General features: G+C 68.1%; 41 protein-coding genes and 2 tRNA genes (1 of these 43 running past the window's edge). 29 read left to right on the top strand and 14 right to left on the bottom strand.

Features of this window, described 5'->3' with window-relative positions; all coding sequences use genetic code 11:
- From ACEXHE_RS07345 to ACEXHE_RS07320, 6 genes are all read left to right on the top strand, one after another.
- Positions 1-262, top strand: partial view of a DNA methyltransferase gene (locus tag ACEXHE_RS07345; protein ID WP_374785294.1) — the 3' portion only. 4,454 nt of this gene lie to the left of the window's left edge; only the last 262 of its 4,716 coding nucleotides appear in the window; its start codon lies off the left edge, out of view; its stop codon occupies positions 260-262.
- Positions 255-6,779, top strand: coding sequence for a DEAD/DEAH box helicase (locus ACEXHE_RS07340; protein WP_374785293.1), 6,525 nt, complete (start codon positions 255-257; stop codon positions 6,777-6,779). The genes ACEXHE_RS07345 and ACEXHE_RS07340 overlap by 8 nt, the downstream gene beginning before the upstream one ends.
- Before the next feature lie 2 nt (positions 6,780-6,781).
- On the top strand, positions 6,782-9,097 hold the full coding sequence (locus ACEXHE_RS07335) for a 3'-5' exonuclease (protein ID WP_374785292.1): 2,316 nt from the start codon (positions 6,782-6,784) through the stop codon (positions 9,095-9,097).
- Positions 9,098-9,208: 111 nt separating this feature from the next.
- Positions 9,209-11,659: a HelD family protein gene (locus ACEXHE_RS07330; RefSeq protein WP_374785291.1), complete on the top strand. Its 2,451-nt coding sequence runs from the start codon at positions 9,209-9,211 to the stop codon at positions 11,657-11,659.
- Complete coding sequence (locus ACEXHE_RS07325; protein WP_374785290.1) at positions 11,640-12,035, top strand: hypothetical protein; 396 nt, start codon at positions 11,640-11,642, stop codon at positions 12,033-12,035. The genes ACEXHE_RS07330 and ACEXHE_RS07325 overlap by 20 nt, the downstream gene beginning before the upstream one ends.
- A 645-nt stretch (positions 12,036-12,680) precedes the next feature.
- Entirely contained in the window at positions 12,681-13,010 is a 330-nt protein-coding gene (locus ACEXHE_RS07320; RefSeq protein ID WP_374785446.1) for a restriction endonuclease, read from the top strand.
- Between the two features lie 681 nt (positions 13,011-13,691).
- Here ACEXHE_RS07320 and ACEXHE_RS07315 read toward each other — a convergent pair.
- The 4 genes from ACEXHE_RS07315 to ACEXHE_RS07300 all read right to left on the bottom strand — a co-directional run bounded on the left by ACEXHE_RS07315 (position 13,692) and on the right by ACEXHE_RS07300 (position 18,047).
- Positions 13,692-14,588, bottom strand: a complete 897-nt coding sequence (locus ACEXHE_RS07315) for a hypothetical protein (protein WP_374785289.1) — start codon at positions 14,586-14,588, stop codon at positions 13,692-13,694.
- Complete coding sequence (locus tag ACEXHE_RS07310; RefSeq protein ID WP_374785288.1) at positions 14,585-15,802, bottom strand: YDG/SRA domain-containing protein; 1,218 nt, start codon at positions 15,800-15,802, stop codon at positions 14,585-14,587. Before ACEXHE_RS07310 ends, ACEXHE_RS07315 begins: the two co-directional genes overlap by 4 nt.
- A 197-nt stretch (positions 15,803-15,999) precedes the next feature.
- On the bottom strand, positions 16,000-16,752 hold the full coding sequence (locus tag ACEXHE_RS07305; protein ID WP_374785287.1) for a hypothetical protein: 753 nt from the start codon (positions 16,750-16,752) through the stop codon (positions 16,000-16,002).
- Positions 16,753-16,823: 71 nt separating this feature from the next.
- The gene (locus ACEXHE_RS07300; RefSeq protein WP_374785286.1) at positions 16,824-18,047 is read right to left on the bottom strand and encodes a helix-turn-helix domain-containing protein; all 1,224 of its coding nucleotides are present in this window, start codon (positions 18,045-18,047) and stop codon (positions 16,824-16,826) included.
- A 920-nt stretch (positions 18,048-18,967) separates the two neighbouring features.
- Here ACEXHE_RS07300 and ACEXHE_RS07295 point away from each other — a divergent pair.
- Both ACEXHE_RS07295 and ACEXHE_RS07290 read left to right on the top strand, forming a co-directional pair.
- Positions 18,968-19,630: a helix-turn-helix domain-containing protein gene (locus tag ACEXHE_RS07295; protein ID WP_374785285.1), complete on the top strand. Its 663-nt coding sequence runs from the start codon at positions 18,968-18,970 to the stop codon at positions 19,628-19,630.
- Positions 19,615-20,937, top strand: coding sequence for a tyrosine-type recombinase/integrase (locus ACEXHE_RS07290; RefSeq protein ID WP_374785284.1), 1,323 nt, complete (start codon positions 19,615-19,617; stop codon positions 20,935-20,937). Before ACEXHE_RS07295 ends, ACEXHE_RS07290 begins: the two co-directional genes overlap by 16 nt.
- A 59-nt stretch (positions 20,938-20,996) precedes the next feature.
- On the opposite strand, the gene ACEXHE_RS07285 is transcribed toward ACEXHE_RS07290, so the two are convergent.
- Positions 20,997-21,084, bottom strand: a tRNA-Ser gene (locus ACEXHE_RS07285).
- A gap of 38 nt (positions 21,085-21,122) precedes the next feature.
- Complete coding sequence (locus tag ACEXHE_RS07280; protein ID WP_374785283.1) at positions 21,123-21,818, bottom strand: DUF1345 domain-containing protein; 696 nt, start codon at positions 21,816-21,818, stop codon at positions 21,123-21,125.
- Positions 21,819-21,909: 91 nt separating this feature from the next.
- On the opposite strand from ACEXHE_RS07280, the gene ACEXHE_RS07275 reads away from it, so the two are divergent.
- On the top strand, positions 21,910-22,950 hold the full coding sequence (locus ACEXHE_RS07275) for an NAD(P)H-quinone oxidoreductase (RefSeq protein ID WP_374785282.1): 1,041 nt from the start codon (positions 21,910-21,912) through the stop codon (positions 22,948-22,950).
- 46 nt (positions 22,951-22,996) lie between these two features.
- Positions 22,997-23,443 carry a hypothetical protein gene (locus ACEXHE_RS07270; protein ID WP_374785281.1) on the top strand — a complete coding sequence of 149 codons (447 nt, stop codon included), beginning with the start codon at positions 22,997-22,999 and terminating at the stop codon, positions 23,441-23,443.
- 84 nt (positions 23,444-23,527) lie between these two features.
- On the opposite strand, the gene ACEXHE_RS07265 is transcribed toward ACEXHE_RS07270, so the two are convergent.
- Positions 23,528-23,604: transfer RNA gene (locus ACEXHE_RS07265), tRNA-Thr, on the bottom strand.
- A 212-nt stretch (positions 23,605-23,816) separates the two neighbouring features.
- Between ACEXHE_RS07265 and ACEXHE_RS07260 the strand changes: the two genes are divergently transcribed.
- Positions 23,817-24,539 (top strand): HAD family hydrolase, encoded by a 723-nt coding sequence (locus ACEXHE_RS07260; protein ID WP_374785445.1) that lies wholly within the window; start codon positions 23,817-23,819, stop codon positions 24,537-24,539.
- 1 nt (position 24,540) lies between these two features.
- On the opposite strand, the gene ACEXHE_RS07255 is transcribed toward ACEXHE_RS07260, so the two are convergent.
- The 3 genes from ACEXHE_RS07255 to tmk form a co-directional block, all read right to left on the bottom strand.
- Positions 24,541-26,163 carry an alpha/beta hydrolase gene (locus tag ACEXHE_RS07255; protein ID WP_374785280.1) on the bottom strand — a complete coding sequence of 541 codons (1,623 nt, stop codon included), beginning with the start codon at positions 26,161-26,163 and terminating at the stop codon, positions 24,541-24,543.
- An 83-nt stretch (positions 26,164-26,246) separates the two neighbouring features.
- Positions 26,247-27,422: a DNA polymerase III subunit delta' gene (locus ACEXHE_RS07250; protein WP_374785279.1), complete on the bottom strand. Its 1,176-nt coding sequence runs from the start codon at positions 27,420-27,422 to the stop codon at positions 26,247-26,249.
- Positions 27,419-28,132, bottom strand: a complete 714-nt coding sequence (gene tmk, locus ACEXHE_RS07245) for a dTMP kinase (protein ID WP_374785278.1) — start codon at positions 28,130-28,132, stop codon at positions 27,419-27,421. The genes ACEXHE_RS07250 and tmk overlap by 4 nt, the downstream gene beginning before the upstream one ends.
- A gap of 106 nt (positions 28,133-28,238) precedes the next feature.
- Between tmk and ACEXHE_RS07240 the strand changes: the two genes are divergently transcribed.
- Together ACEXHE_RS07240 and ACEXHE_RS07235 are read left to right on the top strand one after the other, a co-directional pair.
- Positions 28,239-29,432 (top strand): trans-sulfuration enzyme family protein, encoded by a 1,194-nt coding sequence (locus tag ACEXHE_RS07240; RefSeq protein ID WP_374785277.1) that lies wholly within the window; start codon positions 28,239-28,241, stop codon positions 29,430-29,432.
- Positions 29,433-29,441: 9 nt separating this feature from the next.
- Positions 29,442-29,783, top strand: a complete 342-nt coding sequence (locus ACEXHE_RS07235; protein ID WP_091699571.1) for a DUF2516 family protein — start codon at positions 29,442-29,444, stop codon at positions 29,781-29,783.
- A 2-nt stretch (positions 29,784-29,785) separates the two neighbouring features.
- Here the strand turns inward: ACEXHE_RS07235 and ACEXHE_RS07230 are convergent, their stop codons facing one another.
- Positions 29,786-30,661: a class I SAM-dependent methyltransferase gene (locus ACEXHE_RS07230; protein ID WP_374785276.1), complete on the bottom strand. Its 876-nt coding sequence runs from the start codon at positions 30,659-30,661 to the stop codon at positions 29,786-29,788.
- Positions 30,662-30,755: 94 nt separating this feature from the next.
- On the opposite strand from ACEXHE_RS07230, the gene ACEXHE_RS07225 reads away from it, so the two are divergent.
- Positions 30,756-31,553: a phosphoglyceromutase gene (locus tag ACEXHE_RS07225; RefSeq protein ID WP_374785275.1), complete on the top strand. Its 798-nt coding sequence runs from the start codon at positions 30,756-30,758 to the stop codon at positions 31,551-31,553.
- Positions 31,554-31,668: 115 nt separating this feature from the next.
- On the opposite strand, the gene phoU is transcribed toward ACEXHE_RS07225, so the two are convergent.
- On the bottom strand, positions 31,669-32,328 hold the full coding sequence (gene phoU, locus ACEXHE_RS07220; RefSeq protein WP_356969050.1) for a phosphate signaling complex protein PhoU: 660 nt from the start codon (positions 32,326-32,328) through the stop codon (positions 31,669-31,671).
- A 223-nt stretch (positions 32,329-32,551) separates the two neighbouring features.
- On the opposite strand from phoU, the gene ACEXHE_RS07215 reads away from it, so the two are divergent.
- Entirely contained in the window at positions 32,552-33,751 is a 1,200-nt protein-coding gene (locus ACEXHE_RS07215) for a cell wall metabolism sensor histidine kinase WalK (RefSeq protein ID WP_091699588.1), read from the top strand.
- The gene (locus tag ACEXHE_RS07210; protein ID WP_260061480.1) at positions 33,748-34,428 is read left to right on the top strand and encodes a response regulator transcription factor; all 681 of its coding nucleotides are present in this window, start codon (positions 33,748-33,750) and stop codon (positions 34,426-34,428) included. The genes ACEXHE_RS07215 and ACEXHE_RS07210 overlap by 4 nt, the downstream gene beginning before the upstream one ends.
- 96 nt (positions 34,429-34,524) lie before the next feature.
- Here the strand turns inward: ACEXHE_RS07210 and ACEXHE_RS07205 are convergent, their stop codons facing one another.
- Positions 34,525-35,064 carry a hypothetical protein gene (locus tag ACEXHE_RS07205; RefSeq protein ID WP_374785274.1) on the bottom strand — a complete coding sequence of 180 codons (540 nt, stop codon included), beginning with the start codon at positions 35,062-35,064 and terminating at the stop codon, positions 34,525-34,527.
- 232 nt (positions 35,065-35,296) lie between these two features.
- Between ACEXHE_RS07205 and ACEXHE_RS07200 the strand changes: the two genes are divergently transcribed.
- From ACEXHE_RS07200 to ACEXHE_RS07170, 7 genes are all read left to right on the top strand, one after another.
- A complete protein-coding gene (locus tag ACEXHE_RS07200) occupies positions 35,297-35,779 on the top strand; it encodes a CarD family transcriptional regulator (RefSeq protein WP_260062876.1) in 483 nt (160 codons plus the stop codon).
- Positions 35,776-36,636, top strand: a complete 861-nt coding sequence (locus tag ACEXHE_RS07195) for a 2-C-methyl-D-erythritol 4-phosphate cytidylyltransferase (RefSeq protein ID WP_374785273.1) — start codon at positions 35,776-35,778, stop codon at positions 36,634-36,636. The genes ACEXHE_RS07200 and ACEXHE_RS07195 overlap by 4 nt, the downstream gene beginning before the upstream one ends.
- A complete protein-coding gene (gene ispF, locus ACEXHE_RS07190; RefSeq protein WP_374785272.1) occupies positions 36,633-37,181 on the top strand; it encodes a 2-C-methyl-D-erythritol 2,4-cyclodiphosphate synthase in 549 nt (182 codons plus the stop codon). The genes ACEXHE_RS07195 and ispF overlap by 4 nt, the downstream gene beginning before the upstream one ends.
- A 45-nt stretch (positions 37,182-37,226) precedes the next feature.
- Positions 37,227-38,765, top strand: a complete 1,539-nt coding sequence (cysS, locus tag ACEXHE_RS07185; RefSeq protein WP_374785271.1) for a cysteine--tRNA ligase — start codon at positions 37,227-37,229, stop codon at positions 38,763-38,765.
- Positions 38,766-38,929: 164 nt separating this feature from the next.
- Entirely contained in the window at positions 38,930-39,937 is a 1,008-nt protein-coding gene (gene rlmB, locus ACEXHE_RS07180; protein ID WP_374785270.1) for a 23S rRNA (guanosine(2251)-2'-O)-methyltransferase RlmB, read from the top strand.
- A complete protein-coding gene (gene glgX, locus ACEXHE_RS07175; protein WP_374785269.1) occupies positions 39,937-42,147 on the top strand; it encodes a glycogen debranching protein GlgX in 2,211 nt (736 codons plus the stop codon). The genes rlmB and glgX overlap by 1 nt, the downstream gene beginning before the upstream one ends.
- 212 nt (positions 42,148-42,359) lie before the next feature.
- Positions 42,360-43,385 (top strand): hypothetical protein, encoded by a 1,026-nt coding sequence (locus tag ACEXHE_RS07170; protein ID WP_374785268.1) that lies wholly within the window; start codon positions 42,360-42,362, stop codon positions 43,383-43,385.
- A gap of 39 nt (positions 43,386-43,424) precedes the next feature.
- Here ACEXHE_RS07170 and glgP read toward each other — a convergent pair whose 3' ends face one another.
- Positions 43,425-46,064: an alpha-glucan family phosphorylase gene (gene glgP / locus ACEXHE_RS07165; RefSeq protein ID WP_374785267.1), complete on the bottom strand. Its 2,640-nt coding sequence runs from the start codon at positions 46,062-46,064 to the stop codon at positions 43,425-43,427.
- Positions 46,065-46,382: 318 nt separating this feature from the next.
- On the opposite strand from glgP, the gene ACEXHE_RS07160 reads away from it, so the two are divergent.
- The 6 genes from ACEXHE_RS07160 to glgB all read left to right on the top strand — a co-directional run bounded on the left by ACEXHE_RS07160 (position 46,383) and on the right by glgB (position 57,258).
- The gene (locus ACEXHE_RS07160) at positions 46,383-47,420 is read left to right on the top strand and encodes an ABC transporter substrate-binding protein (RefSeq protein WP_374785266.1); all 1,038 of its coding nucleotides are present in this window, start codon (positions 46,383-46,385) and stop codon (positions 47,418-47,420) included.
- A 142-nt stretch (positions 47,421-47,562) separates the two neighbouring features.
- A complete protein-coding gene (locus tag ACEXHE_RS07155; RefSeq protein WP_374785265.1) occupies positions 47,563-48,567 on the top strand; it encodes an ABC transporter permease in 1,005 nt (334 codons plus the stop codon).
- Positions 48,560-49,351, top strand: coding sequence for an ABC transporter ATP-binding protein (locus ACEXHE_RS07150; RefSeq protein WP_374785264.1), 792 nt, complete (start codon positions 48,560-48,562; stop codon positions 49,349-49,351). The genes ACEXHE_RS07155 and ACEXHE_RS07150 overlap by 8 nt, the downstream gene beginning before the upstream one ends.
- 103 nt (positions 49,352-49,454) lie before the next feature.
- Complete coding sequence (locus ACEXHE_RS07145; RefSeq protein ID WP_374785444.1) at positions 49,455-51,536, top strand: alpha-1,4-glucan--maltose-1-phosphate maltosyltransferase; 2,082 nt, start codon at positions 49,455-49,457, stop codon at positions 51,534-51,536.
- Positions 51,537-51,673: 137 nt separating this feature from the next.
- Entirely contained in the window at positions 51,674-53,485 is a 1,812-nt protein-coding gene (gene treS, locus ACEXHE_RS07140) for a maltose alpha-D-glucosyltransferase (RefSeq protein WP_374785263.1), read from the top strand.
- A 20-nt stretch (positions 53,486-53,505) separates the two neighbouring features.
- Positions 53,506-57,258, top strand: a complete 3,753-nt coding sequence (gene glgB / locus ACEXHE_RS07135; protein WP_374785262.1) for a 1,4-alpha-glucan branching protein GlgB — start codon at positions 53,506-53,508, stop codon at positions 57,256-57,258.
- Positions 57,259-57,671: the final 413 nt, after the last annotated feature.

The raw sequence follows: 57,671 nt of genomic DNA, 5'->3' as shown, positions 1-57,671 counted from the left end.
ATACGACACCAATGGACGTAAAGTCCCCGGCGAGATGAACAAGTTGTATCGCACGGTCGGCGGAGAGGTAATGACGCTCGAAGACCGGACCTGGACACATCCGCAAAGCGAGGTGGAGTACGTCTTCGAGTTTCCATTCCGCGGGTTCGACCGGGAAGAGGACATGTGCGCCGCCTACGCGAAGTTCAGCGCGCAGCTGGAGGAACACGGACGAATCCTCGAGGACGACGAGGAGATGGCATCGGTGACGGCCGGTGCCTGAACTTCTTCCCACCCGGCAGGCCACGGACCTCGTCATGGGCATCCGGGACTACCTCACCACCACGTTCGCGCTGTCCGACTCCTCGGCGCAGGCGGCGATCGATCGGTTCCTCACCGACCCCGAGAACGGCATGTTCAAGGGACCGTTCGTGCGGCTGCGGCTGCCGTTCGAGCCCGCCCGGGACGGGTGGCGTGAGTGCCTGGAGCACTACGCGGGCTCCTTCACGCCCTACAGCCACCAGGCCCAGGCGTTCCAGCGGCTCAGTTCTCTCGGACCGGGCACCGAGGCCTACCAGAGGCCGGAACCGACGCTGGTCACCACCGGCACCGGCTCGGGCAAGACCGAGGCGTTCCTCTACCCGATCCTCGACCACGTGCTCCGCGCCCAGCGGCAGGGGCAGCAGGGGATCAAGGCGCTCATCCTCTACCCGATGAACGCCCTGGCCAACGACCAGGCCGGGCGCCTCGCGAGCCTCATCACCTCGCAACCGGAACTCGGCGGCGTCCGGGCCGCGCTGTACACCGGACAGCAGTCCCACGAGAAGCGCGGCCACGTGACGGCGGCCGGGCTCATCACCGACCGCACCGTGATGCGCCAGGACCCGCCGGACATCCTGCTCACCAACTACAAGATGCTCGACCAGTTGCTGCTGCGTCACGAGGACGCCCGGCTCTGGACGGCCTCCGCCACCTCCCTGCAGTACCTGGTGCTGGACGAGTTCCACACCTACGACGGCGCGCAGGGCACCGACGTCGCCATGCTGCTGCGGCGCCTCGGGCTGGCCCTGAAGTCTGCCTGGCCGGAGGACCTGACGGACCTGGCCCCGCGGATCACGGAGGCCGACCGGCAACGCCCGCTGGGCATCGTGACCCCCGTGGCGACGTCGGCGACCCTCGGCGGCAGCGGGGGAGCCGGGGCCATGCTCGACTTCGCCCGGGAGATCTTCGGCGTCGAGTTCGGCGAGGACGCCCTCATCACCGAGTCGCGGATGGACGCCGACGCCTGGCGGCGGCTCAGTCCCACGCCGGACTGCGCACCGCGGCTGGTGGCAGACCTTACCCAACGAATCGACGAGACCAACACAGTCGTCGCCGAGGACGACGCCCGTCCCGAGACGCTCTTCGGCGCCGTGCTCGATTCCCTGTTCACCGCGGTCCCGGCGCGCGACCCGGAGAGCCTGCTCGCCGCCCTGCGGCACCACCCGCTCACCGAGCGCCTCGTGGCCGAGACGAGCGCCGCCGTCGGGATCCGGGACCTGGCCCGGGCCGTGCTGGGACCGGACCTCACCGGCACCGCGCTGGATGACGCCGCCGAATACCTCAGCCACGTCCTGGCCCTCTACTCCCACGTGCGGGCCGAAGCCGGCCGCGAGGCGCTGACCGTGGAAACCCACCTGTGGATCCGCGAGCTCAGCCGCATCGACGCCAAGGTCGACATCGAGCACCAGCTGCGCTGGGGCGATGACCCGCCCGCCGAACCGACCGAGGACGAGGCCGAGACCTTCACCGCCTACCTGCCGGCCGTGTACTGCCGGCACTGCGGCCGCAACGGCTGGGGTGCCAAGCTCGCGCCCACCCAGACCGACCTCACCATGGATCCGGCCGAGATCCGCAAGGCCTCCGCCACGGACGACGCCAGCTTCCGCACCTTGCTCTACGCCGCCAACGAGGCGGAGGACTCCTTCCGCGAGCACCGCACCGGCGCCGAGACCAAGGACTCCGGGCTGCGCTATTTCCACCTGCAGAACCGCACGCTGGGCGTGGAGCCGCCGGAGCAGAACGACCCCGACTACCGCCGCGGCATGATCATCCCGGTCAAGTGCCTCACCGGGCTGGAGGCCGGGGAGCTCTCCCGCAAGGACGTCTGCCCGGCCTGCGAGGCCGAGGACGCCATCCGGTTCATGGGCTCGGCCATCGCCACCCTGACCTCCGTGGCCGTCTCCAACCTGTTCGGCGACCCGGACCTGGACGCGGTGGAGAAGAAGGCGCTCGTCTTCACCGACTCGGTCCAGGACGCCGCCCACCGCACCGGGTTCATCCAGGCCCGCTCCCACACCTTCACCCTGCGCACCGCCCTGCGCCGGGCCTTCGGGGACCACCCCGACGAGGGTTCGCAGGAGGTGTTGAACCTCCACGAGCTGGTGGAACGGGCCATGGCCATCCCCGACGGGCCCGACGCCCCGTTCGAGCGATACCGGCTCGTCCCGCCGGACCTGAGCGAACGCGACGGCTTCGCGGAGTACTGGCAGGACGACGCCGCGCCCCGTGCGCGCAGCTCCGCCCGGAACCGGGTGCGCCGGCGCCTGCTCTTCGACGCCGGCCTGGAACTCGGGCTCAATGCCCGGCTGGGCCGGACGCTCGAGCTCACCGGCTCCGTGGTGGTGGAGGCCGACGCCGGCCCGCGGGCCAAGGTGCTCGCCGCCGCCGAGCAGGCCTGGGCCTCGGCGACGAACATGCTGCCCGACGTCGCCTTGCCCACCGCCGAGCAGTACCTGCACTGGGTACGCGGCGTGCTCGTGAGGATGCGCCTGCAGGGCGGCATCCTGCACGACTGGCTGCGCAAGTACGTCGAGAAGGACGGCAAGCGCTACTGGCTCTGGGGCGGCCGCCCCCGCGGACAGGGGATGCCCGCCTTCCCGAAGGGACGCCCCGCGCCGGCATTCCCCGTGGTCGGCTCGACGGATCCGAAGGACGGCCTGGACCCGGTCACCCCGCGCTCCAGCTGGTACGCCCAGTGGACCTCCCGCACCCTCGGCGTGGCCCCCGACGACGCCCCGGCCCTGATTCGCCGGCTGTTCCAGGTCCTCGCCGACCACGGCACCGTCACGGCCCTGTCCACGGACCGCGCCGCCACGGCCTACGCGCTCACTCCCGAGCAGGTCCTGGTCTCCGTGCCCACGGCCGGCGGGCTGGCCGCGGGGACGTACGCCCTGGCCTGCAGCGTCTGCACGACCCAGACCTACGGCACGCCCTCGGTGGCAGACCAGCTGGACGGGGCGCCGTGCCTGCAGACCAGTTGCCCAGGCGAGCTGGGTCGCGTCGAGATCACGGACGGCAACTACTACCGCGAGCTGTACTCCTCCAGCCAGGCCCGCCGGGTGGTGGCCCGCGAGCACTCGTCCCTCCTGGACGAGGAGGTCCGCCTGGACTACGAGGAGTCCTTCAAGCGCACCCACCAGCATCCCGATGACCCCAACGTCCTCGTGGCCACGCCCACCCTGGAGATGGGCATCGACATCGGAGACCTCTCCTGCGTCATCCTGGCGTCGCTGCCGCCGACCGTGGCCAACTACGTCCAGCGCGTCGGCCGGGCCGGGCGCCTGACGGGCAACTCCCTCGTGCTGGCGTTCGCCCGGGGCCGCGGCCAGCACCTGCCCAAGCTCTACGACCCGCTCTCCGTCATCAACGGCGAGGTCCGGCCGCCGGCCACCTACTTGGAGGCCGAGGAGATCCTCACCCGCCAGTTCACTGCCTACCTCGGCGACCTGCTGGCCCGGGACGAGAAGGCGGTGCACCCGCGCCGCGTGGCCAAGGTCATGGGCTCGACGGTCGAGGGCACCTACCTGGACCAGATGCTCGGACTCGTCCGCGACGGCGGCGGGGCAGTCGTCGATGCCTTCCTCGACCAGTTCTCCGGCCAGGTCTCCGACGACGGCCGGGCACGCCTGCACCGGTGGGCCGCCGATGACCTGGGGCCGGCGCTGGAGCGGGCCAGCCACGAGTGGAACCAGTCCCTGGAGGACCTGCGGCACCGGATCCGGGACGTGGACGACGCCGTCACGGCCCTGGACGCCGAGTACCAGCAGCGTCTGCACGATTACGGCGACGCGGAGCATGAGAAGGTGCGCGAGGCCGAGCGGGACGTGAAGTCCGCCCGGGCTCAGCTGCGCAGGCTCAATGCCGAGCTGATGGACGCCAACGGCGACTGGTGGATCTCGGCGCTGGAACGCTATGGCGTCTTCCCCAACTACACCCTGATCGGCGACCCGGTCATGCTCGACGTCGGGATCTCCTGGCGAAATGAGGACACCCAGCAATTCGAGGCCGAGACGCGGACGCTCGAGCGGACCGCCGCCGTCGCGATCCACGAGCTCGCGCCGGGGGCGACGTTCTATGCCTACGGCATGGAGATCGCGATCGACGCCGTGGACCTGGGGCCCGAACTGCGGGAGGTGCAGTACTGGCAGATCTGCCCGGGCTGCGGCTGGATCCATCCGGTCGAGCGCGCCGGCGGCGAGACGGCCGGTTACCTGGGCCTGGCCGCGGACTGCCCCCGCTGCCGGGCCACCGGCATCAACGACCAGGGCCAGGTGTTCTCCGCCGTCGAGCTCACCAAGGTCAGCGCCGAGATCCGCCGTGACGAGTCCACCATCACCGATTCCCGGGACGAGCGGCAGCGCCACCAGTTCACCGTGGTCCCCGTGGCGGACGTGGAACCCGGAGGCGTGGAATCGAGCTGGTCCGTCGAGTCGACTGGCCTGGGCGTCGAGTACCTGCGGCACACCACCGTGACCGGCTTGAACCTCGGCTCGGCCGGCCGCCGCGGCGGAGCCCGGGTCCTCGCCGGCGGAACGTACTACCCCCCCCTGTTCACCCTGTGCACGTACTGCGGGCAGCAGGACACCAACCGCCGGGCCAACGCCAAGGACGAGCACCGGTTCTGGTGCCGGCACCGGGCCTCTGACGAGGAGCACACGGTCGACTTGCTGCTGGCCCACCGGCTGCGGACTCAGGGCGTGAAGCTGCACCTGCCGGCAAGCCCGGCGTTCTCTGATGTCTTCACGTACCCGACCCTGACGGCAGCGGTGCAGCTGGGGCTGGCCCGCCACCTGGGCGGCACCCACGGCCAGGTCGCGGCGTTCACCATCCCGGAACCGGAGGACCAGCACGGCCGCCAGGCGTTGCTCATCCACGACACCGTCCCCGGCGGGACCGGCTACCTGGCCGCGTTCAAGGACCCGGTGACCGTGTTCGGGATCCTGAAGGCGGCGTGGGACGTGGTGCGGAGCTGTTCGTGCCAGGAAGAGGACCGACGCGCCTGCCACCAGTGCCTGTTGCCCTACGCCGCGCGGGGTGCCGAGGACTACGTCTCACGGGTCGTCGCCGAACGCCTCCTCGGCGAACTGCTCGGCGTTGGCGAGCAAGCCGACGGTGCGGAGGGCACCGAGGCGCCGGATGAGGGCAGCGCCGAACCCACCCTGGCGACGTGGACCGTGCAGCAGGGCCAGGCCGGGCCAGCGTCCGCCGAGTCCGCCCTGGAGACCGACTTCCGGCGCGCACTCAAGGAACGGCTCAAGACCGTGGGCGCCCACATCACGGAACGCCCCGGTGCACGCGGCGAGGAAGTGCAGTTCCAACTGCCCAACCAGCGGTTCGTCTGGCGGTTGCAGCCCCAGGTGGACCTGGACGGCACCCGGCCAGACTTCCTGCTGCGTCCCGGGATCGGACAGTTGCCCGAGATCCCGATCTACACCGACGGCTACACCTATCACGCGACCCCGGCGTACAACCGGGCGGGCGACGACGCCGTCAAGCGCCAGCGCCTGCGCGGTCGGGGCTACGTCCCCTGGGCCATCACCGCCACGGACGTGGAGCGGTTCCGCGCCGGGCCGGACGCCGCGACGGAACTGGACGGGTGGATCACCCCGCCGATCCTTGCCAGCCTCCAGCAGCGGCACGCGATGAAGCCGGCCATCCTCCGGGCCTTGGGCGGCGGCTCGATGGAACTGTTGTGGGCCTGGATCAACGAGCCGGACCTGGTCGCGTGGCGCAAGGTCGCGGACCTGGGCGCCGGACTGGCGCCGGGTCCTTTGCAGAAGCACCCCCTCGGCGAGGACGACGCCAAGCGGTTCGGGGTCGAGGTCGGGTCGCTGGCCACCCACCTGAAGATGACCCCGGAGACGCCCTGGTGGGTTCGCGCCGAGGGCGCGGTCCAGATGCTGGCGGCCGGGGAGATCACCCGGGCCGGCGTCGCCGTACGGAACGTGCTGGTGCTCGACGACTCGCCGGCCGCCGTCGGGACCGCAGAGTTCCGCCAGGCGTGGTCCCGCTGGCTGCTGTGGAGCAACGTGACCGGCTTCCAGACGTCGGTGCACGGGGCGATCAACGCGACCACCGGCACCGTGGAACAGATCCTGGGGGAGGTGTACGGGGAGGCGGCCGTGGTGGCCGCTCCTGCTCCGGTGACACCGGTCGAGACCCCGGTGAAGGCGGAGACCGGGGTCTCCGCCCACAATCCGGTCTGGGACGAGATCTTCGAGGACGCTGACGAGGACGAGCTGGAGTTCCTGCGCCGGCTCGCCGCCGACCCTGCCGTGCCGACGCCCGAGTTCGGCGAAGAGCTGGAGGGCATCACCCCTCAGCTTTACTGGCCCGAACAGCGGATCGCCGTGGTCTACGAACTCGACGAGGAATCGACCGCCCTCGAGAAGGCCGGCTGGACGGTGCTCGGCAATGACGACCACACCGCCGTGCTCGGAGCCCTCAGCGGGGCCACCAGCGAATCAGGAGGACAGTGACCATGCCGTTCGTGACGATGGCCAGCGTGAAGAACAAGCTGGACGGTTCGGTACGGAAGCTCGCCTACGACTTCCTCCAGAAGCTGCAGACTGACGACACCACTGCCGGGCTGCACATCGAGCCGATGGAGCGGGCCCGGGACCGGCGCGCGCGGACCGGTCGGGTGAACCAGCAGTGGCGTGCCGTCCTGTTCAAGATGGACGGTGTCCAAGACGGCCACTACGTCTACATGGGGACATACCCGCACGACGAGGCCATCCGGATCGCTCGCACCACCACGCTGCGCATTAACCCGGCCCTGGGCGTGCCCGAGTTCGAGCAGCACCCGGACGTGCCCGACACGAAGGAGTTAGTCGCCGAGTGGACCGTCGCCGAGGTGGCGAGTGGGGAAGGCGGCGACCGTCCTGAGGGTGCCGAGCCGACGCCGGGCACCGGGACCGGGACCACCGTGCCCGGCCCCAAGGTGACTGTGCCCGGCACTGAGGCACCGGTCGACGACTGGGTGAACCCGCTGCCGGGGTCCTGGACGGTCGAGCACCTGGTGGCCGAGGCGGGACTGTCCGAGCAGCTGGCCGCGCGGGCATTGGCCGCTACCACCACGGCCGGGCTGAACGCGCTGATCGACAAGGCACCGGAGGCCCAGGGGCTGGTCCTGCTGGACCTGGCCCACGGCAAGGAGCTGCAGGCGATCCTGGACGAGCTCGGGCTCGGTCCCGTCCCGCCCGAGAAGGCCACCGTCGGCGAGGACGAACAGCTGATCGAGGCGTTCGAGAAGTCCGCGGGGGGCTTCGTCTTCGTGGGGGACAACCCCCAGGAGCTCAAGGATGCCCTCGAGTCGATGTCGATCGACCGCTGGCGCGTGTTCCTCCACCCCGACCAGCGCAAGTACGTGGAGCGGCAGACGTCCGGTCCGTTCCGGCTCTCCGGCGGCGCCGGCACGGGCAAGACCGTCGTCCTGTTGCACCGTGCCCGGCATCTGGCTCGCAAGGACCCGGACGCGCGCATCGTGCTGACCACCTTCACCCGGGCCCTGGCCGACGCCTTGACTCGGCAGCTGCGGCTCCTCGACCCGGAAGTGCCGCTCGTCGGGCTGGGTGAGGCCGGGGTGACCGTGCTGGGCATCGACCAGGTGGCCGCCAAGGTGGTGCACCAGGCCAGCGAGGCGGAGCGTGCGGAGGCCGTCCGCGCAGTGATCGGCCCCGGGACGAACGCGCTGAGCGAGAGGCCCCGCGGCGGCGAGGACGCGCGGGCCTTCCAGCAGGCCGTCAGTCTCGTGGACCCGGACGTGTCCGAGGACCTGACGCATCATGCGTTCCTGGAACAGGAGTACGTCTCCGTAGTTCTCGCGCACCGGGTGGTGGACGAGCGCGGGTACCTGAGGGCCTCCCGGCGCGGCCGGGGCACGGCGCTGAACCGGAAGGCGCGCAAGGAACTGTGGCCGGTCTTCGCCCAGTACCGGAGGGCGCACCAGCTCGAGGACAAGGCCAGCTATGCGGAGGTCGCCGCCATTGCGGGCGTGATCCTGGAGCAGCGTGCCGAATCCGGCGGACGACTGGCGGCTGACCACGTGCTGGTGGACGAGGGACAAGACCTGCACGCCGGGCACTGGATGCTCCTGCGCGGACTCGTGGCACCCGGCCCGGACGACCTGTTCATCGCGGAGGACTCCCACCAGCGGATCTACGGCCAGAAGACCCCTCTGTCCCGGTACGGGATCAACATCGTGGGCCGAGCCCGCCGGCTGCGGCTGAACTATCGCACGACGGCGGAGAACCTCGCCTACGCGGTGGGCATGCTGAGCGGGCAGGAGTACACCGACCTCGAGGACGAGGCCGAGGACACCAGCGAGTACCGGTCGGCACGGTCCGGGCCGAAGCCCACATTGGTGCGGGCGGACTCGCTCGATGAGGAGATCACGGCGGCCGCCGGGCACCTGAAGCGGTGGATCGACGTCGACCGTGTGGATCCCGAGGCGATCGGCGTCATGGTGCGCAGCGAGCAGGCCGAGAAGGCGGTGACCCGTGGACTCCGGGATGCCGGGGCACTGGACGGTTCAGCCGACGGCGGGGGACGGAAGCGGTCCGTGTCCGTGATGACGATGCACAAAGCCAAGGGCATGGAGTTCGAGCGGGCGGTGGTCATGGGGGCGGGAGCGTCCGAGGTGCCGGCGGGCTGGATGATGGAGGGCCTGCCGGACGCCGAGCGGCGGGACATGCAGATGCAGGAACGGTCTCTGTTGTACGTGGCGGCCACGCGGGCGCGGGACGAGCTGGTGGTCACCTGGACCGGGGAGGCATCGGAGTTCCTTGTGGGCTGACCTGCGGGAAGTTCTGGCGGCGCGTGGTTATCGTGTCCGCGATCACTGACAGCCTGTCAACGAGAGCAGCCGTCGGTGGGGTTTGAGAAAAGAACAGTGAGGTAGCGCATCATGCGCGGAAGCAGCACAGTCAAGGCGGACGATGAGGTCCAGGAGATCCGGTCAGAGCAGGAGTATTTCGACCGTGCCATGGAGGCACACCATGAAAAAGTCGAGCGTTTTGAACGCGAGCTGCGCAGTCCGGGAACGGCAGATCAACGCCGTGCCATGAAGGCCGAGTCTCAGAAGGTCGCCCGGCTGACTGATAAGGATGCCGCCGCCTTGATGCGAGTCGACCTCGACGACGGCGACACCATGTATCTGGGGAAGACCGCCATCCAGGACGAGAACAGGGATCTGCTCGTCATCAACTGGAAGGAGAGGGCGGGTTCTCGCTTCTACCAGTCGACTCCAGATGAACCCATGGGGGTCGTCCGTAAACGAGACTTCAAGACCCACGGCAACCGCATCAAGTCGTTCAAGGACATCGTCCTCAAACAGCTGGGGGAGGACATCGCCCAGCTGGATGGGTACGTCGCACCCAGCGACGCCCTCCTGGACAGCCTTGAGGCCACCCGCACGGGTGCCATGCGGGACATCGTCGGGACCATTCAGGCCGCGCAGGACAAGGTGCTGCGTCAGAAGATGGACTCCTTGCTCATCATCCAGGGCGGGCCGGGTACGGGTAAGACGGCCGTTGCCCTGCACCGCGCATCGTGGATCCTCTACAACCATGCAGAGCGAGTCCAGCCGGAAGACGTCCTGATTGTTGGGCCCAATCCGGCGTTCGCCCGGTATATCAAGGAAGTACTGCCTGAGCTGGGTGACCACGGGGTGCCTACCACGTCAGTCCAGGACATGCTCCAGCGGAGCATCCCCGTCCGATCCGCCGAATCCGAGAGCGTGGCACGGATCAAGGGATCAGCCGTGATGATGGACGTCATCACCAACGGGCTGAACGACCGCATCAAGACCCCGGCTGGCCCGGTCCGGATTAAGCGTCGGAACTCCGCCTCGACCATCGCGCTGCTTGTCGAAACTGTCACCGAGGATGTGGAGGAGTTCCGCTGGCGCCCATATGGCACTGGGCGGGAGCTGCTGAAAGACCGCTTGCTGCAGCGGTGCGCAGAGGCCATAGGATCACTCCGGGGCACGTCGGTGGAGTCGATCGTCGATCCTCGGTCCCTAGACGCGGAGCTGAACAAGCTGTGGCCCCAACTCTCGGCAGCTCAGTTCGTCCGCGAGCTCTTGGGATCGAAGCAAAGACTGCGGCGAGCCGCCGACGAGCACCTGACAGACACGGACATCGAACTCTTGTACCGCCCCGTCGCAGAACGGATCTCTGAGGAACCGTGGACCCTAGCTGACCTGGCACTGATCGACGAGGCATCTGAGGCAATCCAGGAGCGGGCGGCGACGTGGGAGCACATTGTCGTAGACGAAGCACAGGACCTCACTCCGATGCAGCTCGCTGCGCTGCGACGTCGTTCCCGTAACGGCTCCATGACAGTCGTTGGTGACCTAGCCCAGTCGACGGGACCCTTTGCGCGTGATTCGTGGGCTGATGTCATCAATGACTTGAGGTCGAACGCTGAAGTCATTGTTGAAGAGTTGGAGTACGGCTATCGAGTGCCGCGTGAGGTCTACGACATTGCCCAACGGCTACTGCCGGAAGCGGCGCCGGAAGTGGCGCCTGTGCAGACGGTCCGCAGCGCCAATGCCCTCCCTGAACTGTTCGACGTGGCTCCCGCGCTGGTTGCCGGCGAAGTCGCTCGGATCGCTAGTCACCACAGCGGAAAGGGTAGGTTCGTCGGAGTCATTGCGCCTGCGGAGGTCTGGGATGAGATCACTGCGGCATTCCAAGAGCTGGAACTGCAGTGGAACGACTCCGGCTCCGTCATGACTGGCAACAGTATCAACCTTGTCACGCCCGAGGCTTCCAAGGGGCTGGAATTCGATGCGGTGACGGTTGTTGCACCGGAAACGATCATGCAACAGGACAACGGGGCGCGTCTTCTCTACATCGCCTTGACGCGCACGACCAATCGTCTAGACGTCGTGGTCCCGTCCGGCGAGGTGCCGGAAATCCTCCGTGAGGCCTTCACCAATGTGACCGTCATCGATGAGTCCCCGGATGAAGACGAGCCGACAGAGGACACGGTCGGTCACGTAGACATGGAATCGCTTCCTGTGGGCGACGGCGGGGAGACGCATGGGGAAGAGAACCCGGAAGGGTTCTCAATGCCCACGCCGCGTGACCTCGCTGCATGGGTCCACGGGACGACTGACGTTACGGCTAGTTTGAACGGCCATAACGGTCAATCCGGCACAGGCCATCACGTCCTGACGGCGGTCCAGCGGGAATTGGTCCTGCGGAACGCCGAGTATCTGGTTCAGGTCATCATGAGTTCTTACGGGCCAGGATTGCAGCTGCCCATCCTGGACGAGGCGCGCCGCTTACTGCGAAGCGCAGGCGAACATCGGACTTCGGAGCAAAACGGGGGTGAGGACCACGCTTCCTGACCACTGGATCGAACACCACCGGGAGGGTGGCGAGCGGGTCGGCTGGATCGTGCCGGCCGGGGCGGACTTCCTTGCCTTCGATGCCCTCGGCCGGCAGGCCACGCGCGAACCCGTCGATTGGCTGACCGCGGAGGAGGCGCTCGAGGAGTTGGGGTTGCGCTTCCTCGGTGACCGGTTCGTCCTCGACGTCGAGGGAACCGGCGGAAGCGGCGGCGCGACGGCACGCCCCGTGCGGATTGCCGAGGTCAGCACTGACGGGATCACCGTGGTGACGGACGAGTTCGGCGGGGCCTCCGCCGTTGGGTCCGGGGCCCAGACCATCCGGTTGCCGTTCCCCGCGCCGGACACCCTGCGCTCCGCCGACGGTCAACGGTGATGTCCACGACGTAGTCCTGCCTCGTGGCGGTGAGCGGCCGCCACCAACCTTGGGTCTTTTCCGCGGGTCGAGGGCGCCGGGACCGTGACACCGTTCCGGTGACCTGTCATCCCGGGTGGCGGTCCAGGTCAAGTGCTATACGCCGGACGGAAAACCAATCGGGCGAGAAACCGTGGCCCTATTCCAACTGAATATTCGCGTTGCTGGGGTCCACTGATATTGCCGCTGGGGACCAGTCGGTGATTGGCGCGTTCTTGTCCTTGGGAGCCACTGATGGTGCCGTTGGGAGCCACCTGGCCGCATCCTGCGCCCAGGCCCCTGGAGCTTACGAGCACTCCGGAATTGCGACGGCTCAGTCCACCGGCACCACCCGCAAAGACGGCCACGCGCCGAACGGCCGTCCCCTGGGGCGAAGTCAGAAGCTCCGGATGGCAGGGCACATCCCTCAGCTGCGCGGGAGCGGCCCTGGATGTTCTCGGACGGGCCGCTGTCCGTTGGACGTGGCCTGCTCCTGCCGGAGGGCAGGGACACTCGTTCCTGAGGCGCGGGGAAGATGATCGAGCCGCCAGCAACCAGGCCGCGAGAAGGTGCACCGGACACCGAGGTGATGATTCTGGCTGAGGATGGCGCGTCTGAGACGGGGCGATCCGTGGTGGCTCCCACCGCCGCGGCTGGTGGCCCCCAACGGCAATATCGCCGGCTCCGAATGGCAACACCGGGTGGCTCCCAAGCCTCCGAATACTCACAACGAGATGCGCAAACCAAGGGCACAGAGCGAGCCCCATCCTGGTGACCCTAAGCAGGTTCACTGAACCGGCGAAGAAAGCCGCAATAGCCACAACGCCGACCGTCGATCTGGTCAGCGGCGATCGATTGGTGGATCTGATCCACGGCGAGGACGGGGTATCGGGCGTGACTGTGCAGCCAAGCGTCGACGAAAGCTGGTTTGACCGGTTCGACTCGGTACCCGGATAAGGGTGGACGGCCAAAGCGGGTGAAGGCCACACACTGAGACGGAACATGACCAGTCATTCCCCGCGGACCCTTAACGCTCTCCCGGCTCCGTCGGCTCCCGGGTCGCTGGCTGTCGTGTCCGTATGGCATGCCGGCCTGGGTCCGGAAAAGCTTGGACGCCGCTCTGCCTGACGCCATCGCCGACCGCGTGCCGGGGTGGGCGTCCACTCTCCGGGGTGCCCAATGCTGGCCGCGGTGGCCGTCGTCACGCTGCTCGGCTGGCTCCTGCTGCTGCTCCTCGTCACCCTGTAGACACCCCACCGTGCTCTAGTCGTCTGGCCTCAGCATGCGCCAGGAGACTCCCAGAAAATAGCGCCAGACCGTGCCTCCAAACTTCGATCCTCCGGCCCCACTTTTAGCAGGCACAACCAACACCAACATAAGTCAGCACACCTCTGGCACCACGGTGCACTTGAGCACGATCTGTCCGCGACGCTGCAACGAATTGTCGTTACGATACTGCTAGGTCGCAGCCCAGCGGACCCTCTCCAGCGTCCCCTGCACGATCCGCTGCGCGTGGTGCGACGCTCAACCGAGGGACGTAGTGGAGCGAGCTTGGAGTCTCGCTCTAGACATGCAGGCTGCGCTTAAGCTCCTACGCTTTGAACAGTGCAGTTGAATAACCGCAGGGATGATGCGCCCCTACTCAGGCTCCTCCGTGTCATCTTCATATCTGTCAGCCCAAGCAAAGCTGACCTGGTTCAGATGGTCACGAAGGGCATCCCGAACTCCCTCAGGCGCATCGGGAGAAAGAAGACCAACTGCATCTTCAGTTTCGTACCGCGAGGCGCAGCCCTCCCACCAGTATCCGTCTCCCGAGCGTGAATCAGGGTCACGAAGCAGCCCGGCATCTTCAGGCGACATGAAGTTCTCATGAAACTTCTGGAGGAGCGCGTCCATGTTTGCGCCGACCTCAGGGATGCTGCCACTTTCCCAGTAATAGGCCTGATCTCGCGGGTCGTAATATGGCGCTCCGATGGTGAAGTCCTCTTGAATCAGCGATTGCACGCCCTCCAGGCCGATGACGAGCGCAATGTCCTTCGGTTCGAATTTCAGCCCGCCGACAACGCGCCATTCGCGTTCCCAATCGAATGCGTAGGTGCCAGGCTTCGATTGATCGACGAAAGGCGTGACATCCCAGATCGAGGACTCCCACTGAGCAAGCCGAATAGCACGTTCTTTCATGCCGTGCAGTGCTTGGTACGGCGGCTTGTCCACTTCTAGGTACCACACCCGCTGTCCGCCTCGCTCAAGCACGAACTCTCGTTTGAAGGCGATACCCCACGGCTTATTTCGGTCCCTGAGACGGTCGAGCTCCGACACCGGCATTTCGGTGAAGCAGGCCGATGCGTGCTTGTGCTTCACGTGGTCTATCCCGCGCCCTATGCCGAAGCGGTTGCGGGCTTCAATGTGACCCGTCGTGATGATGTGACCTAGTGCTTCCGGGGTGGTGGTCATATGCACCAGGTACTCACTGAGATCCCTGGCCTGTCGATGCTGTTCTGTTCCCAGCAAGTGTTCCGGAATCTCTGAGCTCATGAAGTCACCCCCTGACGAGCTTTCAAAGTCTCTCCGTTTGAGGTGCTCAACGAGATGTCTCGGTGATAAGCCAGGTGGTCGGCATGCACTTGGGGTCGCGGATCGATGTGGATCTTCCCCTGGGGTATACCGAGATTGAGAACGGTGCCGTCGGTGCTGACGGTCAGAGCGTGTCCGTCGAACAGGGCATGGCAGTTGGGGCACAGACACAAGATGTTTTCGATGGTGTCGGGCCCGTTGTGGGGGATGCCTAGAGGACGTATGTGGGCGCCCTCGGAGTAGGGGCCGCCGGCTGTCATCAGCCGGGTGCTACAGATCTGACACGTATTGTCATACAGGCGCTTCACCGAGGCCGTCACTTCGTGCTTGCGCTGGATTCGGTTGACCGTCGTGCTGCGCCGCAATGGCGGAATATCCACCCCGCGGACGAGGGCGGCGGCCGTGTCCCCAGGAATGAGGCTCTCTCCAGCATTGGCCAAGAGTTGGTAGATGAGGACCTTCCAGCCGTCACGAAGCCCCCAGCTCCAACTGGTGACGGTGAATAGGCCCAGGTACAGGTAGCAGGTGTCCGACCGTCGACCACTAAGCACTGATTCCTTGACGAGAACACGGACGGGACGGCCGAGCTTGTAGTTCTCGACGAGGCCGAGATTGCCCTTCTCGAGCTTCTGGTCCGCGACATGGTGGCCAGTATTGGGGTCTCTGCCGCCGAACCCCGTGTAGGTGATGAGATCACCTTGGATGTCATCATCGGAGTAGCCCTCGGAGAGACAGATGGACTGGGTGCCGGTGAATTGTCCGGCTATACCAGCTTGAGTGGTGCGGTGGACGCCAGCCTCGAAAGCTTCTTGGCGATTCTTAAAGACCGTGCCGGGAGGGCACTCGGGTACGTCCCCGTAAGTGACCCCGGTGGGCGTGCTGCTGGACAGCGCTACCAGTTCGTATCCGAACCGCTTCAGTGCCCGCCGGGTTTTCTCCCCACCGGAGAAGTCTCGGACTGCTAACGGTCCTTGATCCGGGAACTGGTAACCGTAGGCGACGGATAGCAGCGGCTTGGAATCGATCTGCATATCCTCGACCTGGGCAAAGTACCTCGCTGATTTCTGATGCCCGTACCGCGCCAAAAAAGCGTCCCGACCCAGCTCCTTATAGTCCTCGATCGCACGCTCGACGGCCGACACGTCGGTTAATTTCGACAACGCCCCCACGATCACTCCGTTCCTTACCAATTAGCTTCACTCAAGTCTTCCCAAGTCAAGATCGGCTAAAGCCTACTGGTCTAGACGCCCGGGCAGCTCAGCCCATGCCGGAAGCCGAGCCGTGGGTGGAGGTCTATCTTCTTCGGAGTCGGCCGGTGGATGTGCGGAGCACTGAGCCGCTCTTCTGGACATTCGTGGGGAACAAGTGACGGCTAGTTGATTTCAGACATCGGTGGCAACAGAGCCTTGTTCCGACCAACCCGCCGCCGACCCTTCGAGGCAGCCATCTGAAACCCATAGATGTCCAAGACCTTGGCGCACGTGAGTTCCCGGGCGGTGGGCTCTCTCGTGGCGAGGCTCCAGACCGGGTACGAGCTGCGCACGCGCTCGATCTCGTCGCGGTGCTCGCACCAGACCTCGTGCAGCATCGCCAGGGCCCGCCGATTGCCCTTGTTCCAGGCGCCACGCTCGGAGCGCGTTGTCGACAAGTCTTTGAACGTTCTGCGGAAGTTCGTGTCGAGGGCAGGGATGCAACCCCAGACGCCCATCATGACCTTGCTGACCAGCGTGACGTCGCTGATTCCGGCCGGGATCAGCGCCGCTCGAAGGTCAGTCCAGGCCTGGTCGTACTTCTCGTAGCGGCCCTCGTCGAGGTATTGCGGCACGCCGAAGCCGCGCATAGCGTCATTGTGCTTCTCGATGACCTCGATGGTCTTGCGGTAATGCAGTGCATTGGTCTCGTGGAGCAGGAACGAGGAACCGCGGAGCATGCCCCAGGAGGCTAAGTAGTACCCCAGATGGAGGCTGGAGAGTTCGATGGTGTCGGTCGGGGCGGGATGGTTCTGGAAGTGGTCAAAGCACAGGTCCCAGGACCGTTCCCGGCGCCGGCTGTCGGAAACCTCCGATTGCGGTCGCAAGAACTGGTCGACGGTGGCCTCGATCTGACCAGGGACAATCTCTCGCATGGCGACAGCCTAGGGCTACTAGCGAATACTGCTGAGCGAGCATCCACGCGTTATCGCACATCCCACAGGCGTCAAACTAGCGTCTGAGTCGTCGTGTCGGCGTAAGTCAGCATTTCGTCAATCGCCTTTTCCATCTCGCGCAAAGGGGCTGGCTCCGCCGTCAGGAGAACACTGATGTTGATGTTGCTAACGGATAGTAAGCATCCGGCCACTGTCAAGAATTGTTTGTATCGCAACTGGCCGTCGTTCCCGAGCGTCTCCCATGTCCTGGGCTCCGGGGGCAGGTTCTTCTGCCACTTGACCAGTGCGTGGGTCCCGTGGACGCTTACGTACTCCATTATTCTCGTGGCACGTTCCAGGACGTCAATCATCACGTTGAAGCCATGCTGGGATTGGGCTAGGGCTTTTTCGGCAGTCTGGACCTCGGCGCGTAGCCGTTCTTCCTCTTTCTTGCTGCGACGCTGCCTCAAGATGTAGAAGCCCGCCGCAGCGAGTGCAGCCGCTGGCGCGGCCACCATGCCTGTCAGCAGGAGAGTGCCACCGGCCATTCCTGCACCTCCGGCGGCGAGCGTGCCTCCGCCCAGCAGGGCAAGGGTTGCATTGGTTGCCGCTACCCCGGTAAGCGACGAAATTGCCGCTCCTGTCGATGCTGATCCAAACATCGCAGCCGCGCTGAAAGCCCCATATGCTGCGGCCCCACCGGCGGCAGCGCCAGCCACGCTGCCGGCTGCAGCACCTCGGATTGCCGTTGCGATCCCCGCCGACATCGCCCGGACGTGGATGGCGGCCGGAGTCTGGTTTGTGCGTTCGAGTTGCTTCTCATTGGGTCTATCGGGCTCGGGTGCTCCGCTGATGCCTTGGGCTAGCTCGACAAATTTCACGAAGAACTCATCCCAGACTTCATCGTGGACGCTGTTGAATCTTTCCCCTACCTCTTGGGTGATCTTCGCGCGCTGAGCCACCTTGTCGTTGATCTTGGCGTGGCGCATTTTCGTCTCGGCGACTTGGTCACGCAGTCTGGCCGGTCGGGTGCCGCGCTGATCGGCGAGTGCGCTGGTGCGGGTTCTGGCTCTCTGTTTGAGCTGTTCGGGTGTCTGGCCCAAAGCGAGAGCGATTGCATCCAGACGGCTCGTTCCCGGGCTGATGAGACCGCTTTCTATTCGGGAAATTGAGACGGAGCCGCCCTTGCCGTACTCGGCTCGTTTAGCCAATTCGTCCTGCGTCATGGGGGGTTTCTGAGTCTGACGTAGCTCGCGAATTACGAGTCCCATCGCCTCCGCACTGAACTCGTTCACTTAGTCAATATCCTCACCGATTGGTGGCGTGACGAAGCCAGGAGGAACGGGTCTCGCGCATCAAGAATCCACCGGAGCGAACTACTCGGGCACTGTCCTTGGCGAATAACTGGGCGGCTTTAACGACGGCGGGATCTTGAGCGACCCGTCCGGCGGTCTGGATGTTCTGGCCGGCGGTACGGGTGAGATTCGCGAGGTCGAGTCTCGACATGATGATTGCTGCTTTCCGGTTGGAGGAGCGCTGGACTCACTCAACTTAGTCTCACTTAGTCTTTGATGTCTACACTAAGACTCTGAATGCACGGTGGAGATCAAGCGGCTCTGTGATGTCTCTGAAGCGGCACCGAGCCCGTTGCCCCCTGACAAGCGGAGGTGCTTGCGCCACCATGCGGCACCTCCTCTACTGGTTCGGGAGCATGTCATGGATCGTCAACTTCGGACTGCCCTTCTCGCCCGCCGCGTACCCCTCCATGTACCCCGCCAGCTTTCCGAAGGGCGTTCGCGGGTCTCCCCAGACAGGTGCGAACGCCCTTCCTGCGTCTTGCGGTCTCATCTCGCGGCGCCTCGTGCGCCGGAAAGCTTCCGCCTCACGCACTCTTGGGCTCTCCGGCTAGGTAGGCATCCAGTTCGGCCCGGCTTACAAGCTTCTTCCTCCCCAGCTGCAGCACGCGTACGGGGAATTCCCCACGCGCGGCGAGTTCGGCCGTGCTCTTCCCGATACCCAGCACTCGTCCGGCTTAGGGAAGGCTGACGGTTCGCTGTTCGGGGATTGCGGCGTTCTCAGCAGTCATCATCGTTTCCTCTGGTTCTAGAGCGTTTCATTGCGTATCGCTCTGACGTAACTCAAAATAACATGGGTTGGGTACATCCGGAAGCCCTGTCAGTAACCATTTCGTTTCATCTAGTTGTAGGCTGTCCGCATGTATCGACCCACTGATGAAGAGATTGGCCGGGCCATCCTTGCTGGTCGACAGAAGGCCGGCATTCTCCAAGAGGAGCTCTCGGACCGCCTAGCCAAGGTGGGGTTGAACTGGTCTCGCGTCACCATTTCCAAGGTTGAACGGGGGGAGAGGTCCGTCAGGGCGACAGAGATTCCAGCCGTTGCACAAGCCCTTGACATGGAGGTGTCGGACCTCTTTACGCCGTGGGAAAGTGGACTTGAACTTCGCTTGAGAGACGCGATGAGGCACGAGCATCAACTCGACGAAGAGCTCAGGATGGCCGAGCAGGAGTATGCCCGTGTGCGTACGAGACTGGCTGACGTCCACGCTGGTCTCTCAATCGCAGCAAAGCGTGTAGATGCACTTCGTCTGCTGATCGACTTCACGCGTGGTGCCCCAAACGTCGAGGCAGTGTCGTGGAGTGCTGAGGCGCTCGTGTCCTTCTGGACCAATGGATTCCAGCCTCCCCTTCCTTTGCGCGCGGGGGACCTTGATGCGCAATTTGGCGAGCACTTCGCTAGCTCAGTGGATCAGGACGGCGTTTTTGACCTCGAGAAGGCGTTCCCCCATGTGAGGTTCGGTATTCGCTTCGACGAAGACGACCACGATGATGATCTGAACGTTCAGTGGAGGCGGCCGTGAAGGGGCACGTGTGGAAGCGGTGCCCGTGCCGGCCGGAGGAGTTGCCTCGGGGGCGAGACGGGCGACCGCTGGCGTGCAAGCGGCGTCACGGCACCTGGTCGTACAGGTTGGATGCTGGCCCGGATCCGGTGACGGGTAAGCGGCGCCGGCCGTCGAAGGGTGGCTTTAGCACGCGGGAGGAGGCTGAGGCGGCGCTCTCGGACGCCATGGCCGCGGTGGGCGCCGGCACGTGGACAGATGACCAGCGGCAGACCGTGGGGGAGTACCTGGATCGCTGGCTGATGCGCAAGACCTCCGGGTTGAAGCCGACGACCGTGGACACCTACCGGTCGCACATCGAGCTGCACATCCGGCCGGAGCTCGGCCGTCTGAAGCTGCGAGACCTGCGGCCCGAGCACATCTACGCCATGTTGCAGGCCGTCGCTGATGGCCGTAGCCCGGCCATGGTTCACCGGGTGCGAGCGACGCTGCGCACGGCGCTGGCAGCCGCCGTGAAGGAACGGTTGCTGTCGTGGAATCCGGCCCGGGACCTAGACATGCCACGGGAGGCGCGCAAGCGGGTTGAGCCCTGGACTCCGCAAGAGACCGGGGCGTTCCTGGACGCGGTGGCCGAGGACCGGCTGGCTGCGCTGTTCCACGTCGTCGCCTACCTCGGGTTGCGCCGGGGCGAGGCGCTGGGACTGCGCTGGGATGACGTGGACCTCGTGCGCCGCCGGATCGTCATCCGTCAGCAGGTTGTCCAGGTGAACCTTCAGGCGATCGAGGCTAACTATCAGTACTGCGGGCAGACCCACCCGGGCATCGGGATCACCGAGCCGAAGACGGACGACAGTGCCGCCGTCGTGCACCTGGACGCCGGCACGGTGTCCGTGCTGCTGTCCCAGCAACTCGCGCAGGGGGAGGAACGGGAAGCGTGGGGCAGTGCGTACCAGGACCACGGGCTGGTGTTTGCCCGGGAGGACGGTACGCCAATTCGACCCAGCTGGCTCACGGCGCGGTTCCTGGAGCTTCAGGACGGCGTGACCGTCCCGGTGGACCCGGAGAACCCGGAAAGCGCGCAGCGGCCGCTCAGGCGCGTGCGGCTGCATGATTTGCGGCACGGCACGGCGTCTCTGATGATCGCGGCCGGCGTGGACGTGGCCGTGGTGTCCAAAGTGCTGCGCCATTCGACGATCAAGCTCACCGTGGACACGTACGGACACCTGCTGCCGGGGGTCGGCGAGGCTGCCGCGGAGCAGCGCGCCGGCATGATCCCGCGGGCGGCGTCTCGCGCCAATGGCCACAGTTCGGCCACAAATGGGGCCTAATCGGACCCTGAGACGGCGGAAGCGGCCCCGCTGAGCGGGGCCGCTTCCCTTTATTCACGCGGATGGTAAGAGATTCGAACTCTTGGTACGGGGTTACCGCACACTGGTTTTCAAGACCAGCTCCTTCGGCCGCTCGGACAACCATCCTCGGCAGTCCAGTGTAGAGGAGTCGGACGGTGCACCCGTCAGGAGGTCACCAGCAGCAGGGTCGCCAGCGAGGCCACCACCATGGAGTTGAAGGCGAAGCTGACCAGGACGTGGTTGCGCAACCGCCCGCGGATGCTCCGTCCGGAGAGGGTGGCATCGGCCGGACCGAACATCGCAGAGATGCACACGGACAGGGTGATGAAGTCTGAGAGCACCGGGTCCGAAGTGCCGGCGAACTCCACCCCTGACCTCGAGGACTTCGCGTAGGTCCGTGCGTAGGCCAGTGCCTGGGCGATCACCAGCATCCCCCAGGACACGGCGACCACCAGCACGCCCAGCACCCGCAACTCCAGGTGGCCGCGGATCATCGGGTCCAGCATCATCGCCACCACCACCACGAGCGCGGTGAAGGAGAGCTGCACGGTCCAGGACAGGGTGGAGCCGATCCGCCAGAAACCGATCGAGCGTTCACTGGGTCCGCGCGAGTGGATCCGCAGGTCGCGGTAGAGACGGCGGGGGCTGGCCGACCAGAACCGGACCAGGGTGAGGACCATGTATGCCAGGCCGAACAGGATCCAGAAGATGGCCATGTAGACGAGCGTCAGGCTCACGGCCTCCTGGTCCGCCATCAGCTCCGGCCACAGGTTCGTCTCGACCGCCCACAGGATCGTGGGGAACGCCAGGGCGGTGGCGATGGCGATCGCTACGAGCAGCCGTCCGTCGTCGCTGTCCATGACGCGCTGGTGCCAGGATCGGCGGGAGGCTGGCCTCGGACGGGTTCAGCGAGAGAGCATGGTGGGGAATCTACCGAACGGACAGGACCAGATGACCCACCAGCAGGACCACCACCTTCCCGACGACGGTACGCACCACGGCGCTCGGCCCACCATGCGCTGTGTGGAGTATGCAGGGGCCGGAGGCCCCGAGGTGATCCAGATCGTCGAGCGTCCCATCCCCACACCGGGGCCAGGGGAGGTGCTGGTCAAGGTGGCAGCGGCGGGACTCAACCGCGCGGATGTGCTGCAGCGCCAGGGCCACTATCCGCCGCCGGAAGGCGCCTCGGACATCCCCGGGCTGGAGGTCTCCGGCACCGTGGAGGAGATCGGAGCCGGTGTGGACGGATGGGACTTCGGCGCACCGGTGTGCGCACTGCTTGCCGGCGGCGGCTACGCCGAGTACGTCACCGTCCCCGCTGGCCAGCTGGCACCAGTGCCGGACGGGGTGTCCGTGGAGGACGCCGCCGCGCTGCCGGAGGTGGCGGCCACCTGCTGGTCCAACCTGATGATGCGCGCCGAGGTCCGTGAGGGGGACTGGGTCCTCGTGCATGGCGGGACCGGAGGGATCGGAAGCTTCGCGCTCCAGCTGCTGGCCGCCGTCGGGACCAAGCCTCTGGCCACCGCGGGAGGCGCGGCGAAGGTGGAGCTGTCCCGCACCCTGGGGGCCGTGGAGGCGTTCGACCACCGGGAGGAGGACTTCGTGGCGCGGGTCAAGGAGGTCACCGGCGGTCACGGTGCCGACGTCATCCTGGACGTGATGGGTGGGTCCTACCTGGCCCAGAACGCCAAGGCGCTGGCGCAGGGCGGACGGCTGGTGGTGATCGGGCTGCAGGGCGGTCAGAAGGGGGAGCTGCCGATCGGGCTGCTGATGGGCAAGGGCGCCTGGGTGACCGGTTCCACGCTGCGCTCGCAGCCGGTGCGGCAGAAGGCCGAGATCATGCGTCAGGTGGTGGACCGGGTGTGGCCGCTGGTGGCCTCCGGGGCGATTCGCCCCCAGGTGGACCGGACCTTCACGTTGGCGGAGGCCGCTGCGGCGCATGAACACCTGGAGACTTCGGAGCGGACGGGGAAGGTCCTGCTGGTCCCGTGAGTGCCCGCAGGAGGATCGGGGATGCGGCAGATGGAAGACTGAAGAGATGATCCTGGGACCGTTCGCACGCCGCCGTCAGGCCAAGAGGGACGAGCTGGAGCTGGGCACCGAACTGTGGCGTCGCAGCCACGACCGGTTCGCCCGCTCGCTCGACCGGTACTGGCAGGTCATCCAGGAGCCGTCCGTCGAGCTGCCCGCGGAGGACCACAACGGGCTGGTGAACGCCGGCAACGTGCTGGCCGATCTGCTGCCCCGCGTCAGGTCGCTCTGCGTGGAGGCGCGGGAGCGCTTCCCCGAACAGGGGCTGCAGGTCCCGGGGGGTGCCGCCGAGGTGCACCGGATCCTCTCCCGTGCGGCCAACGACCTGGCCACCGCAGCCCAGGCGGCGGCGTTCTACCAGCTCGGTCAGGGCAGCCTGGACTCGGTCGGCCGCCGCGCTGAGAAGGTGGTGGAGGCCGTGGCCGAGGCTGAAGCGGCGGCGTCCTGGCGATGAGGAGTTCCGCCGCTGACGGGCGTCCGGAGACAGTGAACCCCGCCTGACGACAACCGGTGAACGGTCATTGTCAGACGGGGCACGTGGAGCCCCCTGCCGGATTCGAACCGGCGACCTGCTCTTTACGAGGGAGCTGCTCTGGCCAGCTGAGCTAAGGAGGCGTGGGCTCGGCGCGTTAACGTGCACGGGCCACGGCTGACCATCCTAGCGGCACGCCCGGCGGGGCGGCAAAGTCACCGCTGTTCATCGTCCGGTCATCAGGCGGCCAACCGCAGGACAGTCGGGCGCGGCGCAGTGCTGAGACAGTGGGGGACACCCCGGCGCCACGTGCCGGGGTGTCAGCCGCACCTCACTCCAGGAGCTCGCCGTGACCTTGGCCGCCGACCCGATCACCGCTCGGGGACCGTCCGCGCGCCGACCGCTGCGGCTGGCCGTGCTGGACATGTCCGGGACCACGGTGGACGAGGGCGGACTGCAGGACGAGGCCTTCGCGGTAGCGGTCACCGCCCAGGGGGTGGTGCCGGGTAGCTCACGGTTCCAGGTGATGCTGGGCTACTTCCATGAGATGCGGGGGACCTCCCGCCACGAGGTGTTCCGGGCCCTCTTCGCCGAGGACCACGCCGCGGCGGTCCGGGCGAATCAGATCTTCGAGCAGGAGTACGACCGTCTGCTCTCCGACCGCGGAGTCCGTCCCGTCCCGGGTGCCGCCGAGGCCGTGGAGTCGCTGCGGGAGGCCGGGCTGCAGATCTGCCTGACCACCGGGTTCGCCCGGCACACCCAGAACATGATCTTGGAGTCGCTGGGCTGGATGTCTCTGGCGGACCTGAGCCTGTGCCCCTCGGACGCCGGACGCGGTGCTCCCTACCCGGATATGGTGCTGACCGCGCTGCTGGCCCTGGAGCTGGACGATGTCCGCTCGGTCATGGTGGTGGGGGACACCGTCAGCGACATCCGGGCCGGCCAGCGTTCAGGCGCAGGACTGACCGTGGGGGTGCTCACCGGACACCATGATCAGGTGACCCTGGAATCTGCGGGGGCGGCCGCCGTCGTGCCCTCCATCCAGGATGTGCCCGCGCTGGTCAGTCCCCGCCCGTAGCTCAGTCGCAGACCAGGCCGTCCTCCGGGACGGTCCCTTCGACCAGGTAGGCGTCCACGGTGCTGCCGATGCACTCGCCGGCGCGACCGTAGGCGGTGTGCCCCTCACCGTTCCAGGTGACCAGCACGCCGGACTCCAGCTGATCGGCCAGTGCCGGGGCCCACTCATAGGGGGTGGCCGGGTCTCCGCGCGTGCCGATCACCAGGATGGGATCCGCGCCGGCGGCCGTGACAGGTGCCGGCTCCGAGGCGGGCTCAGCGGGCCAGGCCTCGCAGCTCACGGCGCCGTAGGTCAGGAACCGTCCCAGGGTGGGGGAGGCCTCCTCCAACTCGGCCGCCTGGGCGCGCAGCGTGGCGGTGTCCGCCGGCGCGGAGCCGTCCAGGCAGTTGATGGCGGTGAAGGCGGAGTTGATGTTGGAGGAGTAGGTGCCGTCGGGGTCACGGCCCGCGTTGAGGTCAGCCAGCATCAGCATGGTGTCCACGGAGCCCTCCATCGCCTGGCCGACGGCCAGGTTCAGGGTCGGCCAGTTCTCGTTGCCGTACAGCGGGGTGATCAGCCCGGAGACGAAGGTCGAGACCGGGACGATCCGCCCGTCAGCGGCCTCCATGGGGTTCTCCTCGACCTGCGCGATCAGCCGCTGCAGCTGGGCCACGCCGTTCTCCGCGGTCCCGCTGAGCGGGCAGCTGCTCTGCTCCAGGCACCAGCTCGCCCAGGAGTGCAACGCCTTCTCGAAGGCCTGGGCCTGGCCCACGGTGACCTCGTGGTCGCTCAGCGAGGGGTCCATGGCACCGTCCAGCACGAACCGTCCCACGGTCTGCGGGAACTGCTCGGCGTAGGAGGCGCCCAGGGAGGTGCCATAGGAGAAGCCCAGGAAGTTGAGCTTGGCATCCCCCAGGACCAGACGCATCAGCTCCATGTCCTGGGCCGAGGTCTCGGTGTCCACATGTCCCAGGACCTCGCCGGTGTTCTCCTGGCAGGCGGCGGCGAACTCGGCGGCATCCTCGCGCAGCTGCTCCAGTCCCTCGTCGGTGGAGGGGTCCACGTGCTCCTGGCGGGCCTGGTCCATCTCGGCGTCGCTGAGGCAGGTCACCGGGGCGGAACGGGACACCCCGCGCGGGTCGAAGCCGACCACCGAGTAGGCCTGCTGCACGTCCTGGGAGACCACGAAGTCCAGGCTCTGGGTGACCATGTCCACGCCGGACGCGCCCGGGCCGCCGGGGTTGAGCAGCAGGTGCTGAGCGCCCTCGCCGGCACCGGTGGTGCGCACCAGGGCCAGCTCGATCTGGCCCGACTCCGGGTCCTCGTAGTCCAGGGGCGCCTGCAGGGTGGCGCACTCATGGGAGCCCTCGCACTCCTCCCAGTCCAGCTTCTGGTCCTGGAACGCCTGCAGGGTCTTCAGGGTCTGGGCGGAGGCCGCCGCGCTCGGCTCTGCGGAAGGATCTCCCGACGGCGGCTCACTGGCCTGACTCGGTCCGCTTCCGGTGGCCTGTGGTCCGGAGGGTGAGGCGGACCCCGGCTCGGCCGGGCCGGTGCAGGCGCTGAGCCCCAGAGCGGCCAGCGCCGCCAGCGCGGTCCAGCGCAGGGGGCGACGGCGGCTCGGTGCGGTGGGGAGGGGGTGAGGCACGAAGCGGTCCTTCCGGGGCAAGACGTGTGGAGCTGAGTGTGTGGGGCGCGTGCGGGTGCGGACGTGCTGGGTGGTCGTGTGGGTCAGGCTGGTCTGCGGTGCAGGATCCGCTCGGGCAGGAAGTGGGTGGTCATCGCCTCCAGGGCCAGCAGCGCAGGCACGTTCCCGGCCAGTCGGTGCCGTGCCGTGGCCACGGCGTCGATCCGGGCCATGGTCCGCTCCGGTCCGCAGGAGGAGGCGTAGGCGGTCAGTTCGGTGCGCAGATGCTCGTTGACCAGCTCGGCCCCGGTGCCCAGCTGCAGGGCAAGCACGTCCCGGAACAATCCGGTCAGGTCGATCATGGCCCGGTCCAGGGCGTCATGCACCGAACGGCGGTTGCGGGCGGTCTGCTGCTCCTCGAGGCGCTTGACGTGGTGGCGCAGCTTGGTGGGCACGTTCTCCCCGTCCTGCAGTCCCAGGGATCGGCGCAGTGACTCCAGTTCCGCGGCGTTGCGTTCCTCGGCCGAGGCGGCGGCCTCCTGCTGGGTCACCTCCACGAGCTCCTTGGCCAGGGCCATGGCATCGGAGGTCGCCTGGACGCTCAGCGGGATGCGCACCACGGACTCGCGCCGCTCGCGGGCACCGGAGTCCCGGGCCAGACGCCGAGCCATGCCCACATGACTCTGGGCGGCCCGGGCGGCGAATGCGGCCAGATCCGGGGAGAGGCCATCGCGCTCCACGAGCAGGTCGGTGACCGCCTCCACGGAGGGGATGCGCAGAGTGACCGGCCGGCAGCGCGAGCGGATGGTGATCAGCACATCAGCGGGGGAGGGCGCGCACAGCATCCACAGGGTCCGCGGCGGCGGCTCCTCGATCGCCTTGAGCAGCACATTGGTGGCCCGCTCGGTCATCCGATCGGCGTCCTCCATGATGAAGATCCGCCACCGTCCGCTGGAGGGGTGGTCCTGGGCGGCGGCCACGAGCTCACGGATCTCGTCGATCTTGTAGTTCACGTTCTCGGTGGCCAGGACCTTCACATCCGCGTGGGTCCCTGCCTCGACCGTCAGACAGGCATGGCACTGCCCGCAGCCCCGCACCGTGGGGTCCTCCACCTCGCACTGCAGTGCCTGGGCGAAGGCGCGGGCGGCGGTCGAGCGGCCTGACCCGGGCGGCCCGGTGAACAGCCAGGCGTGGGTGGGACGGTCCTCGGCCGCGGCGCGGGAGAGCTGTTCCACGGCGGCGTCCTGACCCACCAGGTCCTGCCAGGCGGCGGCGGTCACTGGGTGGTCTCCTTCTCCATGGGCTGATCCTGCAGCAGAGGGCGGACACGGTTGAGGATCTGCTCGGCCAGCAGCTCCGGGTCCTGGTCCGCGTTCAGCACCACGGTCTGCTCACCGGTCTGTGCGGCACGGTCCAGGAATGCCTGGCGGATGACCTCGTGGAACGAGTCCGGCTCGGACTCCAACCGGTCTGGCACAGCTCCCTGCTGGGCGCCCAGGCGTGCCTCACGCCGTGCTGACGCGGTAGGACCGTCCACGTCCAGCAGCACCGTCAGATGGGGTGTCAGGCCGTCCGTGGCCCAGGCGTTGAGGGCTCCGATCTGCTCGGCGCCCAGGCTCCGTCCGCTGCCCTGATAGGCCACGGAGGAGTCGATGTAGCGATCGGTGATGACCACGGTGCCCTCAGCCAGGGCCGGCAGGATCGCCTGACGGACGTGGCTGGAACGGGCGGCGGCGAAGAGCAGTGCCTCGGTGACGGAGTCCACGGGGGCATGCTCGGGGTCCAGCACCAGAGATCGGATGCGTTCAGCCAACGCCGTCCCGCCGGGTTCACGTGTCAGCAGCACCGGGGTCCCCTCGTCCCTGAGGCGTTCGGCCAGCAGGCGGGCCTGAGTGGACTTGCCGGACCCGTCGCCACCCTCGAAAGCGATGAACAGGCCGGTCGGATCGGTCTGCGCCGCAGGGGCGGTCAGGGTGGGGGAGACAGTCACCGGACTAGCCTAACGGTCGGCGCAGAGACGGCAGGGGCGCTGCCCACAGGCCGTCACATCGTGCCCCGTCCGGACGGTCCCGGCAGCGTGGAACTACGCTGTGCGCATGCATCCTGAGACCCTTCTGGTCAGCGCCGCCCGCCCCGCCCACGAGCCTGACGCGCCGGTCAACGAGCCGGTGCACTTCAGCTCCACCTTCGTCGGCTGGGAACCGGACACAGCAGGTCCACGGCGGATCTACGGGCGGATGTCCAATCCCACCTGGGACGGCCCGGAACGCCTGTTGGCCGAGCTGGAGTCGGTCGAGGACCCGGAGGCCACCCCCGGGCTGATCTTCGGCTCGGGCATGGCCGCACTGGCCGCGGCCCTGCACCTGGCCCCGGCTGGTGGGCGTGTGCTGCTGCCCCGGCACGCCTACCAGGGCCTGGGCTCGCTGGCCCATCAGATGCAGGCCGAGGGGCGGATCAGTGTGGAGACCGTGGACATCGCCGACACCTCTGCCGTCGTGCAGGCCCTCCATGCCCCTGGCGCACAGGCGGAGGTGGCCCTGCTGTGGCTGGAGTCGCCCACCAACCCGATGCTCGAGATCGCCGACCTGCCGGCCCTGATCGAAGCAGCCCACGCCGCCGGTGCGATCGTGGTCGTGGACAACACCTTCGCCACGCCCCTGGTGCAGCGGCCGCTCACCCTGGGGGCCGACGTCGTGGTCCACTCGGTGACCAAGTACCTGGCCGGCCACTCGGATGTGGTGCTGGGAGCGGCACTGACCTCGGACCCCGGTCTGCACGCCAGGCTGCTCGCCCACCGCAGCCTGCACGGGGGGATCGCCGGGCCCATGGAGTCCTTCCTGGCGCTGCGCGGGATGCGCACGCTGGCCCTGCGGATCGAGCGCTCGCAGGCCACCGCCGCCGAACTGGCCCGCCGTGCCGAGACCGCGGCGCAGGACCGAAGCCTGCCCGTGGCCCAGGTCCGCTACCCCGGACTGAGCAGCCACCCTCAGCACGAGCTGGCCGCACGTCAGATGGAGAGCGGGTTCGGGTCCGTCCTGACCCTCGAGGTGGAGGGGGGAGCGGAGGCGGCCGACCGCGTGATCCAGGGGCTGCGGCTCTGGGTCCCCGCCACCTCGCTCGGTGGCGTCGAGTCCCTGGCCGAGCGGCGCCGACGCTTCGCCGCCGAGCCGTCCACGGTGCCGTCCGGACTGATCCGTCTCAGCGTGGGGATCGAGCACGTCGAGGACCTGTGGGCTGACCTGGAACAGGCACTGCGTGCCGTCATGGGCGGTGGGGAACGGGACCGATAGGCTGGCCCCATGCATCCCTTCATCATGGCGCTGACCGTCGAGCACTGGCTGTACCTGGCTCTGGGTGTGGTCGGTGCCGTCCTGGAGATCTGGGCCCTGGTCGACTGCGCCACGCGGGGCAGAGAGCAGTTCGAGCGGGCCGGGCAGCGGCCCAAGTCCTTCTGGCTCCTGCTGACCGGACTGGCGGCCCTGATCGGGCTGATGACCGTCTGGGGCTCCCTGGCGCTGGGCGGCGGCGGCTTCGGGCTGTTCCAGATCGCCGCACTCTGCGTGGCCGGCGTGTACCTCGCAGGTCCTCGTTCCGAGCTCAAGCTCTTCGGCAGCAGCGGCTCCAGCGGCTACGGATACTGAACTCAGCCCTCCGGCTGGACCGCCTCCCATCCCACGCTGATCTCTCCACGCCGCCACTGGCGCACTCCGCCCAGCACCGGCCATCCTTCCGCTCGCACCTGCCGGGACATGGCGATCCAGCGCTGACGGTGACCGTAGACCGCCAGCGGTGCGGCTGAGAGCCAGGCCGCGTCCAGGGCGGCGAGGAATCGGTGGATCGGGGTCCCCGGCACGTTGTGGTGGATCAGCGCCTTGGGCAGCCGTTCTGCCACCTCGGAGGGCAGCTGCACCTCACCGAATCGGACGGCCAGGGTCAGGGAGCGCACCCGGTCCGGGGTCAGGTCCACCCAGCAGGCGCGTCGGCCGGTCTCCGAACAGGTGCCCTCCACCAGCACGCCACCCGGGGCCAGTCGTCCCTGCATCATCGCCCAGATCTCCGGCACGTCCTCCTCGCGGTACTGACGCAGCACGTTGAACGCCCGGACCAAGGCCGGCGCGCGGTCCACGGGCAGCTCGAATCCGCCCTGGGCCCAGCTCAGCCCCTCCCGCTGGGCGGCCGGGTCCTGCTGGGCACGGCGGACCCGTTCGGGGTCGATCTCCAGTCCCACCAGTTCCCAGCCCGGACGCACAGCGTGGAGACGGTCGAACATCTCCACGGCGGTCACCGGCTCGGCTCCGAAGCCGAGATCCACGGCCAGCGGACGCTTCGCCCCGCGCAGCAGCGCGCCGTGCACGTCGGCCAGCCAACGGTCCACTCGGCGCATCCGGTTCGGTGCGGTGGTCCCGCGCGTGATGTTGCCCAGCGGAGCCTGGCCCTGCCGCCTACCCGCAGACGCGCCGGTGCCCCGGCCTCGGCCCTGCCGGGTCGGGTCGGTCAGCTGCTCGGCCTTGCGCACCACCTGACCAGGGTAGGGGACCGGTCCGGCCCCGGCCCCTGCTGTCACACCCGCACATTCCCCATGTGGCGGCCACCACGGTGACTAGGATGGAGGCATGGCTGAGACCCCGTACAAGCTCGTCCTGCTGCGGCACGGTCAGAGCGACTGGAATGAGAAGAACCTGTTCACCGGCTGGGTGGACGTCCCGCTGACCGAGAAGGGCCGTGCTGAGGCGGCCCGCGGCGGCGAGCTGCTCGCCGCGGAGGATCTGCTGCCGGACGTGCTGCACACCTCCCTGCTCAAGCGTGCGATCACCACCGCCAACCTGGCACTGGAGTCCGCCGACCGCCAGTGGATCCCAGTCAAGCGCAGCTGGCGCCTGAACGAGCGTCACTACGGTGCGCTGCAGGGCAAGGACAAGGCCCAGGTGAAGGAGGAGTTCGGCGAGGACCAGTTCATGGTCTGGCGCCGCTCCTTCGACACCCCGCCGCCGGAGCTGGAGGACTCCTCCGAGTGGTCCCAGGCCGACGACCCCCGCTACGCGGACCTGGGGCGCGAGATGCCGCGCACCGAGTGCCTCAAGGACGTCATCGAGCGCCTGCTGCCCTACTGGGAGGAGCAGATCGTCGCGGACCTGAAGGCCGGCAAGACCGTGCTGATCGCCGCCCACGGCAACTCGTTGCGCGCTCTGGTCAAGCACCTGGACGGAATCTCGGATGAGGACATCGCCGGACTGAACATCCCCACCGGCATCCCGCTCTACTACGAGCTGGACGAGAACCTGAAGCCGATCACGGCCAACGGCCGCTACCTGGACCCGGAGGCGGCTGCGGCCGGTGCCGCAGCGGTGGCCAACCAGGGCAACAGCAGCAACAGCAGCAACAGCAGCAACGCCGGCAACCAGGGGCGCTGACAGCTCTCCCCGAGCCCACCGGCTCTTCACGACGACGGCCTGTCCCCTTCTGCAGGGGACAGGCCGTTCGCGTTGGTCGCCTCGGTGGGAGGCTGGTGGGGATCCGCCGTGGGGATCAGGCGCTCTGGACGTGCGGCTCCCACTCGCCGGTCACCAGGTAGGTGACCTTGCGGGCCACCGAGACACCGTGGTCGGCGAAGCGCTCCAGGTATCGGGAGGCCAGGGTGACGTCCACCGTGGTGGGTGCGGAGGCATCCCAGTCCTCGGCGGCGACCGCCTTGAAGTTCTCAGCGTGGGCCTCGTTGATCTGGGTGTTGATCTTCACCACCTGGGAGGCGTGGTCCAGATCGTGGGTGAGCAGCAGCTGCTCCACCTCGGTGGCCACCTGCACCGCCGCCTCGGCCATCTGGGCGAAGTGCTCGCGCCGGGACTCGGGCAGGACCAGTTCGGGATAGCGCAGGCGAACCAGCTGGGCGATGTGACGGGCCAGGTCGCCCATCCGCTCCAGCGAGGAGCTCATCCGCAGTGCGGCCACCACGGTGCGGAGATCGCTGGCCACCGGGCCCTGCAGGGCCAGCAGCTCGATCGCCTTCTCATCCAGGGCGTTCTGCAGGTAGTCGATGCGAGCGTCATTGGTGATGACCTGCTCGGCCAGCTCCACATCGGCGGTCTCCAGGGAGGTGCGGGCCTGGTCCATGGCCGCACGGACCAGGGAGGCGATCTCGCTCAGCTGGTCTCCGAGGCTCTTCAGATCGGCCTGGAACAGTTCACGCATGGCAGTCCTCTTTCAGATCGGTCAGCATCCGGTGACCGGCGGTGGGGTCAGTCGTGGTCGACGTGCGTCGAGGCCGCCACCGGGTCCGTGGCGGCGTACAGACCCCCACACTGGACCGTCCAGGTGAACGGATGCTGAACCCAGGATACGTCTGGATGGACGAGTGGTCAGGGCCACAGCAACAGCCCGGGGGCTCTCGGCTGCGGGGTAGTCTGGCCGAGTGATTGATCCGGTGGTGCTCGGCGTGGTCTGCGGCTTCGTCGGCCTGGTGCTCGGCGTGCTGGCCATGCTGGCCTTCCGCGCCTCCGAACGCAGTCGAGCCCTCCACCTGACCGTCGCCGAGCCCACCATTCCGGAGGGAACCGCCGAGGTCCTCTCGGTGATCGGGCGGGCCTACGCCGTGGTGGACGCGGTGGACGGCGTGGTCCGGGCCAACCCCTCCGCCTATGCCTTTGGCCTGGTGCGCGGCCATCACCTGGTGCATGACGAGGTCCTGGAGCTGACCGCCCGCGTCCGCGCGGATGGGATCATCGTGGACCGCAGCTACGAGCTCAGCCGCGGCCCGGTGGGGGAGGGGACCCTCACCGTGCACCTGCGGGCGGCCCCGCTGGGGGATGAGTACATCCTGCTGCTGGCCGATGACCGCACCGAGATCAGCCGCACCGAGGCCATCCGCCATGATTTCGTGGCCAACGTCTCCCATGAGCTCAAGACCCCGGTGGGGGCCATCTCCCTGCTGGCCGAGGCGATCGACGACGCCGCGGATGACGAGGAGTCGGTGCGCCGCTTCGCCAAACGGCTGAGCATCGAGTCCCTCCGTCTCTCGGCGCTGGTGCAGGACATCATCGAGCTCTCCCGCCTGCAGGGCAAGGACGCGGTCAAGGCCGGCCAGCCGGTGGACCTGAACACCGTGGTGGCCGAGGCCGTGGACCGGTCCCGGCTGCCCTCTGAATCTCGGGGGATCGAGATCAAGGTCGGCGGGCGGGCGGACGCCCCGGTCTTCGGGGATCCTGACCAGCTGATGACCGCCCTGCGCAATCTGATCGACAACGCCGTGCGCTACTCCCCGGACAACACCACGGTGGGAGTGGGACTGCGCAGCGTGGACGGGCTGGCCCAGGTCTCGGTGACGGACCAGGGTGTGGGGATCCCCGCCGAGGAGCAGGAGCGGATCTTCGAGCGCTTCTACCGGATCGACGCAGCCCGCTCGCGCCAGACGGGCGGCACCGGCCTGGGCCTGAGCATCGTCAAGCACGTCATCTCCAACCACGGCGGCGAGGTGACCGTCTGGTCCCAGCCAGGCCGTGGATCCACCTTCACGGTGCGTCTGCCGGAGATGGAAGCAGAACCGGACTCCTCGGAGCCGGACCGCAGCGAGCCACGGGGCGGCCACCTGGCCGAGCGTGGGAGAGGAGCAGCATGACCCGCATTCTGATCGTGGAGGACGAGGAGTCGCTGAGCGATCCGCTGTCCTACCTCCTGGGCAAGGAGGGCTTCGAGGTCGAGGTCGTCGCGGACGGTCTCGACGCGGTCGTGCAGTTCGACCGCAGCGGGGCGGACCTGATCCTGCTGGACCTGATGCTTCCGGGCCAGTCCGGCACAGAGGTCTGCCGCCAGATCCGTCAGCGCTCCAACGTCCCGGTCATCATGCTCACCGCCAAGGACTCGGAGATCGACAAGGTCGTCGGCCTCGAGCTCGGTGCGGACGACTATGTCACCAAGCCCTATTCGGCGCGGGAGCTGGTGGCCCGGATCCGTGCGGTGCTGCGCCGGCAGGGTGAGCCGGAGGAGCTGATCTCGGCCACCGTCCAGGCCGGTCCGGTGCGCATGGACATCGAACGCCATGTCGTCTCGGTCAATGGTGAGGCCGTGTCCCTGCCGCTCAAGGAGTTCGAGCTGTTGGAGATGCTGCTGCGCAACTCCGGCCGGGTGATGACCCGCGGTCAGCTGATCGACCGAGTGTGGGGCTCGGACTATGTGGGCGACACCAAGACCCTGGACGTGCACGTCAAGCGCCTGCGCAGCAAGATCGAGCCGGACCCCTCCAGCCCGCGCTACCTGGTCACGGTGCGGGGACTGGGCTACAAGTTCGAACCCTGATCCGCGCGGTCTGGCTCCGACCACGACGACGACGGGCCGTCACCTTGCCAGGTGACGGCCCGTCGTCGTGAATCTGAGACTGGGGAAGGGGAGGGGTCAGTGACCGCCCTCGTCCGCGCTCTCCTCGTGGTACAGGTGCTCGGTGGCCGAGCCGTCAGCGCCGCCGGGGACGAACTCGCGGTACTCCGGCAGGGTGCCGTCCAGGACGGGGATCTGCACATCCTGGGACTGCCCATCCACCTCGATGGTGCCCTGGGCCATCCCGCCGGGGAAGGTGCCGGTGGAGGGGATCACGTGCTCGTTCTCCGAGGACTCCAGGGACAGCGCCTCGCCGCCCGGCACGGAGACGCGAGTGGTGGTGCCGTTCACAGTCAGCGAGACCTCGATCGGCTCCTCGGAGCTGTTGGCCACGGAGCCGATGTAGCGGCCCTCGGCGTCACGCTCGCCGGAGACCAGCAGCAGGTTGCGCACCTCCGCCTCACCCACCGTGGCGATGATGCCGTCAGAGGGGGCGTACTCGATGGTGGTCGCCTGCGGGTTGATGGCGCTGCAGCCGGTGGCGCCCAGCAGGGCGGCGGTGGCCAGTCCCACAGCGGCCAGGCGGCGGCGGGTGACCTTGGATGCGTCGAGCTTCACGGTCGGTTCTCCTCAGATGCGTGCGCGATGTCCACTGCGACGGTGCGGCAGATGCCGGACGACGGTCACAGAACTGCCTTGAGACTACCGCATGGACCCCGCGTGCGCCGCCCGCGAGCGGCGTGTGACCGGGGAGGCTCCCCGGCGGCGACGGCCGCTCAGAAGATCGGTCCAGGCTGGGAGTTTTCATTTCCAGGTGATAAAATTCACCGCTGGAAAGGGGAAACTCCACATGGTTTTCAAGGTCGGCGAGACCGTGGTCTATCCGCATCACGGTGCGGCGAGGATCGATGAGATCAAGAAGAGGACCGTTCGCGGCCAGGAGCGCACCTACCTGCGGCTGGCCATCATCCAGGGTGATCTGACCATCGAGGTCCCGGCGGAGAACGTGGAGCTGGTGGGCATGCGAGACGTCGTCAGTGCGGAGGGGCTCGAGCGGGTCTACGACGTGCTGCGTCAGGACGAGATCGATGAGCCGACCAACTGGTCCCGCCGTTTCAAGGCCAACGGTGAGAAGCTCGCCTCCGGAGACGTCCTGCGGGTCTCCGAAGTGGTGCGGGACCTCTCGCGCCGGGGCCAGGACAAGCACCTCTCGGCCGGGGAGAAGAGCATGCTGGCCAAGGCGCGCGGTGTCCTCGTCTCCGAACTGGCGCTGGCCAGGAAGACCTCGGAGGAGGAGGCCGGCCGCCTGCTGGACGAGGTCCTGGCGGCGTGAGCACCGCACTGAGCACCACGCCGCGCTGTGCGCTGCTGATCGTGGCCGCCGGAGCGGGGACCCGCTTGGGGGCCGGCCGACCCAAGGCCAGGGTGGAGCTGAGTGATGGCCGCACCATCCTGGAGCACTGTCTACAGGGTGGCCTCCAGGCCTACCGCGGGGACAGCGGCGGAGCTGGCCGGCTGGCGGGGGCCGTGGTGGTGGTGCCCAGCAGCCCGGAGGTCGCACAGCCGCTGGTGCAGCTGTGCGAGCAGATCGCCGAACGCACCGGTCATCGCGTCCTCACGGTGCCCGGTGGAGCCGAACGCTCGGACTCGGTGAGAGCGGGCCTGGCGGCCTGTGCCGCCCTCGGCGAGCAGTCCGACCGCCCGGTGACCCACGTGCTCGTCCATGATGCGGCGCGACCCTTCGTCCCGCCTGCCGTCTTCCAGCGGGTGGTCGATGCGCTGGAAGCCGGCGCGGCCGCCGTCGTGCCTGCTGTCCCGGTGACCGACACCGTCAAGACCGTCGCGCCCTGGCCCGGCGCTGGGCCTGTGCCGTTGCGGGTGGTGGACACGCCGGCTCGGGCCGCCCTGCGTGCCGTGCAGACGCCCCAGGGGTTCGTCCTGGACCAGCTCGCCGAGGCGCACCGCAGGGCCCAGGAGGCCGAGGGCGATGCCGCGGCGCTGACCGATGACTCCATGCTCATGGAGGCCGCCGGGCACACGGTGGCGGTGGTGGACGGGGACGTGGAGTCCTTCAAGATCACCACGGCACTGGACCTGCAGCTGGCCGATGCCCTGCTGCAGACGCGAAGTGCATCTGACGACTCTCCACCCTCCCCTCAGGCCGCCGCCACAGAACGGACCCTCGCATGACCACGCCGCCCGCCAACACCTCCCGTTCCTCCAGTTCCTCCAACCCGGCACGCGCTGGCCTGCCCCGCACCGGGATCGGGACGGACGTGCACTCCTTCGCCCCGGAGGCCGAACAGCGGGAGTGCTGGGTGGCCGGACTGCACTGGCCGGGCGAGCAGGGGCTGGTGGGCCACTCGGACGCGGACGTGGTGGCGCACGCCGCCTGCGACGCCATCTTCTCCGCCGCCGGGATCGGGGACCTGGGGCTGCACTTCGGCACCTCCCGCCCGGAGTGGGCCGGTGCCTCTGGGACCGCGCTGCTCACCGAGGCCGCCCGGCTGGTGCGGGAGGCCGGGTTCGAGATCGGGAACATCGCCGTGCAGATGATCGGCAACCGTCCCAAGATCGGCACCCGCCGGGCCGAGGCCGAACAGGTGCTCTCCGCCGCCGCGGGCGCCCCGGTCTCGCTCTCGGCCACCACCACGGACGGTCTCGGACTGACCGGCCGCGGTGAAGGCGCCGCCGCGGTGGCCACCGCCCTGGTGGTTCCCGTGACGCAGGACTGAGCACCCCGCCCGGGCGCCCCGCCGCCCTCGGTAGGATGGGGCCTCGTGGCCCAGCGTTTCTATGACACCCAGTCCGCCCAGGTGCGGGACTTCGTCCCCCTGACCGAGGGGCAGGTCAGCCTCTACTACTGCGGTGCCACCGTGCAGGGGCTGCCCCATGTGGGCCACGTCCGCTCGGCCATCGCCTTCGACATCCTCATCCGCTGGCTTGAGGCCACCGGCCTGCGCGTGACCTCCGTGCGCAATGTGACGGACATCGACGACAAGATCCTGGAGAAGTCCGCCGCCTCCTACGGCGAGGGCTTCACCGCGGACGGCGTGTACCTCGAGCGCGAGCCCTGGTTCGCCCTGGCCTACCGCTTCGAGCAGGAGTTCACGCGTGCCTACGACGCCCTCGGCGTGCGCCGGCCCACCTACGAGCCCCGCGCCACCGGCCACATCACCGAGATGTTCGAGCTGATCCAGCGCTTGATCGACGCCGGACACGCCTACCCGACCACCGACGACTCGGGCGACGTGTACTTCGATGTCCGCTCGTGGCCCCGTTACGGCGAGCTGACCCGCCAGCGGGTGGAGGACATGCAGGACGCCCCCGACGCCGACCCCCGCGGCAAGCGCGATCCCCGCGACTTCGCTCTGTGGAAGGGCCACAAGTCCGGGGACCCGGACACCGCCTCCTGGGCCTCCCCCTGGGGCCGTGGCCGTCCGGGCTGGCACCTGGAGTGCTCGGCCATGTCCACCAAGTACCTGGGTGGGACCTTCGACATCCACGGCGGCGGCCTGGATCTGCGCTTCCCGCACCACGAGAACGAGCTGGCCCAGTCGGCCGCGGCAGGGGACGGCTTCGCCAACTTCTGGCTGCACAACGGCATGGTCACCTTCGAGGGCGAGAAGATGTCCAAGTCCATCGGCAACACCATCTCCCCGCATGAGATGCTGACCATGGCCCGCCCCCAGGCCGTGCGCTACTTCCTGGGCCAGGCCCACTACCGTTCGCAGCTGGACTACCGGCCCACCTCTCTGCAGGAGGCCGAAGCCGCAGTGGAGCGGATCGAGAACTTCCTCACCCGTGCACAGCAGGCGCTGGGAGCAGAGACCCCCACAGCAGGTCCCGACGACGTCACGCCCTCGGGTGCTCGCCTCGCCGGCGCCTCGGCTGGCTCGGCAGATCGTGCAGACCGGGGCCAGACCTTGGCGGACCGAGCTCCGGCCGCGTTCCGGGCAGCGATGGAGGACGATCTCAACGTCCCGCAGGCCCTGGCCGCACTGCACGAGGCCGTGCGCGCCGGCAACACGGCACTGAGCTCCGGAGATCTGGAGTCCGTGGGGGCGTTGCTGGACCAGGTCCGAGCCATGACCACGATCCTCGGTCTGGACGCCGTGCCGGACGGAGGTGACGGCCCCGAGCAGTCCTCTCCCGAGCTAGACGCGCTGGACCAGCTGGTCCGCTCCCAGCTGGAGGCCCGGGCCCAGGCCCGCGCGGACAAGGACTGGGCCGCCGCGGACGCCATCCGTGATGCGCTCGCCGGAGCCGGGATCGTGATCGAGGACGGCGCTGACGGAGCCCGCTGGTCCCTGGCCTGAGGCACCCCGGCCAGCCGGCCGTCGTCGGGAAGCTCACACCGGTGCGGCACCTGCCGGTGCCGGGAGGATCCCGGTGACCCGTCGGTAGAATGAACCGCGGCGGACCGGACCGGATCCGCAGTGGCGACCTGCCGTCGTCGTCCCCGTTGAAAGGCCACCCCATCATGTCTGCACCTCGCCGCTCCGGCTCTCCCAAGGGCAAGAAGGGCCCGCTCAAGGGCACCGGTGGCCACGGCCGCAAGGCACTCGAGGGCAAGGGACCCACCCCCAAGGCAGAGGACCGGGTCTACCACAAGGCACACCGGGCCAAGATGCTCTCCGAGCGTGCCGCCACCAAGCGCCCCACCCGCAACACCCGTTCGCGGCACAAGGACGAGACCGTGGCCGGACGCAATCCCGTGGTGGAGGCCCTGCGCGCCGGCATCCCCGCCAAGGCGCTGCACGTGGCCACGCGCGTGGAGATGGACGACCGCGTGCGCGAGTCCCTCAAGCTCGCCGCCGAACGAGGCATCCCGGTGCTGGAGAACTCCAAGCCGGAGCTGGACCGGTTGACCGATGACGCCAACCACCAGGGGCTGGTGCTGCAGGTCCCGCCGTACGAGTACGCCGATGCCGTGGACCTGGCGCGGGAGCGGATGCAGCGCTGGGAGAAGCGGTACCAGAGCGCGCCGCCGCTGCTGCTGGCCCTGGACGGGATCACCGACCCCCGCAACCTGGGTGCCATCATCCGCTCGGCCTCCGCGTTCCGTGCCGACGGTGTGATCGTCCCCGCCCGCCGGTCCGTGGGCGTGACCGCCACCGCCTGGAAGACCTCCGCCGGTGCCGCCGCCCGCGTGCCCGTGGCCCAGGCCGGCAACCTGAACACCGCGCTGCAGGAGCTCAAGAAGATGGGCTATTTCGTGGTGGGGCTGGACGGCGGCGGAGACGTGGAGCTGCCCGGCATGGCGTTGTCCACCGAACCGCTGTGCGTGGTGGTCGGCTCGGAGGGCAAGGGCCTGTCCCGACTGACCCGCGAGTACTGCGATCAGATCGTGTCCATCCCCATCGCCTCGGAGATGGAGTCCCTCAACGCCTCCATGGCCGTGGGCATCACCCTGTACGAGGTCTCGCGGCTGCGCTCCGGTGCGGCAGGCTCCGGCGCGGCCACCGGGACGTCCACGGACCAGGGCTGATGGCCTGGACCTCCACCGTCGCCCAGCCCACCGGGACCGTGGCCGAGACCGTGGTGCGCGGCCACGGTCACCGGTCCCGTCCCTTCCCCCTCGGCGTGCACGCCGGAGTGCCCGGCGTCCGGGTGGCCAGTGGGGGACCGTCCGCTGACGGCTTCTCAGCGCCTGCTGATGAGGCAGTGAACGTAGCGGTCTACGCCCCCGGCTGTGAGCGGCTGGACGTGGTCTTCACCGGACCGGACTTCCCGCTGGACCGGGCCCCGCGTGCGGAGGACCTGACCCGGGTCCCCTTGCCGGACGTCACCTCCCACGTGCACCACGGGACGGTGGCCGGTCTGAGCGAGGGCTGCCTTTACGCGTTCGTGCGGAGGGCTGGGAGAGCTGAGGGAGCCGAAGCCGGGGAGGACGCAGCGGTGGAGCCGGGCCTGCGCCCGATCCTGGACCCGTACAGCCGGGCCGTGAGCGAGCGGGACGGACAGTACTGGTCGGTGCGCGTGCCCTCCCACTTCGACTGGGGCGGGGTGGAGCGGCCCCACACCCCGCTGCGGGACACCGTGGTCTACGAGGCCCATGTGATCGGGCAGACCCGGCTGCACCCGCAGATCCCCGAGGAGCTGCGCGGGACCTACGCCGGCCTGGCTCACCCGGTGATGATCCGCTACCTCCAGGACCTCGGCGTGACGGCCGTGGAGCTGCTGCCCATCCACCACCATGCGGACGAGCAGCACCTGCAGCGGCTGGGTCTGGAGAACTACTGGGGGTACAACACGGTCGGGTTTTTCAGCCCACATCCGGGGTATGCCACCGCCGCCGCCCAGGCCGCCGGGCCGAAGGCCGTGCAGGACGAGGTCAAGGGGATGATCCGTCTGCTGCACCAGGCCGGGATCGAGGTCATCCTGGACGTGGTCTACAACCACACTGCCGAAGAGGGGCCGGGTGGTCCGTCCTTCTGCTGGCGTGAGCTGGGCGACCAGCACTACTACCGTCATGACGCCCAGGGGCGGTACGTGGACACCACCGGCTGCGGCAACGCCCTGGACTTCGGCAACTCCTCGGTGGTTCAGATGACCCTGGATTCGCTGCGCCACTGGGTCACCGACTACCAGGTGGACGGCTTCCGCTTCGATCTGGCGGTGACCCTGTGCCGGGATTCCAGCCACCACTTCACCCCGCACCACCCCTTCCTGGTGGCCGCCCACGCGGATCCGGTGCTGGCCGGGGTCAAGCTCATCTCCGAACCGTGGGACGTCAGTGTCGGCGGATGGCAGACCGGCCACTTCCCCGCGGGCTGGTCGGACTGGAACGATCGCTACCGGGACGTGGTGCGCGACTTCTGGGTGGCGGACCGCGCCGCCCTGGAACGCGGCGGCACCGGGGGATCCACCGCGCGCCTGGCCGACTGCCTCTCCGGCTCGGCGGCCCTGTTCGGCGCCTCCGGCCGTTCAGCCCTCGCCTCGGTCAATCTGGTCACCGCGCATGACGGCTTCACCCTGCGGGACCTGGTCAGCTACAACGAGACGCACAACCAGGCCAACGGGGAGGACAACCGGGACGGGAACTCCCACAACCGCTCGTTCAACCACGGCGTGGAGGGCCCCACGGAGGACCCGGCAGTCCGTGCCGCCCGTGGTCAGACCGCACGCAACGTGATGGCCACCCTGATGCTCTCCCTCGGGGTGCCCATGATCACTGCGGGCGATGAACTGGGCCGCACCCAGGGCGGGAACAACAACGCCTACTGCCAGAACAACGAGATCTCCTGGACGGACTGGGAGCTGAACCCGGAGCAGGAGCGCATGCTGGAGACCACGCGTGCCCTGATCCGGATCCGCAAGGAGTTCCTGGCCGAGCAGCCCTATGAGTACCCGGCGCGCGAGCGGGGCTTCCTGCACTGGTTCAACGCCCTGGGCCAGCCCATGTCCCAGGACGACTGGGCGGACCCGGGCCAGCGCCTGCTGCAGATGCTGATCGGTGCCCCCGGTGGCCGGTTCTGCGGACTGGTGGTCTTCCACGGCGGGCTCGAGGACGTCCAGTTCCGCCTCCCTCGGGCCGAACACCTGCTGGAGGGCATCACCGCCCGGGGCGGGACGCTGCGCTCGTTCATCCTGCAGATGTCCACAGCACGGGGCAGCGAGGCCCGGATCGGCGCCCGGATGGTCCCCGGCGAGTCCGACCTGATCGAAGGCAGCTCGATCTCCGTCTACACCGTCTGACCCACCCGCCCCGCCTTCCCAACTGGAGGTCAGTTATCACTGGCATCACCCTCTGAGCGGGGCCATGCCAGTGATAACTGACCGGGCGTTGCCGGGCGCGCTGACACCGGACCGGCGGACGGCTCCTGCACAGCGCGCGCCCCTGGCGGCTTCATCCCCAGGAGTGGTGCCCCGGCTGGTGGGGTCCACGAACTGCCACCGAGGGTGGAGGCATGTCCAGACGGCCCACCTTGAACCTTCCGCCCGATGCTCCGCTGTTCATCTCCGCACGGCAGGCCGAGGCGTTGCAGGTCGGGTGGAGTCGTCTCTCGGGCCCCGCCGGGCATCGGCAGCTCCGGAGGATCTACCGAACTCGTGCTGTCGACGCACCTGCTGGCGCCACCGATCCTGCGGAAGTCCACGCCGCGCTCCTCCGGGCCTTGCAGTGGGCGCCGGGGGAGGGGAAGGACATCGCCTCGCATGAGTCCGCGGCGTTCCTGTGGGGATGTCCCGACGTCGCCGCTCGAGATTCCGTCCATCTCACCTCGATTGCCGGAGACAGACGTCGCCGGCTACCCGGGACCACGGGACACCGTGGCAAGGGGCTGCCCACGGAGGTCGTCGAGCGGGACGGCGTGGTCCTCACCAACCCGGCGCGCACGTGGTTGGACCTGGCGGCCACCGCCTGGGAGGACCAACTCGTGGTGTGGGGCGACTGGCTGGTGCATCCGGTGTGGGGAGGTGACTGGGATGCGGTTCCGTTCACCACTCCGAAGGATCTGGAGCTTCTGCTCACCCACCACCGGGGTCGTCCGGGGATCCGCCGCGCCCGAGCGGCCCTGGATCGTGTGCGCGTCGGGTCGGACTCGCCCCGTGAGACACTGCTGCGTCTGGCCCTGGTGGATGCGGGGCTGCCGGAACCTGCGGTGAACCTGCCGATCAGAGACGCCCAGGGCCGGATCATTCACCAGGGAGATCTGGTGTACGAGGAGTTCCGGACCACACTCGAGTATGAAGGCCGTCATCACTCCGACCCGGATCAGGTGGCCCGGGACATCGCCCGTCACGAGGCGTTGGCCGCCCACGACTGGCTGGAGCTGCGGTTCAGTGCCCGTCATGCCCAGGACAACTGGCGACCAGCCATCCGCAAAGTCCGCCAGGGTCTGCGCAGCCGCGGCTGGCACGGCCGAACCCCACCCACATGCAACTGGAGGTCAGTTATCACCTGCACCAGCCCGGAAACGGGCGAGTGCCAGTGATAACTGACCTCCAGTTGTGAGGGGACAGGGAACTCCGGATCAGCCGGCGTTGACCACCAGCGCCATCTCAGCGGGCGAGGCCAGCAGCGAGTGCTGCGGCAGCACCCGGACGGTGTACCCGAAGGAGCCCGAGCGGTCGATCAGCAGCGTGCCGGAGAACCGGTAGCGGCCGTCACCCAGATCCTCCGAGGGCACCAGGGTGAGCTGGCCGGTCTCGGTCAGCTCGTCCTCGGACACTGACGCATCCTCACCGGCGGAGACCTTGCCGTACACGGCCTGGACCAGCACATCCTGCGGGGTCAGCCCACCGAGTCGGACGTAGGCGGACACCTCCAGCTCGTCCCCGATCTGCGGCGCGTCGGAGACCCCCAGGGAGTCCACGTGCTCCACCACCACGCCCGGGAACTGCTCCCGGACCGCGGTCTTCCAGGCGGCCAGAGCACGCGCATTGGCATGTCCGTCGGCATCGGCGATCCGGCCGGCGTCGGCGGCCGGACGGTAGAGGATGTTGACGTAGTCCTGGACCATACGGTCGGCGGAGACCTGCGGGCCCAGGGTGGCGATGGTGTGCTTGATCATCTCGATCCACTGCAGCGGCAGGCCGTCGTCGTGCCCTGCCGAGACGGTGGACGGTCCGGCGGCGCCAGCCGCAGCGGGTGCCTCCGCCCCGTAGAACCGCGGGGTCAGCTCGTTCTCCAGCAGGTCGTACAGCGCCGCGGCCTCGAGGTCGTCGCGCTCCTCGGTGGAGGCGGCGGAGGACGCGGTGGGGATGGCCCAGCCGTTCTCGCCGTCGTACATCTCATCCCACCAGCCGTCCAGCACGGACAGGTTCAGGCCGCCGTTCATGGCCACCTTCATCCCGGAGGTGCCGCAGGCCTCGAGCGGGCGCAGCGGGTTGTTCAGCCACACATCCACGCCGGGCATCAGGGTGGAGGCCATGCGGATGTCGTAGTTGGGCAGGAACACGATCCGGTGACGCACCTCGGGGTCGTCGGTGAAGCGCACCATCTCCTGGATCATCCGCTTGCCCTGCTCGTCGGCGGGGTGGGACTTGCCGGCCACCACCAGCTGGATGGGCCGCTCGGGATCCAGCAGCAGGCGCTTGAGCCGCTCGGGGTCGCGCAGCATCAGGGTCAGCCGCTTGTAGGTGGGCACGCGGCGGGCGAAGCCGATGGTCAGCACGTTCTCGTCCAGCACCGAGTCGGTCCAGGCCAGCTCGGCCTCGGACGCACCGCGCTTGCGCCAGGAGGACTTCAGGCGGGCGCGCACGTCCTGGATCAGGGTTCGGCGCAGCTCACGGCGCACGTTCCACAGCTCCTGATCTGGCACCTCCCAGACCTTGTTCCAGTCATGCCCGGCCACCGCAGCGGCACCGAACATGGTCATGGCGGTCTCCGAGACGGTCTCGGACACCCAGGTGGGGGCGTGGACGCCGTTGGTGATCGAGGTGATCGGGACCTCGGCGGCGTCGAAGCCCGGCCAGAGCCCCTGGAACATCTCGCGGGAGACCACGCCGTGCAGCTGGGCCACGCCGTTGGCCCGCTGGCCCAGACGCAGACCCATCACGGCCATGTTGTGCACGCCGCGGTCTCCGCCGTCGTAGTCCTCGGCGCCCAGGGCGAGCACGTTCTCCACGGGGACGGCCGGTGCCAGCCCGGCCTGGAAGAACTGCTCCACCAGGGAACGGTCGAAGCGGTCGATGCCGGCGGGCACCGGGGTGTGGGTGGTGAACACGGTGGAGGCACGCACGCTGGTCAGCGCCTCCTCCCAGTTCAGGCCCTGCTCCATGAGCTCCTGGATCCGCTCGATCCCCTGGAACCCGGCATGGCCTTCGTTGGTGTGGTAGACCTCGGGTGCCTCGATGCCCTGCAGTCGCGCGTACTGGCGCAGGGCCTTCACGCCGCCCATGCCCAGCAGCAGCTCCTGCTGCAGGCGGTGGTCCCCGCCGCCGCCGTACAGGCGGTCGGTGATGGTGCGGGCGGTGTCGTCGTTGGCCGGCACATCCGAGTCCAGCAGCAGCAGCGGAACACGCCCGACGTCGGCCCGCCACACCTGGGCATGCAGGGTGCGGCCTCCAGGGATGGGCAGGGAGATCTGGACAGGAGTCCCGTCGGACTCCTTGAGCAGGGTCAGCGGCAGATTGTCCGGGTCCAGGACCGGGTAGGTCTCCTGCTGCCAGGCGTCACGGGAGAGCGACTGCTTGAAGTAGCCGGCCTGGTAGAGCAGGCCCACGCCGATGATCGGCACGCCGAGGTCCGAGGCGGACTTCAGGTGGTCGCCGGCCAGGATGCCCAGACCACCGGAGTACTGGGGAAGCACAGCGGTGATGCCGAACTCGGGGGAGAAGTAGGCGATCGAGCTCGGCGCCTGTCCGGCGGAGAACTCGTTCTGGTACCAGCGGTCCTCAGAGAGGTACCGGTCGAGGTCAGCGGCGGCCTCCTGCACGCGCTGGACCAGCTGGCTGTCAGCGGCGAGCTCGGTCAGTCGCTGCCGGTCGAAGGAGCCGAGCAGGGCGACGGGGTCGTGGCCGAGCTCCTCCCAGGCGGCGGGGTCCAGGTCGCGGAAGAGCGCCTGGGTCTGGGGGTGCCAGGACCAGCGGAGGTTCGCGGCCAGACGGCTCAGGCCAGAGATCTCCTCGGGCAGGTGGGTACGGACGATGAATCTGCGGATTGCCTTCACACCCCCACGGTACTAGGGGAGGGGTCCAGTAGGTGTCGTTCCGGTGAATGACGCTCCGTGTGCTCGCTCACGTGCGTGAGCTGGCGTGAGCCGGCCGAGGAGGGAGCTGCAGGAGGGCAGATCGTCCACAGCGGTGTCGATGTCATCACAGATCGTCTGGCATGCGCCGATTGTGTTGAATGTATGGTGGATCACACTCACTATTGAGATACGAAATGCTCACTGATGGACGGGTGGCTGTCGCATCCCCGCGGCTGATCCGTCTCCAGGCGTCCTCGGATGCCACCTGCACCACCATCTGATGATTCGAGGGAGACCATGAAGAAGTCCACCACCGCCCGTCTCACGGCGGCCCTGGCCGCCACCGCCCTGTTCGCCACCGCCTGCGGCTCCAATGGGGGCGGCAGCGAAGACGGCACCAGCCCCGCCGGGGACGGCGCCGCAGAGTCCTACTCGATCGGCATCGCCCAGTTCGTGACGCACCCCGCCCTGGATTCGGCCAAGAACGGTTTCAAGTCCGCCTTCGAGGAGGCCGGCGTCGAGGTGGAGTGGGATGAGCAGAATGCCCAGGCCGATGCCGGAACCGTGACGAGCATCGTCGGCTCCTTCGCCACTGCCGACCTGGACCTGGTCGCGGCCATCGCCACTCCGGCCGCCCAGGGAGCCACCCAGGCCATCACGGACAAGCCCGTCGTGTTCATGGCCGTCACCGATCCGGTGGACGCGAAGATCATCGCTGACTGGGAGGCCCCCGGCGGCAACGTCACCGGCGTCTCGGACATGAATCCGGTCAAGGAGCAGTTGGACCTGCTCAACCAGCTGGGGGTGGATGCCAAGACAGTCGGCATCGTCTACTCCTCCGGCGAACCCAACTCCGCCGTCCAGGTGAAGCAGGCCGAGGAGGCCGCCGCGGAGCTGGGCATGGAGATCAAGACGACCACCATCACCAACAGCTCCGAGGTCCAGCAGGGCGTCCAGGCGCTGGGTGATGTCGATGCCATCTACGTCCCCACCGACAACGCTGTGGTCTCGGCCCTGGAGTCGGTGATCGCCTACGGCGAGTCCCAGAAGATCCCGGTGATCGCCGCCGAGGGTGACTCGGTGGCTCGCGGTGCGGTGGCCACGTTCGGCATCGACTACACCGCCCACGGCAAGCAGGCCGGGGAGATGGCCGTGAAGATCCTCACCGAGGGAGCGGACCCGGCCTCCCTGCCCGCTGAGCGGGCCCCGGAGGACAGCCTGAAGCTCTACGTCAACGAAGAGGCCGCCGAGAAGATGGGTGTCACCATCCCGGAGGACATGCTCGCCGAGGCGGAGAAGCTGACCGCGGCTGATGCCGAGGACTCCGAGGGCTGATCACTCTGGGCGCTGAGCCCCTCGACCGACCACGACCCGTGCCGGCCGTCCCTCCTGACGGCCGGCACGGCACTGCCGGGAACCGCACCGCCGGCCCGGCCCCGCTGATCCGCTTCCCCTCCCACGAAGGCACCACACGCTCATGAACACCGCCATCGAACTCGGTCTGATCTACGCGATCATGGCCATCGGGGTCTATCTGACCTTCCGCATCCTCGACTTCCCGGACCTGACGGTGGACGGATCCTTCACCACCGGCGGCGCCACGGCCGCTGTGCTGATCGTCAATGACGTCCACTTCGTCCTGGCCATGGCCGCGGCTTTCGCCGTGGGCACGGTGGCCGGGCTCATCACTGGACTGCTGCACACCAAGGGCAACATCAACGGTCTGCTGGCCGGCATCCTGACCATGATCGCGCTGTACTCGATCAACCTGCGCATCATGGGCAAGGCGAATGTCCCGCTGTTGGGCGAAGACACCGCGTTCGCCTTCATGAGAACCCTCGGGGCCTCCAGCGGAAGCTGGGCGCTGATCGCGATCCTGCTGGCACTGATCCTGGTCCTGAAGTTCATCGTGGACTGGTTCCTCTCCACCGACCTGGGACTGTCCCTGCAGGCCACCGGAGACAACGAGGAGATGATCCGCAGCTTCGGCGTCTCCACGGATCGGATGAAGATCCTGGGCCTGATGCTCTCCAACGGCCTGGTGGCCCTCTGCGGCGCCGTCGTGGCGCAGCAGCAGGGCTTCGCCGACATCAGCATGGGCATCGGCCTGATCCTGGTCGGACTGGCCTCGGTGATCGTGGGCCAGGCACTGCTGGGCACCCGCGCCGTGTTCATCGCCACCCTGGCCGTGATCGTCGGCGCGGTGATCTACCGCCTGGCCATCTACTTCGCCCTGACTGCGGGTCTGAACGCCAATGACATGAAGCTGATCTCGGCGGTGCTGGTGGTCGCCGCGCTGCTGTTGCCCCAGTGGAAGGTCTTCCGGAAGCTGGGCGGCCTCAGGCGAGACCGGGGCGTGGTCTCCGACATCGCCGCGGGTGGCCCTCAGGCAGCCCCGGCGCTGGCCACCAGCGGGGCTTCTGCCGCACCGGCCGCCGAATCCACTCGTACCGGCTCATCCCAGGAGGCAGACCGTGCTTGAGCTCACCGACATCCACAAGACGTTCTTCCCGAACACGGTCAATGAGCGTCGGGCGCTCGTGGGGATCGACCTGCACCTGGCCCCGGGCGACTTCGTGACCGTGATCGGCTCCAATGGCGCCGGCAAGTCCACCGTGCTGAACACCGTGGCGGGCAAGCTGACCCCGGACACCGGCACCGTGCGGATCGACGGCAAGGACGTCACCGGGCTGAAGGACTTCCAGCGCGCCGAGTTCGTCGGCCGCGTCTTCCAGGACCCGATGGCCGGCACCAGCCCGAACCTGACGATCGAGCAGAACATGTCCCTGGCGGGGCGCCGCGGCAAGACCCGAGGTCTGTCTCTGAGCGTGGGCAAGGCCCGCCGGGAGGAGTACCACGAGGCACTCAAAGTCCTGGAGCTGGGCCTGGAGAACCGGATGAAGACCAAGGTCGGTCTGCTCTCCGGCGGTCAGCGGCAGGCACTGAGCCTGCTGATGGCCACCTTCTCCGGCCCCAAGATCCTGCTGCTGGACGAGCACACCGCGGCACTGGACCCGCAGCGGGCCGCCCTGGTCACCGAGCTGACCCAGAAGGTGGTGGCGGACCAGAACCTGACCACCCTGATGGTCACCCACAACATGGCCCAGGCCCTGGAGGTCGGCAACCGGCTGATCATGATGCACGAGGGCCGGATCATCCTGGACCTGCACGAGGAGGAGAAACGCGGCAAGACCGTGGAGGACCTGCTCGGCGAGTTCGCCAAGATCAAGGGCGCCGAACTGGATGACAAGGCCCTGCTGCAGTGATTCGGTCCTGATCTGCCGCACCGTGGAGCGGACGCATAGAGGTTAGCCATTCACCCGGCGTGCCGGTAACGTCGAACCCGTGGGAGCCATCAAGAACGCCAACATGTCCCCGCTGTTCCGCACCGAGCTGAAGGTCGGCCGCATCCCCGTGACGGATGTGCAGCCGGCCGTGCACCACGGCGCGCACCCGGCCAAGGCGGTGGTGGGGGAGGACGTCCCCGTCCGCGCCACGGTCTTCCGGGAGGGCCACGACCGTCTCGGTGCCACTGCCGTGCTCTACGGCCCGGACGGGTCGCTCGTGCAGAGAGTGCGCATGCATGAGGGTGCCCCCGGACTGGATGAGTACCTGGCCACCTTGCGCCCCACGCAGGTCGGGATGCACTCGCTGGTGGTCGAGGGCTGGTCTGACCTCTTCGGCACCTGGCACCACGCCGCCACCGTCAAGATCGAGGCCGGTGTGGACGTGGACCTGATGCTGGCCGAGGGTGTGGCACTGTTCGCCTCCGCCGCCGAGGACACCGACCGCACCGAGCAGGACCGGGCCGTCTTCGCCGAGACCGCACGAGTCCTGGCAGATCAGACCCTCAGCGTGCAGGAGCGACTCGCTGCTGCCGAGACCCCCGAGGTGATCGAGATCCTCACCGCACGTCCTCTCCGGGACCTGGTGTCGCCGTCGTCGTCCTATCCCGTGGAGGTCCAGCGCAGCCTGGCCGGCCGCGGCGCCTGGTACGAGTTCTTCCCGCGCTCCGAAGGGGCGCAGTACCACCCGGAGTCCGGCACCTGGACCTCAGGCAGTTTCACGACGGCGGCCAGGCGCCTCCCAGCGGTGGCGCAGATGGGCTTCGATGTCATCTATCTGCCCCCGATCCACCCGATCGGGCGGACTCACCGCAAGGGCCCGAACAACACCCTGGTGGCCGGCCCGCACGATCCGGGCTCGCCGTGGGCGATCGGTGCGGAGGAGGGCGGACATGACGCCATCCACCCGGACCTGGGCACCCCCGAGGACTTCGCCCACTTCGTGGCCGAGGCCGAGCGGAACGGGCTCGAAGTGGCCCTGGACCTGGCTCTGCAGTGCGCCCCGGACCACCCGTGGGTGGCCGAGCACCCGGAGTGGTTCACCACCCGCGTGGACGGGACCATCGCCTACGCGGAGAACCCGCCGAAGAAGTACCAGGACATCTACCCGCTGAACTTCGACAACGATCCGCGCGGACTGCGCCGGGCCGTCCTGAAGGTCGTGGAACTGTGGGTCTCCCGCGGCGTGAAGATCTTCCGGGTGGACAACCCGCACACCAAGCCGCTGTGGTTCTGGGAATGGCTGATCGGCAAGGTCCGGCGCCGCCACCCGGAGGTCGTGTTCCTGGCTGAGGCGTTCACCCGTCCGGCCATGATGCACGCCCTGGGCCGGGCTGGCTTCCAGCAGTCCTATTCCTACTTCACCTGGCGGAACACCCGCGAGGAGATCGCCGAGTACCTGCATGAGGTCACGGCGCAGACCCCGGCGTTCTACCGCCCGAACTTCTTCGTCAACACCCCGGACATCCTCACCGAGTACCTGCAGTTCGGAGGACCGGCGGCGTTCAAGATCCGTGCGGTCCTGGCAGCCCTGTCCAATCCGCTGTGGGGCATGTACGCCGGCTACGAGCTCTATGAGCATGTGGCCCGCCCCGGGGCGGAGGAGTACATCGACAATGAGAAGTACGAGTACAAGGACCGGGACTTCGCCGGTGCCGAGGCCCGGGGGGAGTCCCTGGCCCCGTTCATCACCCGACTGAACCGGTTCCGCCGCGAGCACCCTGCCCTGCAGGACCTGCAGAACCTGACGCTGCACTCGGCGGACAACGACCAGATCCTGGTGTTCTCCAAGACCCGTCGGCCGCAGCCGGAGGGCGAGCACGCGGATGCCGAGGCCGCTGCGGACCGGGGTGCGGACGGAGTGCCGCTGGACGCACCGGACACGGTGATCGTGGTGGTGACCTGCGATCCGCACTCGGTGCGCGAGGCCACCGCCCGTCTCGACCTGAGCGCGCTGGACCTGCGCCCGCAGGACCTGGATGCCGAGGGACGGTTCGAGGTGGAGGACCTGATCACCGGGGCGCGGTGGCGCTGGGGAGCGGAGAACTACATCCGCCTAGACCCCCATGTCGAGCCCGCGCACGTGCTGCGCATCGTCCGCGGCTGACCCTCCCCGCCCGCATGCCCGCTCCTGACCGAGGGGACATGCCCGGCCTGATCCGCAGCACCTGACCTGTAGACGCAGCACCCGGCAGGCCCGTCCACACACGGCCCGCCGGATCGAGACGGAAGAGCACACGAACCATGGCGAACTCCTACCAGCTCCACACCCACGGGATCTCCCACGACCCTGACTGGTTCCGCACCGCAGTGTTCTACGAGGTGCTGGTCCGCGCGTTCCATGACGGCAACGGGGACGGGTCCGGTGACCTGGACGGGCTGATCAACAAGCTGGACTACCTGCAGTGGCTGGGCGTGGACTGCCTGTGGGTCCCGCCGTTCTACCGCTCTCCGCTGCGGGACGGCGGCTATGATGTGGCGGACTTCTATGAGGTGCTGGACGAGTTCGGAACGGTCTCGGACTTCAAGCGACTCGTCGCCGAGGCCCACGCGCGCGGCCTGCGGGTGATCATCGACCTGCCGCTGAACCACACCTCGGACCAGCACCCGTGGTTCCAGGCCTCCCGGGCAGAGCCGGACGGCCCCTACGGCGACTTCTACGTGTGGTCGGACACCGATGAGAAGTACCAGGACGCCCGCATCATCTTCGTGGACACCGAGGAGTCGAACTGGACCTTCGACCCGGTGCGCCGGCAGTTCTTCTGGCACCGGTTCTTCTCCCACCAGCCGGATCTGAACTTCGAGAACCCGAAGGTCATCGAGGCGTTGTATGACGTGGTCCGGTTCTGGCTGGACATGGGCGTGGACGGCTTCCGTGCCGACGCCATCCCGTACCTGTACGAGGAGGAGGGCACCAACTGTGAGAACGACCCTCGCACGCACACCTTCCTCAGGGAGCTGCGCGCCATGGTGGATGCGGAGTACCCGGGGCGGGTCATCATCGCCGAGGCCAACCAGCCCCCGGCGGAGGTGGTGGACTACTTCGGCACCGAGGAGGAGCCGGAGTGCCACATGTGCTTCCACTTCCCGATCATGCCCAAGATCTTCTACGCTCTGCGTGACCACCGGGCCACCGCCATTCTCGAAGCCCTCGAAGACACCCCGCAGATCCCGGCCGGCTCCCAGTGGGGCACGTTCCTGCGCAACCATGACGAGCTGACGCTGGAGATGGTCACGCCGGAGGAGCGTCAGGCCATGCTGGGTTGGTACGCGCCGGACTCGCGCATGCGCGCCAACGTGGGCATCCGCCGTCGTCTGGCCTCACTGCTGGACAACTCGCGCTCGGAGCTGGAGCTGATCCACGCGCTGCTGCTGGCTCTGCCGGGCTCGCCGTTCCTGTACTACGGGGATGAGCTGGGCATGGGGGACAACATCTGGCTGCCGGACCGTGACGCCTCGCGCACGCCCATGCAGTGGAACCCGGACCGCAACGCCGGCTTCTCCGAGGCCGATCCGGGCAAGCTCTACCTGCCGGTGATCCAGTCGCTGGTCTTCCACTACAACCACGTCAACGTGGAGGCCGCCCTGGCCTCGAACGGCTCACTGCTGCACTGGGTCCGCGAGACCCTGGCCGTGCGCAAGCGCCACCCGGTCTTCGGCCTGGGCGACTTCTCCGTGGTGGACGCCGAGGCCGAGCAGGTCCTGGCGTTCGTGCGCGATCTGCCCCCCTCGGAGGACGAAGACCTGTACCCGGAGACGGTGCTGTGCATCTTCAACCTCTCTCCGGACCCCGTCGCCACCTGGCTGACCGTGCCCGGTTACGAGGGCCGCGGGCTGCGGGACGTCTTCGGTGGACGCGCGTTCCTGGACATCGATCAGGAGGGCCGTCTGCCCATCACCCTGCCCGGTCACGGGTTCTACTGGCTGCGGGTGCGCACCGGTCCCGGGCTGGCGAACCCGGCGGTCGCCGAGCAGCATCCGGGCCTGGCCGACCGCGCCAATCCCTACACCTCCGCTCTGCCGATCATCACCCCAGATCAGGCTGCACGGAACTGAACACAGAGAGACCACACCCCATGACCACCTCGCGTCCGATCCTCGACCTCCTCCGCCCCTGGCTGGCCACCCAGCGCTGGTTCCCGGGCGGGCCGGACGCGGAGGTGACCCGGGTCGGCGGGCTGCGTCTGAGCGACCCCGCCGGCCAGGTGGGCCTGCAGCTGCACCTGCTCTCGGTGGCCCACGACGACGGCCCCGTCACCGTGAGCGTTCCGGTCACGGTGCGCTCGGCCCCGCTGGAGGGCGGCGAGTCCGCCCTGATCGGGCAGACCTCCGCAGCGCACGGCGAGACCGGCGAGCCGCGTGAGGTGTGGGTCTACGACGGCACGCACGACCCGGTGTTCGTGGCCGCCTGGCTGGAGATGATGCGCCGGGGACTGGCCACGGCCGACGGCCGCTGCCGAGGACGCGCCCACGCTGGGTTCCAGGACTGGTCCCGGTTCGAGCCCGCAGTGATGAAGGCCCGCGTGCTGACCGGAGAGCAGTCCAACACCTCCGTGGTGGTCGAGGGGCCGGACGGGTCGGTGATCGTGAAGTTCTTCCGGGTGATCGCCGCCGGGGAGAACCCGGACGTGCAGATCGGGCTGGCCCTCACCGAGGCCGGCTCCACCGAGGTCCCCGTGACCTACGGCGAGATCACTGCCGGGTGGAGGCGGACCGGCACGGAGGGCGAGGACTGGGACTCCGGTGCGGTCAGTGTGCTGCGCGAGTTCGTGGCCGACTCTCAGGACGCCTGGCGGCTGGCCCTGGACGCCGCCGTATCGAGGAAGGACTTCACCGGCCAGGCCGCCGGGATCGGGCAGGCCACCGGCCGGATGCACCGGGCACTGGCCGCATCGCTGGGCACCTCTGGAGCGCAGGACCGGCCACAGGTCCTGGTCGACCTGGCCGAGCGGATCCGGTGGGGCTGGCGTCAGGCGAGCACTGCGGTCGGCGAGGACTGCGCGCCTGCCGTGGAGGCCATCGTCGGGAAGCTGGAGGATCCCTCCGTGGCCGCCGGCCTGCCGCCGTTGCAGCGGATCCACGCGGACTATCACCTCGGGCAGGTGCTGGCCGCCCCGGACCGGGACGGACAGACCCGGTGGACCGTGCTGGACTTCGAGGGCGAACCCCTGCGGGATGCGGCCGAACGCTCCGGCATGGACCTGCCGCTGCGGGATGTGGTCGGCATGCTCCGTTCCTTCGACTATGCCGGCGCCGTGGCCGCCCGAGAGCACGGCGGCGGGGATCGCACTGATGCGCGGCGTGAGCTGCAGCGGTGGACGGATGCGGCCCAGCAGGCGTTCCTGGCGGGATACGGCCAGGCTGTGGGCACACCGGTGGACACCGATTCGGTGGTGTTCACCGCGTTGATGCTGGACAAGGCCCTCTACGAGGTGGCGTACGAACAGCGGCAGCGACCGGACTGGGTGCAGGTGCCGGCCGCCGCCGTGCGCCGGGTCCTGGACCGCGCTAGCGTGGAACGGACCAGCGCCGCACACCCCGACGCGACTCACCAGGAGGCTCAGATGTCCCAGCAGGATGCCAGCACCGCAGGACCGACCCCCGAGCATGCAGCACAGACTGCGTCTCCGGTCCACGCCGGGGCCACACCCCTGGCGGTCGCCTCCGAGGTCCTCTCGGCCGTGGCACGGGGGGAGTACCACCAGCCCCACGAGGTGCTCGGGGCACACCTGGACGGGTCCGGAACGGTCACCTACCGCGTGCTGCGGCCTTTGGCGGACTCCGTGGCTGTGCGCCTGGACGAGGGTGGCCAGATCGAGCTCACTCACGAGCATGACGGCGTCTGGGTGGGCACATCGGCCGCCGTGCAGGAGGGGCACGTCCCGGGCTACCGGATCCTGGTCGCCTATGACGGGGCGGAACCGGAGCTGCAGGACGATGCCTACCGGTACCTGCCCACCCTCGGTGAGCTCGACCAGCACCTGATTCGCGAGGGGCGTCACGAGACCCTGTGGACGGTGCTCGGTGCCCGGGTCCACCGGTACTCGACTCCTCAGGGCGAGGTCGTCGGCACCGCATTCGCGGTCTGGGCGCCCAACGCGCAGATCGTGCGGGTCAAGGGTGACTTCAACGGCTGGAACGGCCGGCAGCATGCCATGCGCTCGCTGGGCGACTCCGGCATCTGGGAGGTGTTCATCCCTGGGGTGCAGGCCGGAGCGGTCTACAAGTACGAGATCCGCGGTGCGGACGGGGTCTGGCGGGACAAGTCCGACCCCATGGCTCGGTGGACCGAGGTCTCGCCGGCCACCGGCTCGCGAGTGGAGGAGTCCAGGTACTCGTTCGGGGACCAGGACTGGATGGAACGTCGGGCCCAGGCCGATCCGCACCAGCAGGCCATGAGCGTGTACGAGGTGCACGCCGGCTCATGGCGCCCGGGACTGGACTACCGCGAGATGGCTGAGCAGCTGGTGGAGTACGTCTCCTGGCAGGGATTCACCCACGTGGAGTTCATGCCGGTGGCCGAGCACCCCTTCGGTGGATCGTGGGGCTACCAGGTCACCGGGTACTACGCCCCGACCTCGCGTTTCGGAACCCCTGATGACTTCAAGTACCTGGTCGATCGTCTCCACCAGGCAGGGATCGGTGTCCTGCTGGACTGGGTCCCGGCGCACTTCCCCAAGGACGAATGGGCTCTGGCCCGGTTCGACGGCGGTCCTCTCTACGAGTACGCGGACCCGCGGAAGGGCGAACACCCGGACTGGGGAACCCTGGTCTTCGACTTCGGACGGACCGAGGTGCGCAACTTCCTGGTCGCCAACGCGCTGTACTGGCTCGAGGAGTTCCACATCGACGGGCTGCGGGTGGACGCGGTGGCCTCGATGCTCTACCTGGACTACTCGCGGGAGGACGGGCAGTGGGTGCCGAACATCCATGGCGGCAACCACAACCTGGAGGCGATCAGCTTCCTGCAGGAGGCCACGGCCACGGCCTACAAGCGCAATCCGGGCACAATGATGATCGCCGAGGAGTCCACCGCCTTCAACGGCGTCACCGCACCGACGAGCACGGGAGGCCTCGGGTTCGGCGAGAAGTGGAACATGGGCTGGATGCACGATTCGCTCACGTACATGTCCGAGGATCCGGTGAATCGGCGGTGGCATCACCACCAGATGACCTTCTCCCTGGTCTACGCCTGGAGTGAGAACTACGTGCTCCCGCTGTCCCACGATGAGGTCGTGCACGGCAAGGGCTCGCTGCTGCGCAAGATGCCGGGCGACCGTTGGCAGCAGCTGGCCTCCCTGCGTGCCTACTACGGGTTCATGTGGGCGCACCCGGGGAAGCAGCTGCTGTTCATGGGCTCGGAGTTCGGCCAGGAGGCCGAGTGGAACGAGGCCCATGGTCTGGACTGGTGGCTGACGGACATCCCGCAGCACAAGGGGTTGATGAAGACCGTCCGTGATCTGAACCTGGTCTACCGCAATGCCCCCGAGCTGTGGAGCCAGGACCATGATCCGGCAGGGTTCCAGTGGATCGACCAGAACGACGCTGACCGCAATCTCTTCTCGTTCATCCGCTGGTCGGTGGACGGCGAACCGCTGGTCTGCGTCTCGAACTTCTCTGGATCGCCTCACCACGGGGTTCGGCTGGGACTGCCGCGCGAGGGCGCCTGGACCGAAGTGGTGAACACGGACGCCGAGGCGTATGGCGGATCCGGAGTCAGCAACGGACCGGAGATCTTGGCCGAGCCGACCCCGTGGCACGGACAGCCGGCGTCGGCAGAGATCAGCGTGCCGCCTCTGGCCACGGTCTACTTCCGACCGCAGGCCTGACCGGGACCCCATCAGAGTGGCGACCATCACAGAAACGATGTCGACGACGACGCGGTGATTCAGGGGCCGATGGAGCCATGCAGCCCCGGAATCACGCGGATCTGACGACGGAGAGCCCCCGATTTGGCACGGACCGAAATCCGGGTGTACTGTCTTCTCTTGTGCCGCGGGGCCGGGAAGCGAAAGCCACCGAAACCCGCACGGGCCAGGTTCACAGTAACGCTGAGGATCTGATAGCCTAAATGGCCGCAGGTGATGGAAACATCACCGCCCCTGACGAAGATCCACCGAGGATCGCCACGGCGAAACTCACGGCGAGTCGGATTTGACACCGACCAGCCAGATGATCTAAGTTAGAAAAGTTGCTCCGGAAGGAAGCGCAGTCGAGATCGACAGCGTGAAAGCCCGGAAGC

Origin of the sequence: Micrococcus sp. IITD107 (assembly GCF_041927415.1) — a bacterium.
Taxonomy (GTDB): domain Bacteria; phylum Actinomycetota; class Actinomycetes; order Actinomycetales; family Micrococcaceae; genus Citricoccus; species Citricoccus terreus.
The sequence above is the reverse complement of the archived record's forward strand: the minus strand, read 5'-3'. Positions and strand labels throughout refer to the sequence as shown.

Coding starts and splice junctions, on each gene's coding strand:
- ACEXHE_RS07335 (WP_374785292.1), top strand. CDS start 6,782: ATGCCGTTCGTGACGATGGCCAGCGTGAAGAACAAGCTGGACGGTTCG.
- ACEXHE_RS07330 (WP_374785291.1), top strand. CDS start 9,209: ATGCGCGGAAGCAGCACAGTCAAGGCGGACGATGAGGTCCAGGAGATC.
- ACEXHE_RS07315 (WP_374785289.1), bottom strand. CDS start 14,588: ATGAGCTCAGAGATTCCGGAACACTTGCTGGGAACAGAACAGCATCGA.
- ACEXHE_RS07305 (WP_374785287.1), bottom strand. CDS start 16,752: ATGCGAGAGATTGTCCCTGGTCAGATCGAGGCCACCGTCGACCAGTTC.
- ACEXHE_RS07295 (WP_374785285.1), top strand. CDS start 18,968: ATGTATCGACCCACTGATGAAGAGATTGGCCGGGCCATCCTTGCTGGT.
- ACEXHE_RS07280 (WP_374785283.1), bottom strand. CDS start 21,818: ATGGACAGCGACGACGGACGGCTGCTCGTAGCGATCGCCATCGCCACC.
- ACEXHE_RS07275 (WP_374785282.1), top strand. CDS start 21,910: ATGACCCACCAGCAGGACCACCACCTTCCCGACGACGGTACGCACCAC.
- ACEXHE_RS07270 (WP_374785281.1), top strand. CDS start 22,997: ATGATCCTGGGACCGTTCGCACGCCGCCGTCAGGCCAAGAGGGACGAG.
- ACEXHE_RS07240 (WP_374785277.1), top strand. CDS start 28,239: ATGCATCCTGAGACCCTTCTGGTCAGCGCCGCCCGCCCCGCCCACGAG.
- ACEXHE_RS07235 (WP_091699571.1), top strand. CDS start 29,442: ATGCATCCCTTCATCATGGCGCTGACCGTCGAGCACTGGCTGTACCTG.
- ACEXHE_RS07225 (WP_374785275.1), top strand. CDS start 30,756: ATGGCTGAGACCCCGTACAAGCTCGTCCTGCTGCGGCACGGTCAGAGC.
- phoU (WP_356969050.1), bottom strand. CDS start 32,328: ATGCGTGAACTGTTCCAGGCCGATCTGAAGAGCCTCGGAGACCAGCTG.
- ACEXHE_RS07210 (WP_260061480.1), top strand. CDS start 33,748: ATGACCCGCATTCTGATCGTGGAGGACGAGGAGTCGCTGAGCGATCCG.
- ACEXHE_RS07200 (WP_260062876.1), top strand. CDS start 35,297: ATGGTTTTCAAGGTCGGCGAGACCGTGGTCTATCCGCATCACGGTGCG.
- ispF (WP_374785272.1), top strand. CDS start 36,633: ATGACCACGCCGCCCGCCAACACCTCCCGTTCCTCCAGTTCCTCCAAC.
- rlmB (WP_374785270.1), top strand. CDS start 38,930: ATGTCTGCACCTCGCCGCTCCGGCTCTCCCAAGGGCAAGAAGGGCCCG.
- glgX (WP_374785269.1), top strand. CDS start 39,937: ATGGCCTGGACCTCCACCGTCGCCCAGCCCACCGGGACCGTGGCCGAG.
- ACEXHE_RS07170 (WP_374785268.1), top strand. CDS start 42,360: ATGTCCAGACGGCCCACCTTGAACCTTCCGCCCGATGCTCCGCTGTTC.
- ACEXHE_RS07160 (WP_374785266.1), top strand. CDS start 46,383: ATGAAGAAGTCCACCACCGCCCGTCTCACGGCGGCCCTGGCCGCCACC.
- ACEXHE_RS07155 (WP_374785265.1), top strand. CDS start 47,563: ATGAACACCGCCATCGAACTCGGTCTGATCTACGCGATCATGGCCATC.
- ACEXHE_RS07145 (WP_374785444.1), top strand. CDS start 49,455: ATGTCCCCGCTGTTCCGCACCGAGCTGAAGGTCGGCCGCATCCCCGTG.
- treS (WP_374785263.1), top strand. CDS start 51,674: ATGGCGAACTCCTACCAGCTCCACACCCACGGGATCTCCCACGACCCT.
- glgB (WP_374785262.1), top strand. CDS start 53,506: ATGACCACCTCGCGTCCGATCCTCGACCTCCTCCGCCCCTGGCTGGCC.